The following is a 55,329-nucleotide window of genomic DNA, read 5'->3' as shown; positions in this document are numbered from 1 at the left end:
GTTTACCAAGCTCTGTTGCCACTACACCCGAGCCCCCGACAGTCGGGTAGCATGTGATACCGATTTTCAACTTCATGATTGTTACTCTCCTAATAGATCATGATGCAATGTAATGGGTGTGTGGGTGAAGAACCCTTCAGCATGAAGGGAGCCCACTTCCTTGCCCATCATGGTTTCCCTCGCCTCCACAGACTCTATGTAGCCTTTTGTAAGCGGTGTCGCCACTCCGGATGCCTGAATGAACTGACTCGTATAGGCTCGGAGGCTGTCCACCTTCTTATCCATATAGCCTTCGATATTCACCATGAAGTCCGGACGGTGGAAACCATTGATCATGTAATAATATAAATGTTGGGGCTTATGGGCGTCCAACTCCCCGTGAAATTTCCGGATCCCCGAAGAGAAGTACGCTTCAGTGATCAATCTCGATGCGTTCCCGTGATCGGGGTGGCGATCCTTTTCATACGGAGCAAAGATGACATTGGGACGATAGGTACGTATGACTTCGACGACCTTTTTCAGATGATTCTCGTTTATGTATATGCCCCGATCTGGGATATCGAGGGTGATCCGCTCTGACGCACCCAGGATATCCGCGGCCTTCCTCGCTTCCTCCAGGCGAAGTTCCACGGTCCCGTTGGATGATAGTTCTGCGTGGGTAAGATCGCAGATGACGATGCGCTTCCCTTTCTCAGCGTACTTGGCAATGGTTCCCCCCATACCGATTTCGACATCATCGGCATGGGCACCAAAGGCCAGGATATCGACTGCCTGCTCATTCACTCCCATTGATGATGCTCCTCCATTCAATATCTCCTCTTTCAAGCCCTTTGACCAGGACTTCCGCACTGCCCATATTCGTTGCAAGGGGAACGCAATACACGTCACATAGGCGGATCAAGGCTGATACGTCCGGTTCATGGGGTTGGGCAGTCAATGGATCCCGGAAGAATAGGACCAGATCCATCTTATCATTGGCGATATAAGCCCCTATTTCCTGATCTCCCCCAAGGGGCCCGGACCTGAAGCGATGAACCGGCAATCCGGTTTCTGTCGTGATCCTTGTACCGGTCGTCCCGGTGGCAAAAAGGGAATGCTGCTCAAAGATGGGCTGGTAAGCCAATACGAAACGGATAAGATCGTCTTTTTTCTTATCATGGGCGATTAGCGCAATATTCATGAATGTCACCTTCTATTCCAGTATATTTTCAAGGCCGTAGACGAGGGTCTTCAGCTCCATGACCGTTTCCACGCATACCTTCACGCCCGACATGAAGCTCTTCCGGTGGAATGAATCATGACGGATGGTCAACAGTTCCCCTTCTCCTCCAAGCATGACCTGCTGATGGGCAACGAGTCCCGGAAGACGTACACTGTGGATGTGCATGCCATCCATTTCGGCTCCCCGTGCACCCTGGAGGGTTTCCTTTTCTTCTGGGTGCCCCTGTTCTTTGGACTGCCTGACTTCCCTGATCATCTCGGCTGTCTTGACCGCCGTGCCGGACGGTGCATCGAGCTTTTGATCATGGTGGAGCTCAAGGATTTCGATGTCAGGAAAATATTTTGACGCCATTTGGGAGAACTTCATCATCAAAACGGCCCCGATGGCGAAGTTCGGTGCGATGATGCATCCGATGCCTTTATCTTCAGCAAGGCTTTTGAGCTCATCCAACTGTTCTGCCGTGAATCCTGTCGTACCGACGACCGGTCTCACACCATGCTCCAATGCGGTCTTTGTATGCTTATACCCCACTTCAGGCGTTGTAAGATCGATCAGCACGTTTGGCACTTCATGAGCGAAACATTCTTCCAGGGAATCGTACACAGGGACTCCTGCAGCGGCTTCCCGTTTATGGTCGATCACACTGACCAATTCAAAATGGTCCGTTTCTTTCACGAGGGTGACTGCTTCCTTCCCCATTCTTCCCCTTGGCCCTGCAATCGACACCTTAATCATTTCCATTGTCATCCCCTCCTTCTATACGGGTCCAGCGATCTTTATCACGGGTATTGAATTTTTCCATCACTCGATCATGTGCGTCCTCGAGGCTGATGCCGAGGGAATTGGCAAGACAGATCACCACAAATAAGAGATCACCCAGCTCCTCATCGATGGCCTTTTCTGTTTCCGAATCTTTTTTTGGCTTTTCACCATAATAATGATTGATTTCCCTGGCTAGTTCGCCCAATTCTTCCGTCAGCCTGGCCATCATGGCCAGCGGGCTGAAGTAGCCTTCCTTGAATTGACTTATGTATGCATCCACATCGTTTTGCATTTGTTCCATTGTCTTCTTATTCATGAGTCGTCACACTCCTCCATTATCTTTTATCATGTTAGCTAAACTTCACCGTCAATACAACTATTACGCATGCCCCCGGACGGTTATAAATGTTATTGCCAGTTTCTATCCCTTCCTATATAATGTCTCTGTCAACCAGTTCATTACGGCATTGAGGGAGGTTTCACCATGTTAGGGCTCCGCCTTAAAAATATCATCTTCATCATCCTGGGTTCAGCCATCTTCGCATTCGGATTAGTTCATTTTAACATGAGAAATGAATTGGCGGAGGGCGGATTCACCGGGATCACCCTGATCCTTTATTTCTTGTTCCATATCGATCCATCCTATTCCAACCTTGCCCTCAACATCCCCCTGTTCATTCTCGGGTGGAAGCTCCTGGGTAAGAAATCCTTCGGGTATACCGTCATCGGCACCGTTGGACTATCCGTCTTCCTGTGGATCTTCCAGCGCTACCAGATGAATATCAATCTCGAAGGAGATCTGTTCCTTGCCGCCCTGTTTGCCGGTGTCTTTGTCGGGATCGGACTCGGAACGATCTTCCGTTTCGGCGGAACGACGGGGGGAGTCGACATCCTGGCAAGGCTTGCCCATAAATACATCGGCTGGAGCATGGGAAGGACCATGTTCATGTTCGATGCCGTCGTCATCCTTGCTTCCCTCCTTACCTATCTTCAATACCGGGAAGCCATGTATACGCTCGTCGCCGTGTTCGTGGGGGCGAGGGTCATCGACTTCATGCAGGAAGGCGCCTATGCTGCGAGAGGTGCCATGATCATCTCCGACCATCATGAAGAGATCGCCAAGATGGTCCATGATAAAATGGATCGCGGCGTCACCGTCTTGAAAGGGCATGGATCCTTCACAAAGCAAGACCGTGAAGTCCTCTACTGCGTCGTAGGAAAAAACGAGATCGTCCGTCTTAAAAATATCATCAATGCCATAGATCCACACGCCTTCGTATCCGTCACCGTCGTGCACGACGTCCTCGGAGAAGGCTTTACCCTGGATGCGGATAAAAATCCACTCGACCTTTGAGCAGGCCGTTTCAGATAAAAAAACAGCTCCAGCAGATCCCTTCAGGATCCGTCTGGAGCTGTTTTTATTAGTCGTCGTTGTTCATCCCGGTGTAGATCAGGATCAAACGGAGAAGCTCGATGATGGCTACTGCCGCTGCCGCCACATACGTCATGGCCGCCGCGTTCAGTACCTTCTTCGCGTGACGCTCCTCCTCATTGCGGATCAAGCCGAGTGAGACCACCTGGTTCATGGCCCGTGAGGATGCATTGAACTCAACCGGCAGCGTGACCAGCTGGAATACCACACCGAGGGCCATGAGGACGATTCCCAGCAAGAACATTCCTGTCGCTTGGGTAAAGATCCCGATCATGAGGAAAATCCATGACATATTGGAACCAATATTCGCAAGGGGGACCAGTCTGTGGCGGAATCTAAGGAAAGCATAGCTTTCCGCATCCTGTATGGCATGTCCGACCTCATGGGCTGCAACGGCCGCACCGGCAACGGAATGACCGTGATAATTATCCGGGGATAATGCCACCGTCTTGGTGACGGGGTTGTAGTGGTCACTCAGGAATCCCCGGCCTTCTACAACCTTTACATCATACAAACCGTTATCATCCAGGATTCTGCGGGCGACTTCCATACCCGTCATACCTGAAGTGGATCTGACTTTGGAATATTTATTGAATGTGCTTTTTACTCTCATCTGTGCAATGATCGGAATGAGAGCGATCAGTAGAAAGTAAATCAAAAATCCTACCATTATCGCCATAACCTCCACATGTTAAATTACCTAAATTCTATAGTGATATAAGGTTCTTGTCAATTTTTTTGTCTCTCTGTTGTTTTCGCTTCCTTTTGACCCTTATATTTTCTCCAACCTACGTAAGATAATGTGGAAATGATGATGCTACCTGTAGAAATGATGACCCACCATAAGGACGGATCGGCCTCATCCTCGGTCACATTTTCGAATAAGTCCTTCAAATCTCCTTCAAGGGTGGTCAACTCCGTCATCCCCTCGCTCTTGAGCACGTTTTTGCGATAGTGATCCAAATAGGTGATTTTGGCATCCAGCGCCTGGGAACGCTCCACAGGCAAGTCGAGCCTGACACTCGGCTGAATGATATTATATTTGGAAAGGAACGTATTCAACGTGGAATGGTAGGCTTCCATATCCCCTTCTTCCGCAGCCGTCTTCACGTCGCTGAAGGCTTCCATGATCGGATCTTCCATCTCGACCCAAAGGGGCTGATACCGGCTGGACAGCGTATCGATTACGAGCCTGAACTTGGTTACGGCATTCACCTTTTGGGCATGATCAACGGAAACCTGATTGATGCTTTCCACTGCATAGTCATGGGACATCGTCAGGATCCTCAGCTCATCCATGGACAAGGGGCGGCTGCTGCCCGAAGCCGGGAATACCTCCGAAAAGTGGGTAAGGAACTTTTTTGCCTCCTCATATTTCCCAGCCTTTGTCATCTGAAGTGCCTGGTCGGCCAATTCATCAAGTTCCCCGGACCCGGCAGGCGACTCCCCCAGGGCATGAAATGGTTTCGGTACCAGCATGAGCGCTATGACAATAAATAATAGTTGAATGACTTTCATTCTCGTCCCCCCTATTGCTACTAGTAAAGTGTATGAAGGGGTGGACAAGAGTAGACCTCTTTACAGCGTCAGGGAGTTCCTCGTTGTCTTCTGGGTGAAATAATAGGCGATCGCAATGGAGGCGATGCTGAGCCAGAAGGTAAAATATCCGATATGCTGTATGTATTTGTATAGTTGGGAATAGACCGGATACTGCATATACACATAATCAATGATGTCATTATGGACCGCCCATACGGCACCCACCACGATATGCCACGGCTTCACCCGGTAAAACGAGGAATACAGGATCCCCTGGACCGCCATGGCCCCGTGGGACACCATGAGCATGTACCCTTCCCAAGGAAGATCCCCCGATACCCAAAGGGTCAGCAGATTCATGACAATCGCCCACACCCCGTATTTGAACAGGGTGATGATGGCCAGGACCTCAAAGATCGGCCAATTCCGTTTAAGCAGGAAGGCGATCAGCACGAAACAGAAAAACAGGCTTGCAGTCGGACTGTCGGGAACAAAGGGGATGAAAATCCCAGGAGTTTGCTCCAGTTGCGGAAGGTACCATATATATCCATAGATCGTCCCGAGTACATTGACGATCAAAAGCACCCACAAGAATGCAGGATTCCGTAATATTGACCATAACCAAATCATTTAAATCCACACCTTTCGTTACATGAGAAAAGAGAGCCAGCATGAGCGGCTCTCTTAAGCATTATTCCCCTTCTAAACCAGAAATAAATTCTGCCAATTTATCCAGTTCTTCATCGGAACCCTGGAACAGATCAGCAGGCATTCCCGGCGGCTTACCATTCACCGCAATATCGGCAACTTCTTCCTGTGAGAGGCCTGTGCCCACCAGGGATGGACCGGCTCCACCTTGGAGATTGTCACCATGGCAGTTGATACAACCGTTCTTTTGATCTGAATAAATTTTATATCCTTCGGATTCTTTATCGATATCCGCTTCTGCCTGGATCTTCCCCTGTTCCTTCGCTGCAGCCCAGTCATGTGTCGCGACGGACTCCCATGTAAGGAAGTAGGTTGCAGCCAGTGCAAGAATCATGAAACCCGTTGCAAATGGACGCTTTGTCGGGCGTCGTTCAGGTCCCCTGTCGATGAACGGAGCCAGGAGAAGCGCACCGAAAGCGATTCCAGGAATGATGAAGGCACCGATCACATTATAAGGACCAGATGCGTACGTATACTTCAATAATTGATAGAGAAATAAGAAATACCAGTCAGGCAGCGGTATATATCCCGTATCCGTCGGGTCGGCAATCCGTTCCAACGGAGATGGATGAGCCACTGTCAAGCAAAGATAACCGATTAGGAAAACAGCTCCCACCAGCCATTCCTTCAGCAGGAAGTTCGGCCAGAAGGCTTCTGTTTTGCCTGGGAACTCCGAATAGTCTTTTGGAATATTCGGTTTTCGTTCAGCAGGAACACGCGAGTCCCCCACAAACTTCATCCCTTTACCACGATGCATATTGTCCCCCTCCTTTTAATAGGTTTATTCGATTTTACAACGGCCCAGATATACCCTGCTTACGGATCATGAGGAAGTGAGCTCCCATCAGTCCGAGTAGAGCAGCCGGCAGGAAGAATACGTGGATCGCGAAGAATCGTGTAAGCGTCTGCGCCCCAACAATATGGGGGTCACCTGCGAGGAGGGATTTAACCTGATCACCTATGAACGGGGTTGCTCCCGCAATCTCAAGGCCGACCTTCGTCGCAAATAGCGCTTTCATATCCCAAGGCAATAAGTAACCCGTGAAACCGAGACCCAGCATGACGAAGAAGATCAGTACTCCAACGACCCAGTTCAATTCACGAGGTTTTTTATAGGCTCCCTGGAAGAATACGCGCAGGGTATGTAGAAACATCATGACGATGACGAGACTCGCACCCCAATGGTGCATCCCACGTACGATCTGTCCGAATGCCACTTCATTCTGCAGATAATAAACCGATTCCCATGCATTTTTGATATCCGGAACATAGTACATCGTCAAGAACATCCCGGACAGGATTTGAATAACGGTAACGAAAAACGTCAAACCGCCAAAGCAGTAAACGAACGCAGAAAAGTGATGCGCAGGGTTTACGTGTTCAGGCACTTCGTGATCCGCAATATCACGCCATAACGGCGTAATGTCAAGACGCTCGTCCACCCAATCATAGATCTTGTTAAGCACTGAATACGCCCTCCCTACTTCTTAACGAATTTATTTGGTTCAGGTTGTCCAAGATACAGAATACCGTCTTTCTCTTTTGTCGGATAGGAATCCAACGGAGCTGTAGGCGGTGTCCCGGGAACGTTTTCACCATTCTTGTGGTAAAGTCCGCCGTGACATGGACAATAGAACATTTCTTTGTCTTCCTTACTGCCGTTCCAGTTCACGGTACAGCCCAAATGCTTACAGATCGGCGAAAGGGCAATGATTTTGCCTTCCTTGTTCTTGTATACCCAGGCTGTCTGTGTCACATCCGATGTATACCAGGCATCTTTCTGCTCATAAGAGAAGTCGACACGCACAGGCTCATTGGAAAGTTCGGACACTTTTTGTTTTGTCGCTTTAAAATCCCCCGATGCTTCCGCTTTCAAAACTGGATCAACAGCAAAACGGACCATCGGCATCAGCATCCCGGCTGCCATGAAACCGCCTACACCCGTGAGTGTATAGTTAAGGAATTGACGTCTGGAAACACGCTGTTTGCTCATCCTTTTCCCCCCTCTGTCGTAAGGTAAGTCCATCCCGGACATATTTCGCACAAATATAAAACTAGGACATAACCATGATATATTAAACTTTTTGTAAAATCAATAACTGTATTGTCTAAATAATACAACAATGTGAAGTTTTTATGAATTTTTCTGCCACTTCTGAACAATCACATTCAGGAGCTGTTTCACCTGATCTTCCATGATTGAATGCTTGTATTGCTCGTCGAGATGCTCTAGCGGGATCGAAGGCACCCAGACCAGCCCGTCCCCCATCAGGTCCTCGACCCCTTTCCAGCCGCTGTCCGACGTCAGGAAGAAGCAATGCTTCACACCGCTCTCCTTCAAGCCATCCCCCCACTGGGCCAGACGGTCCTGCTCATCGGGATATCCTGCATTCAGGGAGTAAGTGTATGGCGGAGTGATGATCATCCGGCCCTTGAACTGCCTTTCGAGGTGGAAGCACAGCAGGGTGATGAATTCCATCTGTGCCGCAGACGTACGGATACCGGTTCCAAAATCGGCCGGGATCAGCGGTATGACGGCAGTGTCTATGTATTCCTTCTGTTGTTCAAACACGTCTATATCATGTGTATTCCAATTCATGTTAAACCCTCTCTTTACAAATCTATCCTTCATTACCATCATATCATTAGTCCAACCTGTTTTAAAGCGATTTCACGAGCGGTACCAGACAACAAAAAAAAAGGAAAGGCCGGAGCCTTCCCTTTTTCATCCTTCCAGCGTTTGAAGTTTCGAAGTCAATTCAAGGAATGCCTCCTTGTCCCCCTCATCAAGGGCACGGTCGATCGCCTCCAAGAGACGGTCCTTATGGAAGGAGTGCAGGCTTTCAGTCAGGAACTGCTCTGCAACGGCCTTATCCTTCTCATTGATCAGAAGGTATTTCGGCATGAACGGATTCTCTTCCAGGACGGCCGCGAACTGGTAGCTTGCATTCGCTTTGCTGAAATTAAGCTGGATGTAAATGTCTTCTTCTTTGTTTAAACGGATATCGTGGAATGACTTTTCCGCGTCGGTCGTCATGATATTCTCTTTATAGAACCTGAACGGAACTTCTTCCACGCAGTGGGTGGACATGACGAGTCCTCTCGGGCAATACTGGGATTCTTCGACAAAATGAACCTTCTTCATCAATTGGTCATGACTCATCAGATAATTCAGGATCCACACGCATTCTCTGCGCTTCAGTTGATATCGATTCAAAAACCAGCGGATAAAATCTTTCTTCTCGTTGACAGAAACAGGGGTGGCCATGGTATTCCCTCCTCTGCGAAAATGGTCTGTTACAATCTATATTCGGACATGCCTTCTGTGATGCCTGATTCAGTCTTGCAATCTTTCAATCAGATCCTGCCACTCATCGTTGGAGGGGTCCATGACGATCAGCTGTTTATATACTTCTACCGCTTCTGTCCGAAGTCCTTCCTCTACAAGAAACTCTCCATACTCGAGAAGGAATTCCTGATGATTCTTAAAGTCAGTATATGCAAGGCGATAATGGTTTAATGCATCCTTATATTGTTCAAGCCCCTCATACGCTTTGGCAAGGTCCCAGGAAAGCTGCGGTTCTTCTTCCCCTTCCCCTTTGACAATCGCTGCGATTTCAAGCACGTCTTCGTATTTGTCATAGGCAAAGAATAACTTATTCAGTACAAGGGCCGCTTCCAGATATCCCGGATCCAGGGCAAGGGCATTCCTCAGGAGTTCTTCTGCATCAGCGTCCAAACCGAGTTTCAGGGCGACTCTGCCCCCGAAGAAGCTGAGCTCCTTATTGAACTCATCTTGTTTTTGGCCTTCCCTTACCGCTTCCAGACTTTCCTCTAGGCGCTCTTCATGCTCGTAGGCCCTGGCCAATAGAAGGTAAACGGAGTGATACTCAGGGTCCAGTTCTTTGACGGACTCCAATTTCTCGATGGCCGTTTCATAAAAGCCGGCTTGGTACGCGGTGAACGCATAGCCGAATAGGGTGTTGATCTCCAGGTGTTCCTCAAGGGCCATTTCGTAATGCTTCAGTGCTTCCTCGAAAGCCCCTCCAACGCTATATGCCTCCGCAAGCCTCTGGTGGATATGGACACCGCTGAACTCCACATGCCCCGCTTCGACAAGGACCGTATAGTAGCGAATGGCTTCAAGGAATCTGCCGGTCTCCGAATAAAGCTCTGCAAGCCCAAAGTCGATGACAGGCTCTTTCGGGAGAAGCTCTTTGGCACGTTTGAGCTTCTGCTCACTGACTTCGAACAATCCCTGCATCTGATAAAGATCAGCCAGGAGGAGAAGTCCCCTTGGATACACGGGATCATCGTTATCAAGTTCCGACAGCCGTTCCACGGCCTCTTCTTCCTTATCCATCTCCACAAGGATTTCTGCGATTTCAATCAGGAGCTCGCCTTCACCAGGATAGTACTCCAGCAGATTCTCATAGAGTGATTTGGCTTCTTCGAGGAAACCAAGGTGATGAAGTTCCTCTGCGAGTGAGAACTTTTCTTCATGTGAGCCGAACTTCATTGTTTCTTCAAGATGCTTCATTGCTTCTTCCAGTTTGCCTTCTTCCAGGGAAGCGATCATTTTTTCTCCAGTGGTCATGGTCAATCTCTTCATCCTTTACATGTATGTTCCTCGGCATTACAGCCGGTATGGAGTAGGCTCCACAAAAAATCCGGGGGTACGTATGACAATTTCCTCACCTTTCCCACGATAGGCGGTAGGATGCCCATTCAGGAAAAGACATTCCCCTTTACTCATCGTACATTTTAGCACATGTTGGGTATCCCGAACGAGTAAGTCGCCCTCTGGTACCTTCTCCAAATAAAGGTTATAACTAATTTCTCTGCCGGGAGATAGAATTCCTCTATGGGGGTGGATCCCGATTTTTCTTAAGACCTCTGGTTTCAGGGGGACTTTTTGTCCAATCGGGACGCCGATATGGGGAATCTTCACCGATTTCATCGTATTTTGCCAGATCCTCAGATGTCTTTCACGGGTTTGGGTGTCTGGTTCCGTCGAAAAAAAAGGGACAAAAGTAATGGGATAATGATTGAGGGCTTCTCTGACCCACCCCCACGGGATCACCGTGAGTGCATCAGCATCCATGATGTCAACCCAAATGACCGGGACTTTCCGGGCCCTGCATTTACGGATGATTCCCGGTGTGATCCGTTGAGGGGTCGTCTTCATCCCGATGATGAAGTCGAGGGGACTTAATTGCATCGCCTTCTTGATTCCTCTCCAATTTTGTTCAAATTCATATTCATACTCGAGGGGGAAGGCGGTCAGGATCGTCGTGCATCCTTTCGCGGTGTATTCATCCATGGACCCCTGATGCTGCAGGTACTCGGGGTATTCAAGGTCACAAAATACGTGGGTTGGCCCCATGACGAAAGGAGAAACATCCCCCCTCATAAAGCGGTAATGAGGAAATGAACTTCTGATGGCTGATATCATCCCCTCTTCCACCAGGATCGACACAGGTTCTGAGCCGCCAATCATCCATACTTGTTCCAAGATATATGAAGTCATGAAAACATCACCTTCCTTTATAGACAAGCTATGAAGGAGGTGATGCTTCCATGACTATGTGCGTGCTATCAATTGATCGATATGATCGAAGAATTGAGGATATGAAATATTGACTGCTTCATGATCCTGTAATACCACATCTGAGGACGTGATCAGGGACGCGATGGCAAGCGTCATGCCGATACGGTGATCCCCCCAGGAATGGACTTCTCCTCCGTGCAGGTCCGTCTTCCCGCGGATGATCATCCCATCTTCCGTGGCTTCGATGTCGGCTCCAAGCTTTTGCAATTCCTCGACGATTGCATCGATGCGGTTTGTCTCCTTCACCTTCAGCTCTTCTGCATTTTTGATCACGGTCGTCCCTTCTGCCTGAGTGGCAAGGAGGGCGATAATCGGGATTTCATCGATCAGGGTTGGAATGGTATCACCTCCGATTTCAACTCCATGCAGACTGGATGTTTCGACGACAAGGTCACCTACAGGTTCCCCTTTGGGATCTCCCGAAGGAATGACCTCGATCGATGCCCCCATCTCTCTCATGACAGAAAGGATCCCTGTCCTTGTCTCATTAAGACCTACCTGTTTCAAGCGAACACGACTTCCTGGAACGATGGCTGCCGCCACCATGAAAAAGGCTGCTGAAGATATATCTCCAGGCACATCGACCGTACAGCCCTTGAATGCCTGGCCGCCAGTCACTTTGATGCTTTGCCCTTCCCTGGAGACCTCTCCTCCGAACTGGAGGATCATCCTTTCGGTGTGGTCCCTGGTCCGCTCCGGTTCGATTACTTCTGTCACCCCTTCGGCCTGTATGCCGGCAAGAAGGATCGCAGACTTCACCTGGGCGCTTGCAACGGGCAGTTCATACCGGATCCCTTGAAGATCCCCACCCCTGATGGAAAGGGGTGTATAATCCCCGCCTGCGCGCCCATCGATCTTTGTTCCAAGCTGCTTCAAAGGGTCGGCCACCCGCTTCATCGGCCGTCTGGCAATGGATTCATCACCGATGAGGATGGAATGGAAAGGCCGGCCTGCAAGGAGCCCCATGATGAGCCGGGTGGTGGTTCCGGAGTTTCCTGTGTCAAGAATATCAACAGGTTCCTCTAGTCCGTCCCAGCCCTTACCGTGTACGATGATTTCATCGTCGGAGACGTCGATCTGCACCCCGAGTTTCCTGAAGCATGAGATCGTACTCAAACAGTCGTCACCCATAAGGAAGTTATGTACCTTCGTCTCTCCTTCTGCAATAGAGCCAAACATGATGGCACGGTGGGAGATGGATTTATCACCCGGCACATTGATTTCTCCATCCAATCCATTTGACGGTTTCGCCAGTCTTTTACTGTCCTGCATATCGATTCACCTCATCCTAGAAATAGTTCATAACCTGTTTTATTTGTCAGGCATTTCATCGCCTTGTCCCTGTCCTGGGACGTTTGGAAGCTGATGACCAGAACTCCGTATATGTCTTCCCGTGTCTCCATGATACGGATATTGGTCAAACTGATCTCCTCTTCGGCAAGATAACCCGTGACCTCCGAGATCACACCAGGATAATCGGGGACATCTACAAAGAGATCATAAAAGGAAGGGATGGCGCCTTTCGAAAGCATCGGTAGCTCGTCCCTGAATGATTTTGCTTCCTCGAAGTAGGATGCGATCACTTCGGGGTCATTTTCTTCAATCATCTCGATGACTGCATTCATCTCTTCATTCCACTGAGCAAGCTGGGCAAGAAGGACTTCCCTGTTCTGCATGGTGATGTCCTTCCACATGACGGGGCTCGATGAAGCAATCCTGGTGATATCGCGGAATCCACCGGCAGCGAGCCTCCTCACATAGGGATGGTCCTCTGCATGACGCTTCGCCTGCTGTACGAGGGAGGCCGCGACGATGTGAGGGAAATGACTGATCGTTCCCGTTACAGCGTCATGTTCCTTCGGATCGATCACGATAAACTTCGCCTGAGTCCCGCTGAGCCACTGCTTCAGTTCATCGATCCTCTCTTCGGAATGCCCTTTCCCGGGAGTGAGCATGTAAAAGGCATTCTCAAATAGAAAATCCTTGGCTGCCGTGACGCCACTCTTGTGGGAGCCCGCCATGGGATGTCCTCCTATGAAACACCATTCTTCCGGTAGAATACTCTCTGCCCTCTTCATGATTTGTGCTTTTGTACTACCTGTATCGGTAATGATGACAGTCGGCTTCAAGTTGAAGTCCCTGAATGATTCAAGAAGTTTCTCCGTCTGGAAGACAGGGGTCGATATGATGATCAGATCCGCTGATTCAACAGCATCCTTCAACGAATCGACGGCTTGATCGATGATCCCGAGGCTGAGTCCAAGCTTCATTTCCTTCTCCTGCACGTCAAACCCTGCAACCCTTGCTTCGGGATGTTGATTCTTAATACACAGGGCAAGGGACCCTCCGATGAGCCCCAGCCCTATCACTACTACATTACCCTTCATGTTCCTTCCACCTCGTCCCGTTAGAAAAAAGTCGGAAAGAATCTTCTTTCCGACTGGTCACTATTCATTGTGTCAATCTTGCTCCAAGAAATTCTTTCATTCTTGTGATCACTTCTTCATTTTGTTCAGAAGAACCGATCGTCACCCTGACCGTGTTCGGAATGCCAAGAGCCTCACCAGAACGGACGATATAGCCCTTACTCATGAGGAACTGGAAGACTTCGTCCCCGCTCACGCCGAAATTGATCAGGATGAAGTTTGCCTGGGATGGAAAATACTTCAGCCCATTTTCTTCACAGAAATCATAATATTGTTGAAGACCCCTGCGGTTTTCTTCCTTGCATTTCTCGATGAAGGCCTGATCCGTAAGTGCCGAGAGAGCTGCACCCTGACCCAAAGCATTATTATTGAACGGTTCCCTGATCGGTTCAAGCTTACTGATGACCTCTGCACTCGCCACACCGTAGCCGACACGGAATCCTGCCAAGCCATACGCCTTGGAGAACGTCCTTGTGATCAACAGCTGAGGATAGTTCGGAAGGAGATCGATTGATTGGTAGTAATCATCGGCCACCACATATTCATAGTACGCTTCATCCAGCACTACCAGCACGTGCTCAGGAACCGCATCGAGGAAGGCCACAAGCTCACTTTTCCGGATATACTCTCCTGTTGGATTATTCGGTGAACACAACCATACGACGGATGTATCACCATCAATGGCGGAAAGCATCGCGTCCAGGTCGTGAGCGCCATTTTCCTTCAACGGAATCTCGCGGATTTCGGCACCTTCAACCAGTGCATTATGCTTGTATTGCGGGAAAGTCGGCACGGCCATGATCGTGTTCGTTTCACTGCTCAGCAAAGCCCTGGCAATAATTTCAATCACCTCATCCGAACCGTTGCCGAATAAAAGCTGATCCGGTTCGACTCCAAGGAAACGGGCGGTTCCCTCACGAAGTTCTTTGGCAGATCCATCGGGGTAGATTGCATGTGATAATGCATGCTCTGCAAGATATTCCTTCACTGCCGGAGAGCAACCGAATGGATTTTCATTTGAGGCTAGCTTGACGACTTTATCCAAATTGAATTGGGCTTTCACGTCGTCCATCGTTTTTCCAGGTTGATATGATTTCAGATTATGAATTTGAGTTTTCCACTTCATGATTAACGTCCTTTCGTTCCAAGATCCGGCCGTAAACGGATGGCTTCGTTCTTATAGATATGCTTGATCCCTTCCTGCGGCTCCTCGGTGTTATAATGGACCATCACACGTATGCACAGGGGCAGCCCGCCTTCCACATCCAGTTCCTGCATGCACATGACGGGAACAAACGTCCAGCCCTCCAGCTGCCGCAGTGCTTTTGCAGGAAAGACACTTCCGATGTCATTGGTTGCCGATATGAATACGGAAGCGATCTTTTCAGGCATGATACGATTATGTAGGATCATTTCGTCCAATAATTGCTTGGTTGCAAGGAGGACTTCCTGTTCCTTGTTAGATGCCGCAGTGGTTGCTCCTCTGATTCCACGGATCATTCCATCATCTCCTTCTTTCTATCTATTGATTGTGCGGATGAATGTGTCCGCTTCTTCCAGGTCTTCCTTTGATACCCGGGTAAGGTAGGGTTCTCCGATGTTTCGGAGGAGAACGAATTGAGGTTCTCCATTCTTCGCTTTTTTATCCCGTGTCATAAGGGCATACAGGTCTGCAAACGACAGCTCTTCCGGGATGGTCAGATCATATCCGAGAGAAGCTGCCCAATGGGCGAATCCTTCGACGTCAAAGGTCATCCCTGACATTTTCCTGCTGAGATAAAGGGCATAAATCATTCCGACCACCACGCATTCCCCGTGGGTACGATTCCCGTATCCACTTGCGCTTTCGACGGCATGACCGTACGTATGACCAAAGTTCAGGTAGGCGCGCACACTTGATTCCCTCTCATCCCTGGCGACGATATCAGCCTTTACTTTTATTCCCCGCTCAAGGCACTCTTCCAGAAACACATCATCCAGGGCCCCAAGTCCCCGGAACGAATTCTTGATGTCCTCGAAGAAGTCTTCACCGGATAGGAATGCATGTTTGATGACTTCTCCGAATCCGGAGAGTACTTCCCGTTCCGGCAACGATTTGAGATGATCAAGGTCGAAAAAGACCGCCTCGGGCTGATGAAATTGCCCGATCATATTCTTACCGAGCGGATGGTTGATCGCTACTTTCCCACCGACTGAACTATCATGAGCAAGGATGGTCGTCGGGACCCCGATGAAGGGAACACCCCTCATGAACGTTGAGGCGACGAATCCCGCCATATCCCCGATGGCACCTCCCCCAAGGGCGATGACCACCGAACTGCGGTCGACTCCATTCATAAGTCCATGGGTCATGGCCCTTTCGAACTCCTCGAAGGTCTTCGCCCTCTCCCCGCTTGGTGCGAGATGGACTGTTACATCGAAGGTCTTCTTAAGGTACTCCACGAGAACCATGCCATGAAGATGATAGACGGCTTCATCTGCAATGATCCAGATTTTCCGATCTCTATATCCCTTTTCTATAAGAAAGGATGAAAGGGAATCCGTCAAATGATTCCCGATGATGACGTCATACGTTTTGGAAGCTGTCTCGATCGCTACCTTTTTCATGATTAAAACTCCCTTGATGCGCGTCGCTGTCTTTCCACATTGTCCAGAAGCTGGTCGAAGCGGTCACTGTGGAATTGTTCAACGATTGCCGAAGCAAGCTCCCAAGCCACCACGGCTTCTGCTACGACGCTTGCTGCAGGGACTGCACAGCTGTCTGATCGCTCGATGCTTGCCCTGAACGGTTCTTTCGTTTCGATATCAACACTTTCCAGGGGCTTATAAAGGGTCGGGATCGGCTTCATGACACCTTTGACGCTGATCGGCATCCCTGTCGACATACCACCTTCGAATCCACCCAGGCGATTGGTTCTTCTCGTATACCCGTTCTTTTCATCCCAGATGATTTCATCATGCACTTCGCTTCCGGGTTTTCTCGCCATCTCGAAGCCAAGTCCGAATTCCACCCCTTTAAAGGCATTGATACTCATGACTGCCCTTGCAATTTTCGCATCCAGCTTCCGGTCGTAATGCACATAGCTTCCGACACCTGCAGGCATGCCTTCGACGACGACTTCCACGACGCCCCCGATAGAATCACCGTTTTTCTTCGCTTCATCGATCAGGTCCATCATTTTCTTTCCTGCTTCTTCATCGAGGCATCGTACGGGAGATTCCTCCGTTACGGTTCGCAGTTGATCGATGGACTCATACGTTCCGTTTTCGGACTTGATGCCGCCGATTTCAAGTACGTGGCCGACGACTTCGATCCCGAGCAGCTTCAGGAGCTTCTTCGCTACACTCCCAGCGGCTACGCGTACCGTCGTTTCCCTTGCCGATGAACGCTCAAGAACATTCCTCAGGTCTCTGTGACCGTATTTCATACCGCCTACAAGATCGGCGTGACCAGGGCGCGGCCTTGAGATTTGACGCTTGACTTCATCCGATTCTTCAAAAGGCTCGATTCCCATGATCTTTGTCCAATGGGTCCAGTCCTTGTTTTCCACTACCAGTCCTACAGGTGAGCCCAATGTCTGACCATGACGGACCCCTCCGACGATCTGAGCCTGGTCTTTTTCAATCTGCATCCGCCTGCCGCGGCCGTGGCCTTTTTGACGACGTGCCAGATCTTCATTTATATCTTCAGCCAATAATGGCATCCCTGCTGGAAGTCCTTCGATAATGGTCGTCAATTGCGGACCATGGGATTCTCCTGATGTTAAATATCTCATAACACTTTCCCCCTTCAACTCGTTAAAGAATTATGTATCAATATAACATAACTATCCTCAGAATTCCTAGTACTTATACGTAAAAAAACGAGATTTCCTGTGAAGCTCCCTTTCCTTTCAGCGCTTTAGCAGAGCGCAATAATCAGACTTGAAACAGGTGTTATACTCCTCAGGTAACGATGCGTAAGCCCTTTCATGACTCTATCAAAAAAACAGGATGACCCTATTGCAGGAGTCATCCCGTTCCATTGGACTTTCGGTAGAAAAAGGTCTCCTCCGACTGAAATCCATATTGTGAAGGAGTGAAGATCTGTTCCGTGCTTCCAACGAATAAAAACCCTCCGGGGCTTAACGCCTCATTGAATTTCCTATAGAGTGACGCTTTCGCCTCCTCAGTAAAATAAATGAGAACATTCCTGCAAATGATGAGATCAACATGTGAGTCAAAGGGATCCGCCAGTAGATTTTGCTGCTTGAAGGTGACGGAATTGACAATGCGACGGTCCAGCATATACCTCGTCCCATCTTTCACAAAGTACTTCTTCTTCAGCGGCTCGGGTATCTCCTGAAGAGAGCGCTCCGGATATACGGCTGCCTTCGCCCGTTGAAGAGCATTTTTATCAAGGTCTGTCCCAATTATGGTAAATTGTTCGGGCTTCAGATATTTCAACAGGATCATGGCGATGGTATACGGTTCTTCGCCCGTCGAACAGGCTGCGCTCCATACCTTCAATTTTGTTCCTTTCATCAGCTTCGGCAATACAGACTCTTCGAGGACCTCCCAGCGCTTCTGATTCCTGAAGAACTCCGATACATTGATCGTCATGCGGTCCAGGAATTCTTCCATCTGCTCCCTGTCGTTTTGGATCAGGTTGAAATACTCCTTGAACCCTCGGCATCCCTTCTTTTCATACAAAGCCGTCAGGCGCCTTTTCATTTGAGCTTCTTTATAGAGAGAGAGGTCGATATTGGTTTTACGCTTGACTGATTGAATGAACTCCATATATTCATTGGACAACTGGTTCACACTTTCTTCTTTCGGATTTTGCTACACCTAGTATATCGAACGGAATGCATAAAAGTTTATGGAAAGCAGGAAACTTTATGATCATGGACATTTGGATGCTTTTGATTTTCATCGATGGGGACCCTTCCTCCCGGAACCTGAAAACGAAAAAAGACAAACCGTAGCGACGGTTTGTCGGGATGGATCAGTAGATCCACTCGTTCATCAGTTTTGAGTATTCAAGAAGCTCTTCTTCTTTGAAGAACAATCCAATTTCCCTGACAGCGCTTTCAGATGAGTCAGAACCGTGAATGATATTTTTACCGACCGTCAAACCGAAGTCCCCGCGGATCGTACCGAGATTCGCGTCTTTAGGGTTTGTGGCACCCATCATTCCACGAGCGGTGGTGATGACATTCTCCCCTTGCCAAACCATGGCAAAAACCGGTCCGGAAGTGATGAAATCGACTAATTCTCCGAAGAAAGGTCTTTCTTTATGCTCGCCATAGTGCTCCTTTGCAAGCTCTTCTGATACGTTCATCAACTTGGCTCCTGCAAGCTGAAACCCCTTTTTTTCGAAACGTGCGACAATATCACCGATTAGTCCGCGTTGCACTCCGTCCGGTTTGACCATTAAAAACGTTTTTTCCATGCTCCCCACTCCTATTATGTATGTATAGTATGTCTTAGGACATTACACGAAAATAGTAACAGAGTTTCGCATGTTTGGCAACGTTTCCATTTTAAATTTTCACAATATTTCTCAATATTTTCTTTTTCCAATATAATTTGCAATGTTTTTCAACGTACGCTTCACCTTGTTTGCAGGCAAGTGATCCAAGTCTTCAAGTGCCCTGTCGAGATACCTTTTGCTCAAGGCATAGGATCGTTCGATGGCATCCGTACCCCGTATTGCTTCGATAACGGCCTGGATTTCTCCTAGTGAACTTTCTTCCCTTACGCGGATGATCTTTTCTTTTACTCCGGGGTCATCCATGGCATAAAGCACTGGAAGAGTGATATTCCCTTGCCAAAGGTCGCTTCCTGCCGGTTTCCCGAGCTCCTCCTCTGTTGAAGTAAGATCGAGGATGTCATCGATGATCTGATAGCTCATCCCGACATTGTATCCGAAGTTGAACAGTCTTTTATGTACTTCTTCCGGTGCTCCAGAAGAGATGGCGCCCAGCTGGCAGCTGACCGCGATGAGGAGTGCCGTCTTCCGTTTGATCCGGAGGAGATAATCCCTGAGGTGCTGGTCATATCGATATTTATCCTGGATTTGGGCAATTTCTCCTTTGCACAGCTCCACCAATGTATGAGAAAGGATCCTATGGGCTTCCGGGACCCTGATGTGAGTCATATACTCAAGGGCACGCGCGAAGATATAATCGCCTGTGTACATGGCGACCCGATTGTCCCACTGCGCCTTGATGGTCGGCTTACCTCTCCTGAGCTCCGCATCATCAATGACGTCATCATGGACGAGGGAGGCCATATGCATGAGCTCGAGGGATACGGCCGCATGTTTGACCACGTTGATATCATAGACGCCATACTTTGCAGAGAGCAGGACAAATACAGGTCGTATCCGTTTACCTCCGGCCTGAAGCAGGTGAAGGGAAGCCTCTTGTAAAAGGGAAGAATCCGATTGGATTGCTACTTCCAGCTCTTTTTCTATTTCCTCGATATCCGCTTTGAGAAACGAATACAATCTATTTAACTTCATAGTTTCTCCACCCATTTACCCAAAATATCGTGCGTTCACTTTCTTCCGGAATGCATCGCTGCCACACCGCCGCTGAATGGCTTCACGTGCACATCCCTGAAGCCTGCTTCCTCGAACATGGCTGCAAGCTCTTTCATGCCTGGGAAATCCCTGGCCGATTCCTGTAGCCATGAATATTCATTGAAGCTCTTGGCAAATAGCTTTCCGAAGATCGGCATGATGAATCTGAAATAGCCATAATACATCTGTTTGAACACCGGCATCGTAGGCTGGGATGTTTCCAGGCAGACGGCCATTCCTCCAGGCTTCAACACGCGATTCATTTCCTTGAGGACATGAAGATAATCGGGTACGTTCCGAAGTCCGAAACCGATCGTCACATAATCGAAGGTATCATCTTCAAATGGCAGTTCCATTGCATTCCCATGAATCAGTTCGATATTGTCGAACCGGGAATCCCGTACTTTTTCTTCCCCGATCGAAAGCATGTTTTGGCTGAAATCAAGCCCCTTGACTTCACCTGTTTCTCCCACCTCTTCAGCGATGGCCAAAGTCCAATCAGCCGTTCCGCAGCATACATCCAGTGCCTTGCTTCCCGGTTCCACCGACATATGCTTCATTGTTTCCTTGCGCCACTTCTTATGCTGTTGAAAGCTGATGACAGAATTCATCTTGTCGTAATTACCATAAATTTTTTCAAATACTCCATGTACTCTCTGTTCTTTAGACTGCTGCATTCCGTTACCCTTCTTCCGCATATAATTTCGTCATTTCCCGTGGTTCGGCATAGGGCAGCAGTTCAAGTACAATCTTCTTCAGATTGGGGGCGACAAGACCCCCATCCTCCATATTCCGATGAACGGCCGCTTTCACGCCCTCAATGAGCCGGTCAAGGGACGAAAGCAAATGCCTATGACCTTCACTTTTCTTTTTCAAGAGCCCACTCTCCCTCATGGCCGACGGTAGGCTAACCTTCGCCAATGCCTGCAGGAAGCTTGTCGTTTCGGTCTCCTCCAAGCTGCTTCGCTCCTGGATGAGCTTCTTGTATACAAGCACATCCGAGACGACTTCTTCCCAACGGGAATCGTCCATGAATGCGAAGAAATTGGAAATGATGGAGGCCTCCCGTTTCCTCAGGGTCTTCATAAGGGCGGTGATGTCGGCGTGATCTCCCTTGTAGATGGATATCTTACTCTCGTTGACTTCCTTGATGGCTTTTGCGAGGATCGCAATCAAGTCAACCTCATCCGTTTCAGCGAGGATTTTGTAATATAGACTACTGAAATACACTCCGGCAAGGACCGTGAGCTGCCTTTCTTTCAGCGGATCAAACTCCGAATTGGTGACTTTTTCATGGGTATCAAGGGCAATCTGCAAAAGCATGGCAGTAGAAATCCACTGAACCTCTTCCAAGCTGATGTCCCCATTCGCCTCTGCAAACGGAAGTAAAAGGAAATGGATCCGATCCCGATCAATATAGGGATGATCGATATATTCCTTTAAATAAGAGTGATGCAGCTGCTCTTCCACGTATTGATGAATGATATTCGCTTGATGGTTGCAATCAATGAATTTCATACCCGGTAATCCCCATTTCTACTATGTATCGATCTATAATTTTCAGCATTATGTATTATATCATATATTCATGTCCAAATGGGTAAACCGCCACGAGGTTTATAGTGAAAGGGACGATGTTGAAGGCCACGCCTTCTCTCCCGTCCCACGGATTCAGCACCCCATCAGCGGTGGACCCTATTTACGGCTGTCGCTCTCCATTTCACCATAGGCGGTCTGGATGGACGCCTTGCCCCGTATCTTGATGGCTGACGTATGATCGGTGAACTGAGCAATCATCACTTCCCCTTTATCCAGCTTTTCAGAATGGTGGAAACGTGTATCCGTTCCCCGGGTCAGACCGATGACATTCACCCCATCTTCAATGGCTTTGATTACAATGTAGTCATTGCTGTTCATCCACGTTCACTCCCGAGTATTAGTCCTTGATGAACGAAAGCACTTCGTTCCTCGCTTGTGCATCCTCTTTGAAGCTTCCACGCACAGCCGTTGTAACGGTACTTGCCCCCGGCTTCTTCACGCCACGCATTGTCATGCACATATGTTCCGCTTCAACCACGACCATGACACCATGAGGTTCAAGTGTCTCCATGATGGTATCTGCAACGGTCGATGTGATCCGTTCTTGCAGCTGAGGACGTTTGGCAACCGTCTCTACCGCACGTGCCAGCTTGCTTAGTCCGGTAACCCGGCCATTCCGGGGAATGTAGGCTACATGAGCCTTCCCGAAGAAAGGTACAAGATGATGCTCACACATGGAATGGAACGGAATATCTTTGACGAGGACAAGCTCCTCATGATCTTCACCAAAGATCGTTTCAAAATATTCCTTCGGATCCTGATGCATGCCGGAGAATACTTCAGCATACATTTTCGCTACCCTTTTAGGTGTATCAAGCAAACCTTCTCTATTAGGATTATCTCCTATCGCTTCCAGAATTAATCGGACAGCGTCTTCAATCTGGCGGTAATTCACTTCGGCCATCGTCTTTTCCTCCTAAAGTAACTTAAAGAAATAGTAACATTGTATATAGTATCACAAGCCATCTCCCCCATCAAAGCAGAGTGCTTTGGGAACGCGCCGCATGATGGCGATTGATAAAAAAAGACCGCACAATGTGCGGTCTTTACGCTCAAAGTATGTAATTATTTTACAGCTTCTTTAAGCGCTTTACCTGGTTTGAAAGCAGGTACTTTGCTTGCTGAGATCTCGATTTCTTCACCAGTTTGTGGGTTGCGGCCTTTACGGGCAGCACGCTCGCGTACCTCGAAGTTACCGAATCCGATCAACTGTACTTTATCACCATTTGCCAGTGATTCCTGGATTGTATCAAAAACAGCGTCGACTGCTTTTGTTGCGTCCTTCTTAGAAAGTTCAGCAGCTTCTGCAACAGCATTGATTAGTTCTGTCTTGTTCATGCCATTCACCTCCTCCCAAGGAAATGCCTCAGTTTTGGTTCATTTACTTTTACTATCATTAGTAAACAAGTTTAGCGAATTCTATACATGAACAGTAAAAAATCGCTTGAAAACGTTGATGAATCAATATTCAACAACAATTCTGTTAGTAGATTATCATAATAGATTCGCCTTAGCAAGAATAAAACCAGAAATAATGGGAATCTTTTCTTATTTGATACACAAATGTAATAGAAGCCCCTCTTTTTGGCTTTAAATACAAGGTTTATCCATCATTCCACCCTTCGTCACTCTACCCTTGGGCATTTATTCTTAAACCTTGTGAAGCCTATTTTTGTTTACCCATCTAAAAAAAGGTGCAGGGGCCGTGTCTTTACCCCTTACCGCTTCCCCCATTGTCAGCCGTTGGTCCCCATCCCCGGGTCCCTCATGGGCGGTCACTCACCAGATCAGGATCGTCCGACCGGATTTATTCACTCATACCTATAAGAATAATGATTCAAACCATGACCCAACCCGATCACAAGGCAGGTTGGAGAGTGTCTGTTCGAACGTTTCTGCAGGTCTGTCCCCCGGACTCATCCACCCCATTTCTAAGTATACCCCTTTACTGGACCGCTTCCCCGTCTGCCCTATCGCACCCATACCTGTACGCTCAGCACGGACAGATCGCGGCAGACGCAAGCAAGGCCCACACTGAAATAAAAGCAATATACTATGGGATAGCCTTCATGGATTTCCCCATAAAAAAAACCTCCCGACACTCATTCATGTCGGGAGATTCCGTTAAAGGATGATGGCGATCAGGCCGCCGGACCCCTCATTGATGATCCGTTCCAGGGTATCCTTGAGCTTGTAGCGGGCATTTTCAGGCATGAGGGATAGCTTTGCCTGGATGCCTTCCCTTACGATCGAGCTCAGGGATCGTCCGAAGATATCAGAGTTCCAGATTGACAGCGGATCGTCTTCGAAGTCCTGCATGAGGTAGCGAACAAGTTCTTCGCTTTGTTTCTCCGTCCCGATGATCGGCTCGAATTTGGACTGAACATCGACCTTGATCATATGGATCGACGGAGCGACAGCTTTCAGGCTGACGCCGAAACGCGATCCCTGCCTGATGATTTCCGGCTCATCGAGGCTCATGTCGGACAAGGAAGGGGCTGCTATGCCATAACCCGTCTGCTTCACCATCCGCAGGGCATCGGATATTTGGTCATACTCCGCTTTGGCATGGGCGAAATCCTGCATGAGCTCAAGGAGATGATCTTTCCCCCTGATCTCGACGCCGACGATTTCCTTCAGCACTTCATCATAGAGTTCATCCGGTGCATACAGGTCGATTTCGGCGATCCCTTGCCCCATGTCGATACCAGCCAGTCCAGCCCTCTCGATATGCTCGATTTCGCTGAAGTGGTGGACGACCCGGTCCACATCCCTCAGGCGCTTGATGTCTTTCACCGTCTCCTTGACGGCCTCCTGATAGTTCTGCCTCAACCAATGCTCTTCTTTCAGCACCATGACCCAGCTCGGAAGATTGACGTTCACTTCCAAGACCGGGAATTCGAACAGCGCTTCCCTCAGGACGTTCATGACATCCGAATCTCTCATGCTTTCCACGCTCATGGCTAGCACCGGAATATCATATTTATCCTGAAGCTTCAGTCGCAGGTCTTCGGTTTCCGGCGCATGCGGCCTTGCCGAGTTGATGACCATGATGAACGGCTTGCCGACTTCCTTCAGTTCCTCAATCACTCTCTCTTCTGCTTCGATGTAATCTCCGCGACCGATTTCGCCGATGGAGCCGTCGGTCGTGACGACCACACCGATCGTGGAATGCTCCTGGATGACCTTCCGGGTCCCGATCTCAGCCGCTTCATGGAACGGGATCGGTTCTTCATACCACGGCGTGTTGATCATCCTCGGGCCATTCTCGTCTTCGTATCCCTTGGCACCCGGTACGGTATACCCCACACAGTCTACCAATCTTATATTCACTTCAAGGCCTTCATCCACATGAACGGAAATGGCCTGGTTCGGTACAAATTTCGGCTCTGTCGTCATGATGGTCCTTCCGGCAGCGCTCTGAGGCAGTTCATCCTGTGCCCTGGCCCGCTCGGATTCACTTGCAATATTGGGCAGGACCACCAGTTCCATGAATTTCTTAATGAACGTCGACTTCCCGGTCCTTACAGCCCCTACAACCCCCAGGTAAATATCCCCACCCGTTCTTTCGGCAATGTCTTTAAATAGATCGACTCTTTCCAAGAGACTCCCTCCTATCTTCTATTCCAAGGATCGAATTCATCCGCTTATGCTGTCTCTCACAGTAGGTTTGATGTTGTCCTAATGTCTTAAGACTATTAATATGCACCTTTTACCCCCTTATGAATGATTTCAGAAATTTATTATGTCTTGGCATTTATGATCCTTCATACAGAGAAGGGAATAAAAAAATGTCATAATAAAAAACCCTTCTCCTACACTATATTTTGCAGGAGAAGGGTTATGCCTATTTTGTCATGAAGACCGGTTCATTCTTATCATCTATCGTATACGGGAGTGAATAGGCAGGGACGAATAGAGAATCATCGGTCAACAGCCGACGGATGTCTTCCCCTTCCTTCACATCCTTCTTATCTTTCACCTTATCGTACAGATCCATCGAATAGTCTACGAAGATGTCTCCGTCTCCGTTGATGATGAGAGGAAGATTATGATTCGTGTATGGACTTTGGACATATACTTCATCATCATATCCGAGTTCCTTATAGTTGAGCTTGTATACATTTTCCGCCACCTGCTTTTCAAAAGGCGGGTAATCCTGTGCCTGGATGCGGATATTCACTTCCCTGATCCTTTCTGCCATCCGGAGATCAAAGATCTTCACTTTGGGATCCTCTTCCGCATCGATGATGACATATTGGAAGATCCCACCGCTCTCGAATGCATTACCCGGTACTTCATTGAGATACTGAGGGACGAGCTTTTTGAAATCCAGGGGATATTTCTGATAGATGGGGGTATCTTCTTCCTTTGTTTTGATCGGGAGAAGTCCGCCCGTGTCTTTCTGATATGTATCGACGGCTTCTTGAACCGTTTTGACCTGTGCATCGTAAGGAATTCTGTTCTGGCTTTTATTTTCTTCCGGATACAAGCATCCCGATAGGAGGCTCATGGTGATGACCAGAAGCAAAGCTAGTACTCCGTTCTTTTTCAATCATAATCGTCCTTTCACAGTGGAGCTGTTCAACCCGCCGATTTCTTGGTCGGCACCCTCGGACGGGATTGAAGCGCTTTAATTTGACGGTCCGCTCAATACGATATAGAGCATGGTGAGCCCTCCGGCTATCATCATGATATAGGCCGCAAAGGCAGTGACGAATTTCAATATCTTCTGTTTGATTTTATAACGGCTGAAGTAAATGGTGATAATCGCAAAAAACATAAAGCCCATCGATGCGAATGAAATCCACATCTTCATCATTGAAGTCATGATGTATCCCCTCCCATTTATCGAATTGTATTATAACATAAGAATTTCCGAAAAAAACAAAAAATCCGAATCTGAAACAAAGTTTCCATTATTATGTCATGAAGCGCATTCATTTCCACTAAATCGCAAAAAAACAGCCGATAATGCCAAGGTTTAACCCCCTAGCATTACCGGCTGAACAGCTTGAGACCTACCCATCCATAAGCAAAGCTGTATATATTCAAGACAGTGTATGCACATTTGTTGCTTACGTAACCTCTAAATGCCCATGGATGGCTGTTTTTTTAATCCGTCAGACGTTCTCCGAGGATATTGACGAGATCTTCCATCTCATTCGTCTTGACCCTTGCCATGAGATGGTCGACCGCTTCCTTCGCCTTGACCTCATTGAACAGCACGTCATAAAGAACATTTGTGATCGGCATTTTCACATCATACTTCTCGGCTAGCTGATGGGCAGCCTTCGTGGTACGGACGCCTTCCACCACCATCCCCATGTTTTCCAGCACTTCATCGAGATTCTTGCCTTGACCGAGAAGATTTCCGGCTCTCCAGTTCCTGGAGTGGACGCTCGTACACGTGACGATGAGGTCGCCGATTCCCGTAAGACCTGAGAATGTCAGGGGATTCGCCCCCATTTTCGTGCCCAGTCGTGCAATCTCTGCAAGCCCCCTCGTAATGAGGGCAGCTTTCGCATTGTCACCGTATCCAAGGCCGTCCGTGATCCCGGCAGCAAGGGCGATGATGTTTTTCAGGGCCCCGCCGATTTCAACACCAAGAAGATCCGGGTTTGTATATACCCTGAAGTTCTTGTTCATGAAAAGGTCCTGCACTTCTTCTGCGGCCTTCATGTTTTTTGAAGACACCGTCACGGTCGTCGGATGGCGCAAACTTACTTCTTCGGCATGACTCGGTCCGGAAAGGACAACGATGGCCTCCCTGTTCACTTCATCCATTTCTTCTTCGATGATTTCAGAGATCGTCAAGAGTGAATCGGGTTCGATCCCTTTGCTTACATGAACAACCGTCAACGGACCAGCCTGCTCCTCCTGAATCCTGCCGAGCACTCCGCGGATTGCCTTTGTCGGGACCGCAAGGATGATTGTGTCCACCCCTTGAAGGGCTTCTGCCAAGTTGTGATAGCCGCGGATCGTTTCAGGTAGTTTAATATCTTTCAGGTATTTCGCGTTGGTATGGTGGCGATTGATTTCATCGATCTGTTCTTGTTTGTGTCCCCATAGGCGGACCGGTACATCGTTATCGGCGAGGACCATGGCCAGGGCAGAACCCCAGCTCCCGGCGCCGATTACGGCAACTTCTTTAGAATGTTTCACTGCCTACACCTGCCTCATTATTTTCTCGCTCTTGCAATGATACGAATAGGAGTTCCTTCAAATCCAAATGCGTCCCTGATCCGGTTTTCCAGGAAACGTTCATAAGAGAAATGCATCAATTCAGGATCATTGACGAATACAACGAATGTAGGAGGCTTGACGGCCACCTGTGTCGCATAGTAGATCCTGAGACGCTTCCCATTGTCAGTAGGGGTTGGATTCATCGCGACAGCATCCATGACCACCTCATTCAACACGCTGGACTGAACGCGCATGGAGTGGTTTTCGCTGGCTACGTTGATCATCGGCAGAAGCGTATGAATGCGCTTTTTGGTAAGGGCCGATAAGAATACGATCGGTGCGTAATCAAGGAACTGGAAGTGATCCCTGATGTTCTTCTCCCACTTGTTCATGGTTTTTTCGTCTTTCTCAACAGCATCCCATTTGTTCACAACAATGATGACGGCACGGCCGGCATCATGGGCATAGCCTGCGATCTTCTTATCCTGTTCGATGATGCCTTCGTCGCCATCGATGACAACCAGGACGACATCAGATCGCTCAATGGCCCTCAGGGCACGAAGGACGCTGTATTTCTCCGTCGTTTCATAGACCTTCCCTTTTTTCCTCATACCTGCAGTATCGATGATGACATAGTCCTGACCATCGTAGGAATAAGAGGAATCGACTGCATCCCTGGTCGTTCCGGCAACATTGCTCACAATGACCCTGTCTTCTCCAAGAAGGGCGTTGACGAGGGATGATTTACCGACGTTCGGACGGCCGATCAATGAAAACTTGATCACTTCATCATCATAATCCTCTTCCTCTTCTTGCTTGAAATGCTTCACTACATCATCCAGGAGATCACCCAGGCCAAGACCATGTGATCCTGAAATCGGATAAGGCTCCCCGAATCCCAGGGAATAGAAATCATAGACCAATTCCCTCATTTCCGGGTTATCTACCTTATTTACCCCAAGAACGACCGGTTTACTCGACCGGTAAAGGATCTTTGCCACCACTTCATCCGCAGCCGTCACCCCTTCTCTTCCATTGGTCAGGAAGATGATGACATCGGCTTCATCGATGGCGATTTCGGCCTGCTGTCTGATTTGATCTAAAAACGGCTCGTCCCCGATCTCGATCCCGCCCGTATCGATCATATTGAATTCATGAGTCAGCCACTCTGCAGAACTATAGATCCGGTCCCTCGTCACGCCCGGTACGTCTTCGACGATTGAAATCCGTTCACCGACGATCCGGTTGAAGATCGTGGACTTCCCGACATTCGGACGTCCGACGATGGCTACCACTGGCTTTGTCATATTGTTCACCCTTTCTATCTATCGCTTCCGTTTCATTAATTCGCGTTTATGTAGAGAAGGACTGGCCCTTCAATGGGTCAGTCCCCTTAACTTAAGTATTTTAACAATAAAAGATGAAACTAGCAATTAGTGTTTTACAATAATGAATAAGCCTTCGTCCAACTCATGGGCAATTCCATCAAGGATGGCTTCCAGGTTATTGCACACTTTCTGCAGTTCTTCAATGGTTTTACAATGAAAGACTGCTGTTCCTGAAGGTACCCTTTCAGGCGAAGTGGTAACTGCTGCCAGGATGAATTTTTGTATGACCGTGCTCATTTGCGTGCCTCCTTATTCGCCTTGGATTCAGAGGGCATCCTAATCGCATTTTCTAGCGTTGGGACCTGCCCGAGGATGGAGATTGCCATATCGACATCCTTTTTCTGAGGAAGCACGAAGATTCCCACTCGTCCATCATCCAGATCCCGCTTTGCCAGCGGTGTAAGGGCAGGCGTACCGGAATCTTTAAAAATCCCGAGCGACGTGGAGATATCATGGAGGATCGCTTGTCTTTGGCCAAGATTTGCAAGTGTTGAATTGGCATCGAACGTTTTTGGTGCGAGGATGAAGCCCATCCCGTACTTCATGATTTCCTCCTGTCTCGCAGGAAGCCCGATATTCATGATGTAGATATTATCAACATACAGCCCGGGTCCATCGAAATGGGGCTTGATGAACTCAATATCCACAATGTCCTTCAGCTTCCCTCCTGCCATCAGCATATGGGACACAAACATGCAGGCCAGACTGACCACAAGGGCAATATAAAAATTGAAAACGATGAAGGTCAAGGTCGCGATCAATGAAGTGAAGATCACAAGATAGTTCCGGCTTTCAAAGGCGACGGCAATTCCTTCTATATAGGTGGCTCCACGGGGAACAAGCTCATAGGCATCCAGTTCCGTGAGTGTCGTCCTCTCCATATTACGGACATCCCTGAACTGTGAAGCCGCCACCGTCAGGAAGGTGATGGCCGTGAAGTTCTCTTCCATCAGGGCAGGGATCGCGATGGCACCAAGACCTGACGCAATGAACCCAAGCGCGATGTGAATGATCTTGCCGTGAAGATACGTTGGATATTGCCGGTAGTCCGTGCGCAGCATATAGATCCGTGTAAGGGTCCCTGCCACTACACCGAAGATCACCGGAAAAACATAGTCATTCATAAGTGATGTACATCCCCCTTGTTCGACTGAAGTTTTGCATTAAATAATCGATTCATATACACAAGCCCATCGATTCCCAGCAAGATAAGAAAAGAAACGGCAGCTGCGTCCATGTACTTGTGCTCCCCGATCGTGTGTCCAAAACCGATGGCCGTCAAGATCACGCCGATGAATACCTGCCCCAGGGCCCCTCCTAGCAGGGCAGATGCATACCTCACGTTTCTGGAAGCTACGTCCCCGTAAAAGAGAAAGCCCATTATAATGAGGACGACCACATCGGCAATAAAGGGATCTACAATCATCAATACAGGGTCGTAGATTGATACCAGCTTCAAACCTGTCAGGCACATGGCCGTTGAGATCAAGCTGATGAAAAGATACAATTTTTTGCGCAGTGACAGTTCCCTTATAGTCCACAGTGTCAACGATACGATCAGGACCAAGGGCATGGTGACCCGGTAATGACCGATTTCCAATTCAAATGGAAAGGAAGCAATCAGGATCAAACTGAAAAAGGAAATCCAAAAACGTACCCGTCCCTTTCTCATCAAAAACGTACTGAAAATCCAGACTCCCCATAGAATCCACAAATAAAAAATACCTTCCATGACGTTCACTCTCCCTTATTATCTACATTATGGAAAATATTTATGTATCCCATTCATGTATGAGAAAAATCCTCACTGAAAAAATAAAGGAAGGGGGTGAGAGACAAATGGGAAAAGATCGTCAGGAAAAGAAACTGAAACAGAGTAAACGAGTAGAGTCAGATCGTGACCAGGGGCTTCATTACAAAGGTGCCACAAGCTTGGAAAGCCCGGATGAAAGCAGAAAACACAGGTGATTCACCTGCACAGGGATAAGTTCATGTTCAGGCAGACTTGGATGCACGTATCCAAAAAAAAGAACGGATCGCGTCGGATCCGTTCTTTTCTTTATATTCCCCTTCTGCTGAAACGTTCTGGTTCAAGGCCACGTACCATAAGCCAGTGGTACACATGCCCCGTGAGGATGAGGGGAGTGTGATGGAGATCTTCAAGCGTCTCACAACCCAAAGCACTCATAAGATAACGAATATCTGTATGGATCTCGTTGACTTCCTTGATTGTAGCCTGAAGTCCATCTCCCAATAGTTTACCAAGGAGTACACCTGCCATCCCCGCAGCCGAAGCGCCGAGACTGATCGACTTGACGATATCCAGACTGTTCATGATCCCACCGGAAGATATGATTGGCAGGGAAGTTGCCTGATGGGCTTCTGCAATGGAAATCGCCGTCGGAATACCCCAATCGTCAAAGAAATGAAGCATCCTTTCACGGCGCTGATTCTCAATCCTTGAGAAATTCGTCCCCCCGAAGCCCCCGATATCAATTCCGGCTATCCCTGTTTGTGAAAGGGATTGTGCCGCTTCCCTGCTAATCCCAAAGCCGGTTTCTTTCACTATGACAGGGACAGACAGTCCTTCGGCAATCATTCCGATGCGCTCCAGGGCTCCCTTGAAATCACGATCCCCTTCAGGCATGGTCAACTCCTGAATGACGTTCAGATGGATCTGAAGGGCATCTGCCCGAATCATCTCCACGGCATCCTGTGCCTGCTGCACCGTCGCCTCACTGCCAAGGTTCCCAAGAACGATCCCCTCAGGATTATATTTCCGTACAATTTCATACGTGGATCTTTCCGACGTGTCCTTCAAGGCGGACATCTGTGATCCCACGGCTATGGCCATGCCCGTTTCCCTGGCAAGGACCGAGAGATCCTCATTTATTTTGGATGTTTGTTCCCCTCCGCCACCGGTCATAGCATTAATGAAAATCGGCGAACTCCACTCAAGTCCGCCGATTTTTGTACGAAGATCGATATCTTCAAGTGCTATATTCGGTAAGCTTTGGTGAACAAAAGCCACTTCATCAAAACCGGTCTTTCGCAGCTGACCCGTTGATAAAGCATGTTTAATATGATCCTGTTTTCGTTGAGCTCTTGTCACATGCATCACCATTTTTATATTTTATCGTAAAGCAATCCCCCGCCATATCCGGCAAGGGGATTGTATTTCAACCTGGTTTATTTCAAGTCTTTCAATTTATCGCCGATCATTTCACCGAGTTGGAAACCGGTGCTTTCTTCAGGCATTTCATAATCGGTTACTTCCTCTTCTTTTTCCTCGAGCGCTTTGATGCTCAATGAAAGGCGTTGATCGGCTTCATTCACATCAAGGACCTTCACTTTCACGTCCTGATTTTCCTGAAGGACCTCATGAGGTGTACCGATATGCTTGTGGGAAATCTGAGAAATATGCACAAGACCTTCCACGCCTGGGAATACTTCGACGAATGCACCGTAAGAAACGAGACGTTTCACGACCCCGTCAAGAACGGTCCCTTTCGGTGCTTTGCTTGCAATCTCATTCCATGGTCCAGGGAGAGTCTCCTTGATGGACAGGGAAATCCGTTCGTTGTCACGGTCCACGCTTAGTACTTTGACCGTTACTTTCTGACCTTCTGTAACCACGTCTGACGGTTTCTCCACATGTTCATGGGAGAGTTGTGAAATATGGACAAGCCCGTCCACACCGCCAATATCGACGAATGCCCCGAAATCAGTGATTCGTTGCACAGTTCCTTCAAGGACGGAACCTGATTCGATGTCGACGAGAAGCTGCTTCTTCTGCTCTTGCTTCTCGGCTTCGACCACAGCGCGGTGAGAGAGGATCAAACGGTTTTTCTCTTGATCCAACTCCACGATTTTGAAAGTCAGGGTCTTATTCTTGTAATCTGCGAAATCTTCAACATAGTGATCTTCCACAAGTGAAGCTGGAACGAAACCGCGAACGCCGAGATCGACGACAAGACCACCCTTGACGACGTCTTTGACTTCCGCTTCAAAGATTTCTCCTTTTTCAAAACGGTCTTTCATATCTTCCCATGCTTTTTCAGCATCAACTTTGCGTTTGGAAAGGACCAAAAGCTCCTCTTCCACTTTCGTCACGATTAGCTCAAGTACATCCCCTTCACTGACTACATCGGATGCTGTTTCAATATGAAGGCTTGAGAGTTCACTGATTGGAATGATGCCATCCACCTTGCTATCCTGGACATCCACTAGGACCTGTTTCTCTTCGACCTTAGTGACGGTACCTTGAACTCTTTCACCAATCTCGAGATTTTTCACTTCGATTCCATTCATGTCTTCCATTATGTACTCCTCCTTAATCCATGACTGCAAAAAATTTGAACTTCTCGCATGCATTTTAAATATTCTTTCTATTAACTTCTAATAAATAGACCTATTTGTCAAGCAAGAAAGCTTATATTAATGATGGTTCTTCATTAAATCGGAGATATGACCCATGATGATATCGGTCGTTTGCTCGGCGTTCATCTTTTCTTCCTTGATCGAGTCCATATCGATCGGTGGACCGAAGACGACCCGGAGCTTCCGGAATGGCTTGTACGGTCCGATGATGGCACACGGTACGACGTGGGCATCTGAGCGAAGGGCAAAGAACCCTGCTCCTGCCAATCCCTTTCCGATTTCTCCTGTCTTACTTCTAGTACCCTCGGGGAACAGACCTAAAACCTCTCCCTCTTTCAAAACCTTAAGACCCTTCCTCAAGGCCTCCCGGTCGCTCATCCCCCTCCGTACGGGGAAGGCATGGATGCCTGGCAGGATCTTGCCTAAAATCGGGACATTGAAGAGCTCCTCTTTGGCCATGAATGATACGGGTCTCGGGGCAGCGACTCCGACGACAGGAGGGTCCAGGTTGTCGATGTGATTCGAGCAAAGGAGGACACCGCCTTCTTTCGGGAAGTGTTCAAGGCCTTCCACCTGTATGCGATACAAAGGCGAAAGGATCGACTTCACAAGACCTCTTGCAAAGGAATAAAGATTCACATCAACCGATCCTTTCCACTTGTTTCATGATTTCCTGCACCACTTCATTGATCGATAGGGAGGTCGTATCGATTTCGATGGCGTCCTCTGCTTTTTTCAGCGGTGCAACTTCCCTTTCGGAATCGATTTTATCCCGGAGGGCGATCTCTTCCTTCAACTTTTCAAGGTCGGAAGGGAAACCTTTTCTGATATTCTCGGAATGACGGCGCTCCGCACGCTCCTCAACGCTCGCAAGCAGGAAGATCTTCACTTCCGCATCCGGTATCACATGGGTTCCGATATCGCGGCCGTCCATGACAACCCCGCCTTCGCTTGCAAGCTGCTGCTGCCTGCTGACCATTTCTTCACGGACCTTGGAATGAACAGCCACGTGCGAGACGGAATTCGTTACGTTCGCCTGCCTGATCTCATCGGTCACATCCAATCCGTCTACAAGGACGATTTGTCCGCCATCAATCGGCTTCAATTCGATGACCGTATCATCCAATACTTCTTTAAGGGCATCCTCATCCGTCAGAGCGACACCTTTATTCAACGCTTTATATGTCAGGGACCTGTACATGGCGCCTGTATCGATATAAAGATAAGACAATCTTCCCGCCACGATTTTTGCGACGGTGCTTTTTCCTGCTGCTGCAGGACCATCAATTGCTATTCTTAAATTCATTTTCATCCACCTGCTTACATTCCTAATAAATTTCTTATCCATTTTAACATAAATCATCGGGGGCGCATCAGGAAAGTTTTCCACTGTGGGCTTTCGGGTTCAGAGGCAGAAGAACAAATGAAGGGAGAAGGAGAGGAAGGGCTTACCGCCCCTATCTGCCTGGATTCTTGATTGTTTCAAGTATCTCGCTGTAAGTCAGTTTTTCCACACCTTCATAAAAAGTGATTTTGCGAAGGGACGGAATGGGATCATAGTGGATGAGGCATTGTGCGGCAAAAAGCAGGAGCAGATGTATGATCATCAATTTAAGGAGTATTCGTTCGACGGCTTTCATTCCATCACCTTTTCCATTTGATTAGAAAAAGTATGCACCATCCATTAGATATTATTCATGCGAACCCCTTTTTTCTGTGATCAAGCTGCTTTTCAAAACAGAATCGCATGATGTGGCGCTTATGGGATTCGTCCGGTGCAACGAATTCAATGCTCGCCAGTACCCTCCGGTTTTTTTTCCAAATCCGATTGACCCTTCCCTTCAGTTCAAGGTAGTGGTGGGCCTTTTGCAAAGGGAGTACTAGGAATAGATCTACTTCTTCCTCTTCCCGGATCCCGGAATCCTCTCTTAGTATGACAGCACATCCGCCTGCACTGATATCTTCAGTAACCGTAACGATCCGGTGCTCCCCAGCCCTCAAGCTGATATCGACCGGTGCTTCGATCCGGACAAAATGCCTCCTCTGGATCCGTTTAAACTCCTCCTCAGATGGCCGTTCCAGCTCAATTAAAGGAATTTCCGCCATCCTTCTCCCCACCACCCCTGTCCTACATTCCAACACCGTCTGATCCTTCAGGACAAAGCTCACTTTAAGAGGGGTTCCGTTCATCAAAAAAATGGATTTCCCGGTTTTCTGATGGATCGGGTAATCTACGAGGACCGCATGTTCTTCCAGTCCGCATACTCTGCATTTATATGTGCCTTCAATTCCTGCCTGCTCCAGCTGCAGCGTCATTCCAATTTCAAACATAGTTCTTTCCTCCTATCCTTTTATACCTACTTACATTATGCCATTCCTTTCTACTGTTTTCCATAATTTTTCATCTACACAAGAAAAAACGGGCCATTTAGCCCGTTCCCTTCTTAATAAAGCTGCTCCGTACTTTTCAGACGCTCGACCTTTTCTTCCTGACCGTTCTGTGCGTTGATGAAGATCCTGTAAGTGTCCTTCCCCATCATTCCCAGGAATTCATAGCAGAGCACTTCTTCATTCAGATCATTGACGATGACTGCCTGCCTCTCTTCCATCACCTTCAGATTCGGACTGGTGTATCCCTTTGCCTTCTCAATAGAGATGGTCGGTTCAGCCGTTTCTCGATCATGATGATTCCTCAAATATTCATCTGCAGCAAATCCGACGATCTGACCATTATCGAGGGCCACTTTGACTTTGATGGAATCAGGATAGATCCTCACCCCGTCGATATTTTTCACGAAGGTGAAGACACCGATATTATTGTATTGTGCACTTTCAAATAGCTCCAGCTGCTCGAAATCATTCTCCTCAAGGAATTTTGAAGCATTGCGGGATGCCTCATTCAGGGAGATGACGGCGTCCTTCACGTTGCGGTTGTTCATATACCAGATGGGATAACCGCCTTTTTTCGTAACATCCATACTTGCATCGGTTCCTCCGTTGCCGATCGATACGGAATAGAATTCAAACTCTGATCCCTTTCCGCTTTTTTCGACCCTTGCATCCTTGGATTCACCGATACCCGAATACTTCCTCAAAAGGGCCACCGCTTGATCCTTCGTAATGTTTTTCCCCTTTAGCTTCTTGAAGTTATTGTCCTTTTTCTGATTGTTTACGAACGTCGTCGTCCCGACGTTTGCTTCGGTGTAGCCCGTTACATTTTTTTCGACGGTCTTGAATCCATCGATGATGGTGTTATCGGCCTGCTCTTTTCCACTGGCAAGGGCCATTTCAACATCCATCCACCGGAGGTTATTCTTCATGACGAGATTTTGCACCGTCCGAAGCTCGTCCTGGATCTCTGCACTTTGCTCATACAGCTTTTCAAGTGATTTGTATTCTTCATCTGTCAACGGGTTCTTATCGAGATCCCGGACGGCCGTGCGATAGCTGAAGTCCCCGATCTGGCTCAGGAATTCCTCCGTTTTGTTGAACGGCAAGAGAGATAGAGGCAGTTGCCCCACATCGCTGTGTGCCTGCGAAGTCAGTCTCCAGACGTCCGCTAGAGCCGGTGACAGCGACTTCCTTGAATTCATGGCGAGCGTGGCGCCGATTCCGTCATGCAGCATATCCATCTGGTACGTCAATTCGTGAAATGCGCGCTGATAATTATTCTCTGCATTGATGAGTATCGCATTCTTCTCCTGGTGCTCCTGATACCCCCAGAAGGCTGTTCCTGCCACGCCTATGATTAATACTGCAATGATTATTCCACGTATCATCTTGGATCACCCCTTAATTACAGAATATATGCTTCCCGATTTTCTTGATCTGTGGCCTGGTCCAAATCCATTTACTTGTGGCCGTGTCCGGATTGAAATAGTAAAGGGCACTCGACGACGGATCCCATCCATTTATGGCATCCATGACGGCTTCCTTGGCCCTCTCATTCGGCGTGAGCCAGATCTGACCATCCGCGACGGCTGTGAATGCACCTGGTTCGAAGATGACTCCTGCCGCTGTGTTCGGGAAAGAAGGACTGTCGATCCGGTTCAATATGACGGCTGCGACAGCTACCTGACCTTCATACGGCTCTCCCCTGGCCTCACCATAAACAGCGTTCGCCATGAGTTGGATATCATTTTGCGAATAACCGCTCGGTGCATTGACGGCCGATGGTTTTGCCTCGGACGACCCTTTATTGGCATCCGACTTCCCGGTGCTTTGCTTATTTTGATCAGTGCCACCGTAATAGGTGAATTTATTTCCTTTATTGATTTGATCATTCACATACTGTTTATCGAATTTAGAGGCTTTGACAAGTTTGTCTTTCGTTGTTTTCCCTGCCAAACCATCAATGGGCAGTCCGTATTCATACTGGAAATTCCGCAGGGCCCAATAGGTGCCCCACCCGAATACCCCGTCTATCTTCCCGTTATAGAACCCGATATATTGAAGTCTTGCCTGAAGCTCGATGACGTCATCGCCGGTGGCTCCCTGCTGGATGACCTGTCCAGTGAACGCATCCGTTTCAGCCGCTTCGGACGATATCATAAAAAGGATGCAGACCAGTACTGCAGCGGCAACTTTCCAAAATCTCTTCATCATGCGTAACCTCCATATTCTCAATTCACATTTTCAGTAGTTTTTGTAGTGGCAGCCATTTTATGCAAAGCTCTTTGCCTAAAGATACGTTTCATCCGTCACTGATCTGTGTGAAAACAAAAAAAACACTCAACCAGAGTGTCTTACGGGATCCTTGATCATTTTTGATTTATAGTGGTGTTCTGATAGCCTGTGAGCATGCTTCACCTTTTTCAATCCGAGCCACCAAAGGAAGAACATGAATGGAATCATATAATACACCCAGTTTTTTTCTGAAAGGAAGATATAATTGTAGGTACCATGAAGCAGGATGGGCAGAGAGATCGACATGATCATCCATTTAATCTTCCCTTCTTCCGGGGAGAACTTTGCTTTACCAAGGTAATACCCCATCAGGACGCCGAATAATGCATGACTTGATACAGGTAGGAGGGCACGCCCGAATGCATACTCTACTCCATTGGCTACGAGGTAGAGAATATTTTCCACGGTGGCGAATCCAAGTGAAACACTCGCTCCGTAAATGATGCCGTCATAAGGTTCGTCGAAATGCACATGCTGATAAATGACGAAGATAAGGATGAACCATTTAAAAAATTCCTCCAGAAATCCCGAGGAAAGATAGGCGGTGGAAAAGTTCGAGGTGACAAACCCTTCGACATCTAGTACATATTGGAGGAACATGATCGGAAAGGTAATGATCACACCAAATAAAAAGGCTTTGAACACCAGCGCCACAGGTTCTGCATCGTATTCATCACGTAGGTAAAAATAACTCAGCAGCGCCAAGCCAGGTGCTATGCCCGCTGATAAGATCACCAGCATAAAAAGTCCTCTTTTCTTTCCGTTTCCTTCATCGTATCATGTTAAACTAGGAATGAAAATAGTATCTTACCGACTGGAGGAGAAATCCATGAAAAAGAAAATCATCGTCATCCATACCGGAGGGACCATCTCCATGATGGAGGATGCAGAGACCGGCGCCGTAAGTCCAGGCAAGGAAAATCCTCTTTCTGTCCAGACATCCATCGTATCAGATCTTGCAGACCTTCACGTGATTGAGGCATTCCACCTTCCTTCCCCTCATATCACGCCTGTACATATGGAAAAGATCAAGAGGCTGATCGAGGATTCATATAAAGAAGAGCCTTTCCACGGCGTTGTCATCACACATGGAACAGACACATTGGAAGAAACGGCCTATTTCCTCGACCTCACATTATCACTGCCGATTGCAGTCGTTGTGACAGGTGCGATGCGATCCAGCAATGAAATCGGAGCGGACGGTCTATACAATCTCATTTCATCGGTTCGCGTTGCTGCCGATGAGAAGTCCATCTCCAAAGGGGTCCTCGTCGTATTGAATGACGAGATCCACTCTGCCAAAAATGTGACGAAAACCCACACAAGCAATGTATCGACCTTCCAGAGTCCCCAATACGGACCGATCGGGATCGTCACCAAGCAGGGCATCCTGTATCACCACCAGCCCACTTCAAACGAGCATTATCATGTATGTGATGTCTCCAAAAAGGTGACATTGATCAAAGCCTATGCAGGAATGGACTCCGACCTGCTGAAAGCCATCAAGGAGCTCAGCTACGAAGGAGTCGTCATTGAAGCACTCGGACAAGGGAATCTTCCACCGGGAGCCCTCCAAGGAATTGATGATCTGATCGCCGCCAACATACCGGTGGTCCTTGTATCCAGATGCTTCAACGGGATTGCTCAAGATGTGTATGGTTACGCCGGCGGGGGCAAGGAGCTGAAGGAGAAAGGGGTCATCTTCTCCAACGGTCTCAACGGACAGAAGGCACGGATCAAGCTAATGGTCGCCCTGTCCCAGACAAGTGATTTGAAAGAGCTTGAAATGATTTTCAAACAATAAGAGAGGCTGGGACAAAAGTGTTTTAGTCATAGTAAAACCCGAACCATTTTGCCTAGGATAAGGCAAAATAGTTCGGGTTTTTAGTTTGTTTCATGCCCAATTTATTTCCTTGATTGGAGTGCAAGACGAAGGCTCCTGCGGCAAGAAAAGCTTATGTGAGCCCCCCCCCCCGGGGATGCCGGGGGGCTTACGGGCTACCCACGGAAAGCGAAGTCTTGCACGGAAATCTTGGGCGGTATAAAGAACCTAACCTGACAGTGTCCGTCATTAAGTTGTAACTTTTTCTATTTTACCTTCCTGGCAATATCCTCTGCGATCAGCCCACCATGATGCCTGCCGTTTTCAATGAAGATTTCATTGGCATTATTACCGGCTGCGATGACACCTGCGATATAGATATTGTCAACATTCGTTTCCATTGTCTCTTCGTTGATCATGGGTCTGCCGGATTCAGGATCGAGCTGGATCCCCATCCTGGTAAGGAAACTGTGGTCGGGATGATAGCCTGTCATGGCGAATACATAGTCATTGGCAATGGAGAAGGTTTTTCCATCCCTGCTGAAGGTGACGGTTTCATCGGTGATTTCTTCCACGCACGCATCGAATTCCATTTTGATTTCCCCGTTTCGCACGAGGGCATCGAAGTTAGGGAGGATCCACGGCTTCACGCTCTTTGAGTATTCACTGCCCCTGTAGATGACCGTGACCCTTGCTCCTGCCTTATTCAACTCCAGTGCTGCATCGACGGCCGAATTTTTCCCTCCGATCACCACCACATCCGTGTCGAAGAAGGGGTGGGCTTCTTTGAAGTAGTGGTAGACCTTATCCAAGTCTTCTCCGGGTATCCCCATATAGTTCGGATGATCATAATAGCCCGTAGCGATGACGATATACGCGCATTCATATTGATCTTTTGTGGTGGAAACGATGAAAGTTTCCCCTTTTTTCTCCACTTTCTCCACCGTCTCAAAACGATTGATCCTCAGGTCCTTCCTCTTCGCCACCTCGCGATAATAAACAAGCGCCTGATTCCTGCGGGGTTTATGCTCTTCAATGACAAACGGGACGTCCCCGATCTCGAGCTTCTCGCTGGAGGAGAAGAATGTCTGGTGCGTCGGGTAGTGATAGATGGCGTTCACGATATTTCCCTTCTCAATGATCAAAGGGTTCAATCCCTGTTCTCTCAATCGGATGGATGCCGATAAACCACACGGACCCCCGCCGACGATGATGCAATCTTCTTTTTTCAACTGTGACACTCCTTCAAATACAACGGATCTAGTTCTGTTTTGTCTCACTCATATTATGTAATACTTTTAAAAGGAGGTCAAAGAATCATGACCTTCAACTCTTCTGCTGTACTTTTTGCACTCAACTAAAAAAAGGCCGTCCACATCGGACGACCTTATTGAATCCTGTTAAATCCAACCCCTGAAACGACATGCTTCCGCCATTTTGCGGACGCCGACCATGTAGGCTGCGAGCCTCATATCGACGCGCCTCGTCTGGGCAGTATCGTAGACATTTTGGAACGAATTCACAAGGATCTTCTCTAACTTCTCTTCTACCTCTTCTTCCGTCCAATAATAACCCTGGTTGTTCTGTACCCATTCAAAATAGGAAACGGTCACTCCTCCCGAAGATGCCAGCACATCCGGTACGAGGAGGATGCCACGTTCAGTCAGGATCTTTGTGGCTTCAAGGGTCGTTGGACCATTGGCGGCTTCCACCACGATGCCCGCCCTGATGTTGTGGGCGTTCTCCTCCGTGATCTGATTTTCAATGGCAGCAGGGACGAGGATGTCGCAGTCGAGCTCTAAGAGCTCTTCATTAGAAATCGTGTCGTTGAAAAGCTTGGTCACGGTCCCGAAGCTGTCCCTCCTGTCCAACAGGTAGTCGATATCAAGCCCATTTTCATCGTGCAGTCCACCATACGCATCAGAAATCCCGATGATCTTGGCTCCTGCATCATGCATGAATTTAGCCAGGAAACTGCCTGCGTTACCGAAGCCCTGGACCACTACCCGGGCACCTTTCAGGTCAATTCCTTTTTTCTTAGCTGCTTCCCGTATGCAGATCGTCACCCCTTTGGCAGTGGCCGTCTCCCTACCGTGGGAGCCTCCGAGCACCAGTGGTTTCCCGGTAATGAACCCAGGGGAATTATATTCATCGATCCGGCTGTACTCATCCATCATCCAGGCCATGATTTGTGAGTTTGTGAACACATCAGGAGCCGGTATGTCCTTTGCGGGACCGACGATTTGACTGATGGCCCTCACGTACCCCCTGCTCAGACGCTCCAGTTCGCGGAAGCTCATATCCCTCGGGTCGCAGATGATCCCACCCTTTCCTCCGCCATATGGCAGATCCACGATGCCGCATTTCAGGCTCATCCAGATCGAAAGGGCCTTTACTTCCTTCTCCGTCACATTCGGGTGGAAACGGATACCTCCCTTGGTGGGACCGACCGCATCATTGTGCTGCGCCCGGTAACCGGTGAATACCTTCACTTTCCCATCGTCCATCCGGACCGGAATCTTCACCGTCAACATACGGACCGGTTCTTTAAGCAATTCAAATACTTCTTCGGGATACCCCAATTTATCCAATGCAAGATGAATAACCGTTTGCGTTGATTTCAATACGTCATGCTGATGACTTTCGTTCCCCTTATCGGCTACCATTTTTTATACTAAACCTCCCAGTATTCTACACTGTGATAAGACATGTCGTCCGCTTTCATAGCATAGTATACACGTTTGATCCTCCTGTGCAAAGGCGGAAATGCAAAAAACAAATAAAAATTGTAATCGCTTTCATTAATATGGAAATGATAAAGCCTGTCCTTCAAAATCCTCACTTCAGATTGAGGACAACTTGCTACCGAATCCGCTTCTCACTTACGGTTCAAGCAAAAAAATCACCTTCATATGAAAGTGACCTGAACGTGCTTCTATAGGGAGTCAGGGGCATCAAAAGAAACGAAGGAGCTCTCGGTCTGCACCTTTCTCAATCAGCATCATACCGTATTCCATCAGAACATGCTTGGTGATGGACGAGATCTCTCCATATTCCTGCAAAATCGCTTCAAGCAATGACCGCTCCTCCAGGGAAAGGTCATCGATGAACAGATAGTAGTAGCCTTGATGAAAATACAGGGCCGTATTTCCATTGGAATGCTGCCACCAGTGGACGTCTGAAATCCGTTTGACTGCCGAGATGATATCCTCGATATCTTCCATGAATACAAGGAGATGCCGCTCTCCCGATGGAGCTTCCTCGTGAATATCTTCCCAGTCCGAATAATCCTCATCTGCTTCGAGGGTGAGGATCATACAGACTTCCCTCTCATCGAAGGATTCAATTTCCACGGTGATCTCCATCTGGGCTTCGATCCCGAACTTCCATTGGACCTCTTCCAGCATATCTTCGAACAAATCATGCCACATATATGAGTTTTTCCATTCCTCTTGTTCGAATAACCCCTTTTGCTCGAGTTCTTCAACCGTAATGGAAAATTTTATTTTATTTTCGGATATTCGCTCCAGCTTCATCCTTTGTACCCCCTAAGTGTATGACGGTTTACCACATACTATGTTCAGGGGGTAAATCAGTGCATGGTACCTCTACAATTTGCTTTTAAGCCATGCTTCCCAATCACTCTTCTGTTGGCCGACGATATGGTCTGCATATTCCGCCTTCTTTTCACGCGTGAGATGATCGATGGCGAACCCTCCCATTCCGATCTCAAGTCCAGGCCGATCCTTCTTAAGGGACTCCACCAATTCCAATAGAGCATCTACATTCTCCCTCATGGTGCAAGAGAAAAAGAGGAACTTGGGCTGTACTTCGTCCAATACCACTTCAATATCATTTTCCTTGATGCTTGACCCAAGATAAATCACTTCGAATCCTTTCCTCCTCACATATAGCGTGAAGATGAGAAGGCCGAGCTCATGCCACTCACCTGGTCCGCATACGGCCACAACCTTTGGCAGGATGCCGTTGTGGGGGAATGAGTGCATGATGATCCCGATCCTCGACCTGAGGATGGAGGTGGCGAAATGTTCATGCGCCGTCGTGATTTCTCCGTTCTCCCACAAGTCACCGATTTTGACAAGCAGGCTCCCGAGTATATCGATGACGACCTTATCGATCGTATAGATCGAAAAAGATTGATTGATCAATTCATGGGCCTTCGTTTCGTCAAAACTCAGTAATGCTTTCAATAAATCATCCGATATGCTCTCTGTTCTGTCTTTTTGTACAGGGGGCGACAGTTCCTGATCCTCAAGTTCACTCTTGTCCAGAAGCGACACGGCCTGACTGATCGTGAATCCCTGGTCCACCTTTTGTACAAGCCAGCGCAAGATGCTTACATGCTGCTCTGTATAGAGGCGGTGCCCTGATTCGTTCCTGATGGGCGCGATGATCTGATAGCGCCTCTCCCAGGCACGAAGGGTACCGGGCTGCACGCCTAGGATGGTTGATACCGCTTTTATATTATACTTGCCTTCTTGTCTTTTATCATTGCTCATATAAAGTCCCCCATGTCCACTCTTCTCACTAGAAGTATAATCCAGATCCTCCGCTGTGTAAAATTTGTATAGGCTATGAATAACTTCTGTGTACAAGGGGAACTATTCCTCTTCTGGTGAATGGGCGATGGTGACCACATGCGTCTCAGCCTTAGCCCCGAGCCTTAGGGGGAGAAGGGACGTGCCATAGCCTGCACTGGTCATCCTCGTGACTGCCGGCAGCCGGTCGACGCCGGACTTCGGATAAAGCCCCCATCCGAACAATCTGATTTGTCCCCCATGTGTGTGGCCGCTGAGCATAAGATCGATACCGTCTGTTGATACAAGGTCTGCACTCAATGAAGGGTCATGGCTCAACAGGATATTGCAAGAAGCAGGGTCGATCCCACTCATGGCCCGGGGGAGATCCGCCCGTTCGAGCGTTCCGTCGTCCACACCGATAAAGGTCACCGCCCCGAAGTCTTCCCTGCCATTCACTATCTCCCTGACACCCTTTTTTTGAAAAAGGGCCTTTAGCCGGACCGGGTCTACTTCATAATCATTATTTCCCCACACAAAAAAGATCGGCCCAATGGCAGTTAATGAATCAAGATTCTTCTCCACCCTGGACAGGGGGACCCCTCCCTCCGTCAGGTCTCCTACGATGACGACTACATCTGCTTTATCCTTCACTGCATTTATAATATTTTCAGAAATGGTTCGTTTATGTATGTCCGATAGGAAGAACACCTTCAAGGGGGAAGCATCCCTGGGGTATGAAGGAAACCGGAATGTGAGCTCCCTCACCCGATCGGCGAACGCCTCCCTCACCATGTACAGTATGAGGACAACCCCAATAACTAGAAGAACACTAATGATCCACATGACGTCCGCCCTCTCGTTTCAAATCTAAAGATATCATACCATATATGCATGAAACGAAGAGGAATAGACTGGCATGCACCCATCCGATCCAACTTAATCCGAGGATGACCATGAGGTGGAGGAGCATCAGGCCAAATCTCGGCTTTCCCTCCCTGAAGGATTGAATCTCTACTTTGATCACCTTCCCTTGAAAAACGAAACCCGCTATAAAGAATGCAGAAGCCAAAAAGAAGCCGCCCGGACTGAGGACGGAGCCCACTATGAGATCTGAGATTGTTTCCCCTCTATGAACCGGGAACAAGCCGATGAAAGCACCCCCGAACAGGAGCGATACTACCAATAACCGGATTTCCCGCATAAAAAACCCTCCCATACATCAATCGTATGAAAGGGGATGAAATACATTCTTATCATTCATCTTCGTGTATATCAAGAATCCTGAAGCCCGATTTCTCAAGCTTGGAAATGAATTTATTCATATTATCCTTTTTCTCGAGCTTCAGAACGATCCTTCGCAGGAGCTTATCCGTTTCATCGAACGTGACCAATGAAATGACCGATTCGGAATATTGTTGGATGATGTCCCCCAGACGGGCGATCCTTCCCTCGGTCTCCACGGAGGAAAAAGCGATCCTGATCCCCTTCGTATTCATGCCGAATGCGCTTTTGAAGTGATCGAGGACATCGAATCGTGTAATCAGACCGAGGAACTCCCGGTCTTCTCCTGCCACTGGAAGGATCGGGGCATCCTGGAGCAGGACCAATGCGCTTTCGAACACTTCCTTCTCCGTGACATAGGTCCCTTGCTCCGATGCCACTTCACCGGCTTTCACTTCGTTCAGGAATACATCCTTTTCCATTCCCGACTCGAAATAGTGCCTGTAGATGGAGAAGCGGCTGATCGTTCCTGCGTATTTCCCATTCGACAGAACGGGTACACCATCAATTTTATGATGTTCAAGGACATCCAAAACTTTTTTCAACGATTCATCTACACTTACGACATAACATTTATGCTTGGGAATCATTACGCTTTTGACAAACATGGCTGTACCACCTCGATATTATTTTTGTATAGGTTATAATTCAACATCGACTGGCCTCATCCCTTCAATCCAAAGGCATTTATTTTCCTCATGTTTTCTCCCCTGCTTCATATGCTTTTATGAAGGAGCCACAAGAAGGAGGCGTATGAATGAGCCATTTTTATAAAACGTATGAACCCTATGTCAGCCCGTTCGACCCCTGTCCCCCCATCACGACGAAGGTTTACTCCACACCCCCTCAGCTGTACATGGGATTTCAGCCACCCGGCATGGAACAATTCACACCTCGTGAAGCACTGCGGGCAGGAACCTTGTGGAAGGCATTTTATGATCCATATTACAGCCCGTACGAAAAGATGAAAGGAGACTGATCCGGTATGGCGCAGCTCCCGCAGGAGTACTATGACATTCTTGAAGAGCTTCAGACCGTCGACTTCGTCATTGTCGAATTGACCCTTTATCTTGATACCCACCCCACTGATCAGGAGGCGATTTCCCAATTCAATATGTATGTGAAAACGCGTAAATCCATCAAGAAAACCTTTGAGAAGAAGTTCGGTCCTCTCACAAGTTTCGGTAGCAGCTATTCGGATTATCCGTGGAAATGGCAAGAGGCACCGTGGCCCTGGCAAGTATAATGAATACAAGGAGGCGATCCGATTATGTGGGTGTATGAAAAGAAGCTGCAGTACCCTGTCAGGGTAAGCACATGCAATCCGAAGCTTGCAAAGTTGTTGATCGAACAATACGGCGGAGCTGACGGGGAACTCGCCGCAGCACTCAGGTATCTGAATCAGCGGTACACCATTCCCGACAAGGTGATCGGACTCCTGACCGATATCGGGACCGAAGAGTTCGCCCATCTGGAGATGATTGCAACGATGGTGTATAAACTTATCAAGGACGCTACCCCTGATGATATGAAAGCGGCGGGACTCGATGCCCACTATGTCGATCACGATGGTGCAATCTTTTATCATAATGCTGCCGGAGTTCCGTTCACGGCGTCCTATATTGCCGCCAAAGGCGATCCGATTGCAGATTTGTACGAAGACATTGCCGCGGAAGAAAAAGCACGTGCCACCTATCAATGGATCATCAATATGAGTGATGATCCCGATTTGAATGATGGCCTCCGATTCCTGAGGGAAAGGGAGATCATCCACTCCCAGCGATTCCGTGAAGCCGTCGAAATCCTTAAAGAAGAACGGGACCGGAAAATTTTCTTTTAGCTTATTTCGCTTCATGAAACAGATTGATGTCATATTGTTTTTTCATCGTTTCAAACACGATATGCCGGTTCATCCAGGCTTCTTCTTTCCAAAGATCCTTGCTGCGGTCGATGATCTCGCATCGCAGGGCATGAAACTCTTTTTCCGCTTTTTCCTTCCGCTGGTAAAAGATTTTGGTGGCTCCTGCCATGCCTGCTACAGCAAGGAAAGCATACAAGTGCAGCGATTTCGATACGAAGGCGGTGATCATGGAGGCTGCTGAATAGGCATGAGGACCGATCACCGTATGAGTCAGATAGTATAAGAATATGGTACAGCCCACGGCGGTCACCCAAAGGGCAAAATGATGCTGTTTTTTTAGTTGATCGAATTTCTTCTTCTTTTCAATGAGGTTCGTCAGCATCTGCCCGGTTGCACGATCGGTGATTTCGTTGATTTCGTTGATTTCCTTCATCCACTCACCCCCTCGATTCATTATATGAGCCCGTCCCATTTTTAGAAGCACGTAAAAACCCGCCTTCCACGGAGGCGGGTTCTTATTCATTCAAGGGAATCGTCAACACTTGTCCCGTATAAATTTCATTATTTTGGATACCATTGGCTTCACTGATGATCTGTACGCCGGATGGAGATTGAAAATAATCCATCGCAATCCGATAGAGCGTTTCCTGGGGTTTCACCGTATGCTGAACCACTCGTCCCGTCTCTTCGCTCTTTTCTTGTTCAATCGCAGCCTGTTCCTTTTCTTTCTTTTCTTCTGCTTTTATCGCTGCCTCTTTTTCTTTTGCCTTTTTGGCTTCTTCCCGCTCTTTCGCTTTTTTAGCTTCAGCTTTTTCTTTCGCTTTCAACGCTTCTGCCTTTTCCTTCTCTTCCTTGGCTTTCGCCTTTTCAGCTTCTTCCTTCTTCCTTTCTTGCTCCTTGTCATCATCATCAGCAGGAGCCGGTTCATTCGGTTCTCCTTGATCATACTGAACCTCTTCGACTCCATTTTTACTTGAGAAGACCACGAGCGGTCCGGATTTATTGACAAAATAAGAATACAAACAAAGGAAAATGATGGGCATCAGGAAGAAAAATACGAGCAAGAGCTTGATGAGGGGATGCTGAATCGCCCGTTTTTTCTTTTTCGATTCCCTTTTCTGCCGCTGTATTTCACTGCGGCTCGGGAGTCCATCCGATTCATGTAGAGGTTCCTCTTCCGGTACCCTGTCGATCTTCTTTTTTGATTTGGCAGCTTGTTCACGATATGGATCTTTACTCATAGCTATCCCTTCTTTACTCTCCGAGTCTCGCCTGATGGCGCATATATAAACCTAAGAGAAAATCAATGACAAAATGCATGACGATGGTGATCAGGAGATTTCCTGTTTGGTCATAGATGATCCCCATGACAAAACTCAATGTCAACACATTGACGATAAGGAACCAATGGGCCCAATACCTGATATGGATCACGGCAAACACTATGCTTGCCACCACCAGTCCGAAATGGAACTGAAGGATCCCCCTGAACAGCAGCTCTTCGCTCACCGCAATAATGAATGCTAACACCATGATTTCAACGAAACCGCGATCGGCGAATATCCGCTCATTTACTCCTCCATCATCATAATAGCGTGACGGAAGCAGCTTCATCATGATCACATCCACCATCACAACCAGGATACCGAAGGCTCCGCCGATCCAGAGGACATCCATTTGAAAATCAAACTGTTTCGACCATTGATCGATATCGCCGATCAACACATACCCGAGACCTACGGAAACGGCTATGAGGAGGCATTGGGTGAACATCAGATGGAATGTCACCTGTTTTTTGGATAAGCCTTTGAGGATATCTCCTTGCTTTTGCATTATACCACTGATCCTAACAGTATTTTTTTGAGCTGGTCCGCCCAATGGTCATTGGACGGGGAAGAATGGGCTTCCTCGCCATGAAACTCAGCAAGATCTGATCCGCATCGGTCACAGCATCGTTCCGGCCGATCCTGAAGTTCCTCACCGAAGTGCTCGAGTAGCACTTGACGCCTGCATGCCATCGTGTGGAGCCATCCCATGATTGAATCCAGATTCCTGCGTTTATATGCAAGTCGGGCATCCCTGATCCGTTTGATTTCTTCTATCATTCTATCAGAACGATAGCGGGCATACGACTGGATATAGTATTCAAGGAACCTGTACTGCACATCAGACAGCTGCAGGGCCGCGATGATTTCAGACCATTCCATCGCGGGCACTGCCCTGATCGCACCTTCGATTTGTGCGTCATCCGGCAGCTCGCTATGCATGAATTGAAGGGGGATGGACGCATCCTGTTCTGCATACAGGACAAGAGAGACGCTTTCCCTTCCATCCCTTCCAGCACGGCCGATCTCCTGAAGGTAGGATTCAATGCTTGCCGGCAGATGATAATGGAGGACAAAGCGTACATTTTCCTTGTTCACGCCCATACCGAAGGCCGACGTAGCACAGATGATTTGTAGTTTATCCGATAGGAATTGCTGTTGGATCAGGATCCGCTCTTCATGGTCCATTCCCCCATGATAGTGTGCGACCCCCTTCACTCCCTGATCGCGAAGCCAATGGGCGACATCTTCCGCTTTTCGTTTACTGGTGAAATAAATGATTCCAGGTCCCTTGAGACGCTCTACGAACGAAAGCACTTCATCCCGTTTATGACGGTCATCTTCCACATTTCTTACAAATAATCCGATGTTCTTCCGATCGACAGAATGGACAAGCTCGGCTGCCCCCTCCATACGGAGCACCTCGCGGATGTCATCCCGTACAGTCCTTGTAGCAGTGGCAGTGAGGGCAAGGGTGACCGGCATCCCCAGTCGCTCCCTCGCCTCGCCCAGGTCCAAGTAGTCCGGCCGGAAATCGGGTCCCCACTGGGAAATGCAGTGTGCTTCATCGACCACGAACAACGCTACTCTGATCCTGGAAGCGGCGGTTCGGAATGCCTCACTTTTCAACATCTCTGGAGAAACGAATATGAACTTGAATCGTTGGATGTGATCCAACGCCCATACTTTCTCCTGATAAGTGAGAAAGGAATTGAGGGCAATCACACTTTTTTCCCCGTTCACCTTCATCTGTTCGACCTGATCCTGCATGAGGGAAAGCAAGGGGGATACAATAAGCACCTGACCTTCTATTAGCTTACCAGGGAGCTGATAGCAGAGGGATTTACCGGTTCCTGTAGGAAGCATGGACAACGTATCACGGCCGTCAAGAATGGATGTGATGGTTTCTTCCTGTCCTGCACGGAACGTTTCGTATCCAAAGTGCTTCTTCAGTTCTTCATGTATGTTCACGGGGTCTCACCTGCCTTCGCAATGACTGCACGGATCTGAAAATAGGACAGCTCCGGAAATCTCTCCTTGATCGGTTTCAGCCGCTTCGTCTTCAACTCTGCCAAGACACCCAGCACCTCTTCATACACCCCTTCTTCGATAAAGGAAGTGACAGGAAAGTCATGGAGGGTCAAGATAATCTCGATCAAATGGTCTTCGATTGTATTCACCTTCAGCTCTCTGATCCTGGCGATCTCCTCAACCGGCATCCCTTTTTGGAAAAGCTCAAGGGTTTTTTTCGTCGAAGCGGTGAGGGGTTGGATATGCTCATTTTCCTCTATGATCGAATAGACTATCGGGTAGGCACCTGCATCGTGTTTGGCACGTGCGATGATAAAGTGGAGAAGGTTCAGGAATCTGAACCGGTACTCCTCACGGTCCACACCGAATCTGTCGGCTGATTGCCCTTCCGTGGTTCCGTAGTCCCTGTATCCCGTAAGCCGCTGCACAAGGATCCCTGGATCTTCACCAGATGTTGTTTGGGATAGCAATGTGTACAGCTCTTCAAACAGCTTCGCTGACAAAACTTCGGTCTTCCCCTGCTTCCGGATGAACCCTTTTAACCAATCTTGAACTTTCCGGTCCCTTTGCACGGGGAAATACGACGTTTCGTTCATTCGAGCATTGGATAACACCTGTACCAGTAGGCTGAGCCTCTTCCACAGGAGGATGGCCTGATCACCATGCTTTAATCCATCCATATGGGCAGGATACGGTTTTTCCTGAAAGTAGGACGCCACTCCCTCTTCTCCCGAACGGGTCAGCCGGGCGCGGTTATCATCGCTCAGGGTGATGGAGCCTTCTTCCTGTAGCTCAGCAATGCACCGGTCAAAGTAGTCCCTTTTCAGTTTTGGAAGTGACAGGAAGAGAGCCTGCAACCCAAAGAGATGTGCATCCTGTATGGACTGAGAAGATTTTTTCCCTTTGATGATATGGTAAACGGAATACACAGACCGTTCCTCCCCCAGCCTTTCCAGGGAATCCAAAATCAAATAGTGAAGATATGTCAATGCAATGACTCCTTAACGTGTAGGTTATTGTCAAATATTGTACCACGAAAACACCCTTAAACGAGGTTTTGTTTTGACGGAAACGGATAAAAATATGAAAAAGAGTACCTAACTATTGAAAAGTTACCCATTCCTCTATAAAATGATGAATAGTAATTGATTTTCACCATTAAACAACGTGTATAATGATGAATTATATAGAATTATCTTCGGGAGGTTTTTTCTTTGCCAAAGTATACGATCGTGGACAAAGATACATGTATCGCTTGTGGAGCTTGCGGTGCAGCAGCACCAGATATTTATGATTATGATGATGAAGGCATTGCATTTGTCACGCTGGACGATAACCAAGGGACTGTTGAAGTTCCGGATGTCCTCGAAGATGACATGGTAGATGCATTCGAAGGTTGCCCTACTGATTCCATCAAGGTGGCTGACGAACCATTCGACGGCGATGCGTTGAAATTCGAATAGGATGTAAAAAAGACGGCGATTGGTTCGCCGTCTTTTTTATGTTGTGCGAAAAGAAATGAGCCTCCGGGGAGGCTCATTTCTTATTAGGCCATGCGTCGATTTCCGAATTGCTTCGACAGCCATTTCTGGATTCTGATGAACAGCAGGGTAAAGACGACTGCCACCAGGATCCCCTTAAGAATATTGAATGGAACGATACCGGTCACGATGACTTCTGCCGGCAGTTCGAAATTCATGAAATATTTATAGGCTGGAAGGAAGATGAAATAATTCATGATCCCCATGCCGATGCTCATGACCAGCGTACCGGTTACTAGCCCGGTAAGAAGGCCTTTTTTCGTTTGGAAACGTGAGTAGATAAGGTGAACAGGTAAAATCAGGAGGATCCCAGCAGCAAAGTTTGCCACATGTCCTACCGGTACACCTGTTTCAGAACCGGTCAATACATAATCAATCACATTCTTGAATAGCTCCACCAGGATCCCTGCAACTGGTCCCAGCGCTACCGTTGCCATCAAGGCCGGAACATCACTGAAGTCGATCTGCAGAAACGCCGGAAAAGGCGGGATAGGGAAGTTTAAAAGCATCAATACATACGAAATGGCACTCAACATACCAACGGTGACGAATGTGCGTGTCGTCATTTTCTTCATAGCACTCTCTCCTTTTGGAGATTCATCTCAATCGAAGATGGTCATGCCCGAGCCCCAATAAAAAACTCCCAGATAAATGTTATCCAGGAGAGTTAAAGGCATGCTCGAATAGACATTCAGACTTCCCTTTTCTGAACGCATTGGCAGTAACCTTCATCTTCTCCCATCCAGACTATACTGTCGGCTTTGGAGTCTCACCAAATCCTGCCTCAAAAAGGCTCGCGGGCTTAGAAGCAACAGTGCTTCATCACCGCCGGTAGGGAATTGCACCCTGCCCCGAAGATGAATCATATTATTTTATTCTTACTCATTATACATAAGAAGTGCCATTATGTGAAGAGTAATGCTTTGAATTCGAAACAATCAGTGGATCCTTAACGTTTGCGATGGATAGATCGGCGCATCCCTGCGTAAATCATTGGCCGCCAAAAGCTTGTCCAGTTCTATTCCATGGGCAACGGCAATAGAATAAAGTGTGTCTCCCTGTTCAACCTGATAGGAAGCCTCCCTCAAACTCAGCTCCTGACCGACCGCGATCGTGGCATCCTTCAGACCGTTCCATTTCATGAGGTCATCCACACTCAGGCCGTGCTGATTGGAAATGGACCATAACGTATCGCCTTTCTTCACCCGATACTGATCACCTCCAGCCTGTGAAGCCGCAACGGTCTGATAAGGATCTTTCTTATCAGCAAATACCACTTGTCCGACCCCGCCTTGTCCGAAGACGACAAAAGGATCGATGGCATTTTCCTTTTCAAACGTCCATTCCCCTGCATGAATCTCAAAATGAAGATGGGGGCCGGTGGATATCCCGGTATTCCCAAGCTTCCCGACCGGCTCACCCCTATGTACTTCCTGCCCTTCTTTCACCCCTCTTGAAATGAGATGAGCATAGACCGTCTCATATCCATTTTCATGACGAACGAATACCACATGACCATAGCTATCAGATAAGTACGATCTTGTCACGACCCCATCTGCCACCGAATGAACGGGGCTGCCTTCCTCGCCCCCGATGTCCATCCCTTTATGGGTCCCGGATCTCGAACCGAACACATCCGTAATGGTTCCATCAACCGGAAATCTCCATTCGGCAGTGGAATCACTTTCGGCCTTCGCGACTCTCCCCGTCATGAAAATCATGCCTACACACAGCGCCAACACAATCACAATCAACAGTCTCCGACCATAATCAGCAATCATACCGTTCCTCCTAATAAATGCTCACCCAAAACAAAACAATACCTCTCACTATATGCCCCTAAAAGCTCCACTATTCCAAAAAAACCCTACCCATCAGTCTGCCATTAAACAAGAGAAATATACCAAGAAAAGCGCAGGCGGGTCGCTTTGAGGCGACAAGCATAAGACGAAGAAGCCGGAAAGGCGTTCTTGGCCTTTTTGGATTCTTCGGCTTATGACCTCGAGCCTCTACCCACCGGAGCTAGACAAGTAGAAAAGCGCAGGCGGGTCGTCCTGAGGCGACAAGCATAAGGCAAAGGCACCGGAAAGGCGTTCTGTACCTTTTTGGGGGACTTTGACTTATGACCTCGAGCCTCAACCCGCCGGAGCTGGACATATAGAAAAGCGCAGGCGGGTCGTTCTGAGGTGACAAGCATAAGGCAAAGGCACCGGAAAGGCGTTCTGTACCTTTTTTGGGGACTTTGACTTATGACCTCGAGCCTCAAGCCCCTGGAGCTGGACAAGTAGAAATGCGGAGCGGGCTAGCAGTCTAAAGGTGCGGGCATGAAGACTGGTTCGTTCCTTTCCGCTGCAGGGACTTCCTTTCCGGCGGGGAGGAAGTCGAGCTTCCTCGGCTTCGCCTGCGGGATCTCGACCTTT

General features: G+C 48.2%; 67 protein-coding genes and 1 riboswitch (1 of these 68 only partly in view). Of the genes, 7 read left to right on the top strand and 60 right to left on the bottom strand.

Annotated elements, in window-relative coordinates; all coding sequences use genetic code 11:
- The 5 genes in view from bshA to ACNA6I_RS03865 are tightly spaced (at most 12 nt apart) and all read right to left on the bottom strand, a layout consistent with a single transcriptional unit that may run on beyond the window.
- Positions 1 to 76 carry the 5' end (the start) of an N-acetyl-alpha-D-glucosaminyl L-malate synthase BshA gene (gene bshA, locus ACNA6I_RS03885; protein ID WP_048005863.1) on the bottom strand. It extends 1,046 nt beyond the left edge of the window, so 76 of the gene's 1,122 nt are visible here — the first part of the coding sequence; its start codon is at positions 74 to 76; the stop codon falls past the left edge of the window.
- 5 nt (positions 77 to 81) lie between these two features.
- Positions 82 to 789: a bacillithiol biosynthesis deacetylase BshB1 gene (bshB1, locus tag ACNA6I_RS03880; RefSeq protein ID WP_048005864.1), complete on the bottom strand. Its 708-nt coding sequence runs from the start codon at positions 787 to 789 to the stop codon at positions 82 to 84.
- Positions 776 to 1,180: a methylglyoxal synthase gene (mgsA, locus tag ACNA6I_RS03875; RefSeq protein ID WP_048005865.1), complete on the bottom strand. Its 405-nt coding sequence runs from the start codon at positions 1,178 to 1,180 to the stop codon at positions 776 to 778. Before mgsA ends, bshB1 begins: the two co-directional genes overlap by 14 nt.
- 12 nt (positions 1,181 to 1,192) lie before the next feature.
- Positions 1,193 to 1,963: a 4-hydroxy-tetrahydrodipicolinate reductase gene (gene dapB / locus ACNA6I_RS03870; protein WP_416312962.1), complete on the bottom strand. Its 771-nt coding sequence runs from the start codon at positions 1,961 to 1,963 to the stop codon at positions 1,193 to 1,195.
- Positions 1,950 to 2,300 (bottom strand): nucleotide pyrophosphohydrolase, encoded by a 351-nt coding sequence (locus tag ACNA6I_RS03865; RefSeq protein ID WP_048005867.1) that lies wholly within the window; start codon positions 2,298 to 2,300, stop codon positions 1,950 to 1,952. The genes dapB and ACNA6I_RS03865 overlap by 14 nt, the downstream gene beginning before the upstream one ends.
- A gap of 168 nt (positions 2,301 to 2,468) precedes the next feature.
- Here ACNA6I_RS03865 and ACNA6I_RS03860 point away from each other — a divergent pair, with 168 nt between their 5' ends.
- Positions 2,469 to 3,338: a YitT family protein gene (locus ACNA6I_RS03860; protein WP_048005868.1), complete on the top strand. Its 870-nt coding sequence runs from the start codon at positions 2,469 to 2,471 to the stop codon at positions 3,336 to 3,338.
- Between the two features lie 67 nt (positions 3,339 to 3,405).
- On the opposite strand, the gene ACNA6I_RS03855 is transcribed toward ACNA6I_RS03860, so the two are convergent.
- The 32 genes from ACNA6I_RS03855 to ACNA6I_RS03700 form a co-directional block, all read right to left on the bottom strand.
- Entirely contained in the window at positions 3,406 to 4,086 is a 681-nt protein-coding gene (locus ACNA6I_RS03855; protein WP_252264827.1) for a zinc metallopeptidase, read from the bottom strand.
- A 59-nt stretch (positions 4,087 to 4,145) separates the two neighbouring features.
- Positions 4,146 to 4,934 (bottom strand): sporulation protein YpjB, encoded by a 789-nt coding sequence (ypjB, locus tag ACNA6I_RS03850; RefSeq protein WP_053072473.1) that lies wholly within the window; start codon positions 4,932 to 4,934, stop codon positions 4,146 to 4,148.
- 60 nt (positions 4,935 to 4,994) lie between these two features.
- Complete coding sequence (locus tag ACNA6I_RS03845) at positions 4,995 to 5,585, bottom strand: DUF1405 domain-containing protein (RefSeq protein WP_048005870.1); 591 nt, start codon at positions 5,583 to 5,585, stop codon at positions 4,995 to 4,997.
- Positions 5,586 to 5,646: 61 nt separating this feature from the next.
- Positions 5,647 to 6,420, bottom strand: coding sequence for a menaquinol-cytochrome c reductase cytochrome b/c subunit (locus tag ACNA6I_RS03840; RefSeq protein WP_048014077.1), 774 nt, complete (start codon positions 6,418 to 6,420; stop codon positions 5,647 to 5,649).
- Positions 6,421 to 6,454: 34 nt separating this feature from the next.
- Positions 6,455 to 7,129, bottom strand: coding sequence for a menaquinol-cytochrome c reductase cytochrome b subunit (gene qcrB / locus ACNA6I_RS03835; RefSeq protein ID WP_048005872.1), 675 nt, complete (start codon positions 7,127 to 7,129; stop codon positions 6,455 to 6,457).
- Positions 7,130 to 7,143: 14 nt separating this feature from the next.
- Positions 7,144 to 7,656 (bottom strand): ubiquinol-cytochrome c reductase iron-sulfur subunit, encoded by a 513-nt coding sequence (locus ACNA6I_RS03830; protein ID WP_048005873.1) that lies wholly within the window; start codon positions 7,654 to 7,656, stop codon positions 7,144 to 7,146.
- 141 nt (positions 7,657 to 7,797) lie between these two features.
- A complete protein-coding gene (locus ACNA6I_RS03825) occupies positions 7,798 to 8,262 on the bottom strand; it encodes a YpiF family protein (RefSeq protein ID WP_048014076.1) in 465 nt (154 codons plus the stop codon).
- Between the two features lie 126 nt (positions 8,263 to 8,388).
- Positions 8,389 to 8,931: a ReoY family proteolytic degradation factor gene (locus tag ACNA6I_RS03820; protein WP_048005875.1), complete on the bottom strand. Its 543-nt coding sequence runs from the start codon at positions 8,929 to 8,931 to the stop codon at positions 8,389 to 8,391.
- 69 nt (positions 8,932 to 9,000) lie between these two features.
- Positions 9,001 to 10,260, bottom strand: coding sequence for a tetratricopeptide repeat protein (locus tag ACNA6I_RS03815; RefSeq protein ID WP_048014075.1), 1,260 nt, complete (start codon positions 10,258 to 10,260; stop codon positions 9,001 to 9,003).
- A 39-nt stretch (positions 10,261 to 10,299) separates the two neighbouring features.
- Positions 10,300 to 11,178: a hypothetical protein gene (locus ACNA6I_RS03810; RefSeq protein ID WP_416312961.1), complete on the bottom strand. Its 879-nt coding sequence runs from the start codon at positions 11,176 to 11,178 to the stop codon at positions 10,300 to 10,302.
- 69 nt (positions 11,179 to 11,247) lie between these two features.
- Positions 11,248 to 12,546: a 3-phosphoshikimate 1-carboxyvinyltransferase gene (gene aroA, locus ACNA6I_RS03805; RefSeq protein WP_048005878.1), complete on the bottom strand. Its 1,299-nt coding sequence runs from the start codon at positions 12,544 to 12,546 to the stop codon at positions 11,248 to 11,250.
- An 11-nt stretch (positions 12,547 to 12,557) separates the two neighbouring features.
- A complete protein-coding gene (locus tag ACNA6I_RS03800; RefSeq protein WP_048005879.1) occupies positions 12,558 to 13,661 on the bottom strand; it encodes a prephenate dehydrogenase in 1,104 nt (367 codons plus the stop codon).
- 64 nt (positions 13,662 to 13,725) lie between these two features.
- Complete coding sequence (hisC, locus tag ACNA6I_RS03795; RefSeq protein ID WP_048005880.1) at positions 13,726 to 14,826, bottom strand: histidinol-phosphate transaminase; 1,101 nt, start codon at positions 14,824 to 14,826, stop codon at positions 13,726 to 13,728.
- Positions 14,827 to 14,828: 2 nt separating this feature from the next.
- Positions 14,829 to 15,200, bottom strand: a complete 372-nt coding sequence (aroH, locus tag ACNA6I_RS03790; protein WP_048005881.1) for a chorismate mutase — start codon at positions 15,198 to 15,200, stop codon at positions 14,829 to 14,831.
- 18 nt (positions 15,201 to 15,218) lie between these two features.
- Positions 15,219 to 16,307, bottom strand: coding sequence for a 3-dehydroquinate synthase (gene aroB / locus ACNA6I_RS03785; RefSeq protein ID WP_048014967.1), 1,089 nt, complete (start codon positions 16,305 to 16,307; stop codon positions 15,219 to 15,221).
- Between the two features lie 2 nt (positions 16,308 to 16,309).
- The gene (gene aroC, locus ACNA6I_RS03780; protein ID WP_048005883.1) at positions 16,310 to 17,476 is read right to left on the bottom strand and encodes a chorismate synthase; all 1,167 of its coding nucleotides are present in this window, start codon (positions 17,474 to 17,476) and stop codon (positions 16,310 to 16,312) included.
- 235 nt (positions 17,477 to 17,711) lie between these two features.
- On the bottom strand, positions 17,712 to 18,479 hold the full coding sequence (locus ACNA6I_RS03775; protein WP_048006380.1) for a CheR family methyltransferase: 768 nt from the start codon (positions 18,477 to 18,479) through the stop codon (positions 17,712 to 17,714).
- Positions 18,480 to 18,687: 208 nt separating this feature from the next.
- Positions 18,688 to 19,134: a nucleoside-diphosphate kinase gene (gene ndk, locus ACNA6I_RS03770; protein WP_048005884.1), complete on the bottom strand. Its 447-nt coding sequence runs from the start codon at positions 19,132 to 19,134 to the stop codon at positions 18,688 to 18,690.
- Positions 19,135 to 19,245: 111 nt separating this feature from the next.
- On the bottom strand, positions 19,246 to 20,208 hold the full coding sequence (gene hepT / locus ACNA6I_RS03765) for a heptaprenyl diphosphate synthase component II (protein WP_063191638.1): 963 nt from the start codon (positions 20,206 to 20,208) through the stop codon (positions 19,246 to 19,248).
- Positions 20,209 to 20,243: 35 nt separating this feature from the next.
- Positions 20,244 to 20,945: a demethylmenaquinone methyltransferase gene (locus ACNA6I_RS03760; RefSeq protein ID WP_048005886.1), complete on the bottom strand. Its 702-nt coding sequence runs from the start codon at positions 20,943 to 20,945 to the stop codon at positions 20,244 to 20,246.
- A gap of 4 nt (positions 20,946 to 20,949) precedes the next feature.
- The gene (locus ACNA6I_RS03755; RefSeq protein ID WP_053072042.1) at positions 20,950 to 21,786 is read right to left on the bottom strand and encodes a heptaprenyl diphosphate synthase component 1; all 837 of its coding nucleotides are present in this window, start codon (positions 21,784 to 21,786) and stop codon (positions 20,950 to 20,952) included.
- Between the two features lie 177 nt (positions 21,787 to 21,963).
- Positions 21,964 to 22,185 (bottom strand): trp RNA-binding attenuation protein MtrB, encoded by a 222-nt coding sequence (mtrB, locus tag ACNA6I_RS03750; protein WP_048005887.1) that lies wholly within the window; start codon positions 22,183 to 22,185, stop codon positions 21,964 to 21,966.
- Between the two features lie 19 nt (positions 22,186 to 22,204).
- The gene (gene folE / locus ACNA6I_RS03745) at positions 22,205 to 22,771 is read right to left on the bottom strand and encodes a GTP cyclohydrolase I FolE (RefSeq protein WP_048005888.1); all 567 of its coding nucleotides are present in this window, start codon (positions 22,769 to 22,771) and stop codon (positions 22,205 to 22,207) included.
- Positions 22,772 to 22,932: 161 nt separating this feature from the next.
- Positions 22,933 to 23,205, bottom strand: a complete 273-nt coding sequence (locus ACNA6I_RS03740) for an HU family DNA-binding protein (protein ID WP_032087878.1) — start codon at positions 23,203 to 23,205, stop codon at positions 22,933 to 22,935.
- Between the two features lie 786 nt (positions 23,206 to 23,991).
- Positions 23,992 to 25,470: a stage IV sporulation protein A gene (gene spoIVA, locus ACNA6I_RS03735; RefSeq protein ID WP_048005889.1), complete on the bottom strand. Its 1,479-nt coding sequence runs from the start codon at positions 25,468 to 25,470 to the stop codon at positions 23,992 to 23,994.
- Positions 25,471 to 25,714: 244 nt separating this feature from the next.
- Complete coding sequence (locus tag ACNA6I_RS03730) at positions 25,715 to 26,422, bottom strand: hypothetical protein (protein WP_048014068.1); 708 nt, start codon at positions 26,420 to 26,422, stop codon at positions 25,715 to 25,717.
- 78 nt (positions 26,423 to 26,500) lie between these two features.
- On the bottom strand, positions 26,501 to 26,698 hold the full coding sequence (locus tag ACNA6I_RS03725; protein WP_048005890.1) for a DUF2768 domain-containing protein: 198 nt from the start codon (positions 26,696 to 26,698) through the stop codon (positions 26,501 to 26,503).
- Positions 26,699 to 26,982: 284 nt separating this feature from the next.
- A complete protein-coding gene (locus ACNA6I_RS03720) occupies positions 26,983 to 27,972 on the bottom strand; it encodes an NAD(P)H-dependent glycerol-3-phosphate dehydrogenase (protein WP_416313211.1) in 990 nt (329 codons plus the stop codon).
- 77 nt (positions 27,973 to 28,049) lie between these two features.
- Entirely contained in the window at positions 28,050 to 29,360 is a 1,311-nt protein-coding gene (gene der / locus ACNA6I_RS03715; RefSeq protein ID WP_048014067.1) for a ribosome biogenesis GTPase Der, read from the bottom strand.
- Positions 29,361 to 29,486: 126 nt separating this feature from the next.
- On the bottom strand, positions 29,487 to 29,678 hold the full coding sequence (locus tag ACNA6I_RS03710) for a capping complex subunit for YIEGIA (RefSeq protein WP_048005893.1): 192 nt from the start codon (positions 29,676 to 29,678) through the stop codon (positions 29,487 to 29,489).
- Positions 29,675 to 30,565, bottom strand: a complete 891-nt coding sequence (locus tag ACNA6I_RS03705) for a YIEGIA family protein (RefSeq protein WP_048005894.1) — start codon at positions 30,563 to 30,565, stop codon at positions 29,675 to 29,677. The genes ACNA6I_RS03710 and ACNA6I_RS03705 overlap by 4 nt, the downstream gene beginning before the upstream one ends.
- The gene (locus tag ACNA6I_RS03700; RefSeq protein WP_416312960.1) at positions 30,562 to 31,113 is read right to left on the bottom strand and encodes a hypothetical protein; all 552 of its coding nucleotides are present in this window, start codon (positions 31,111 to 31,113) and stop codon (positions 30,562 to 30,564) included. Before ACNA6I_RS03700 ends, ACNA6I_RS03705 begins: the two co-directional genes overlap by 4 nt.
- Before the next feature lie 167 nt (positions 31,114 to 31,280).
- On the opposite strand from ACNA6I_RS03700, the gene ACNA6I_RS03695 reads away from it, so the two are divergent.
- Positions 31,281 to 31,409 (top strand): YpzI family protein, encoded by a 129-nt coding sequence (locus ACNA6I_RS03695; RefSeq protein ID WP_082139320.1) that lies wholly within the window; start codon positions 31,281 to 31,283, stop codon positions 31,407 to 31,409.
- Between the two features lie 91 nt (positions 31,410 to 31,500).
- Here the strand turns inward: ACNA6I_RS03695 and fni are convergent, their stop codons facing one another.
- The 9 genes from fni to prsW form a co-directional block, all read right to left on the bottom strand.
- Positions 31,501 to 32,553 carry a type 2 isopentenyl-diphosphate Delta-isomerase gene (gene fni, locus ACNA6I_RS03690; protein WP_048006383.1) on the bottom strand — a complete coding sequence of 351 codons (1,053 nt, stop codon included), beginning with the start codon at positions 32,551 to 32,553 and terminating at the stop codon, positions 31,501 to 31,503.
- A gap of 77 nt (positions 32,554 to 32,630) precedes the next feature.
- Entirely contained in the window at positions 32,631 to 33,764 is a 1,134-nt protein-coding gene (rpsA, locus tag ACNA6I_RS03685; protein WP_048014129.1) for a 30S ribosomal protein S1, read from the bottom strand.
- 114 nt (positions 33,765 to 33,878) lie between these two features.
- Positions 33,879 to 34,460 carry a lysophospholipid acyltransferase family protein gene (locus tag ACNA6I_RS03680; protein ID WP_048005896.1) on the bottom strand — a complete coding sequence of 194 codons (582 nt, stop codon included), beginning with the start codon at positions 34,458 to 34,460 and terminating at the stop codon, positions 33,879 to 33,881.
- A gap of 1 nt (position 34,461) precedes the next feature.
- Positions 34,462 to 35,133, bottom strand: coding sequence for a (d)CMP kinase (gene cmk, locus ACNA6I_RS03675; RefSeq protein WP_048005897.1), 672 nt, complete (start codon positions 35,131 to 35,133; stop codon positions 34,462 to 34,464).
- A gap of 145 nt (positions 35,134 to 35,278) precedes the next feature.
- Positions 35,279 to 35,461, bottom strand: a complete 183-nt coding sequence (locus ACNA6I_RS03670; protein ID WP_156183317.1) for a YpfB family protein — start codon at positions 35,459 to 35,461, stop codon at positions 35,279 to 35,281.
- 55 nt (positions 35,462 to 35,516) lie between these two features.
- Positions 35,517 to 36,152: a flagellar brake protein gene (locus tag ACNA6I_RS03665; RefSeq protein WP_251527355.1), complete on the bottom strand. Its 636-nt coding sequence runs from the start codon at positions 36,150 to 36,152 to the stop codon at positions 35,517 to 35,519.
- A gap of 113 nt (positions 36,153 to 36,265) precedes the next feature.
- A complete protein-coding gene (gene ypeB / locus ACNA6I_RS03660) occupies positions 36,266 to 37,600 on the bottom strand; it encodes a germination protein YpeB (RefSeq protein ID WP_251527358.1) in 1,335 nt (444 codons plus the stop codon).
- A 13-nt stretch (positions 37,601 to 37,613) separates the two neighbouring features.
- Positions 37,614 to 38,372, bottom strand: coding sequence for a spore cortex-lytic enzyme (gene sleB, locus ACNA6I_RS03655; RefSeq protein WP_231593180.1), 759 nt, complete (start codon positions 38,370 to 38,372; stop codon positions 37,614 to 37,616).
- Positions 38,373 to 38,552: 180 nt separating this feature from the next.
- Entirely contained in the window at positions 38,553 to 39,248 is a 696-nt protein-coding gene (prsW, locus tag ACNA6I_RS03650) for a glutamic-type intramembrane protease PrsW (RefSeq protein ID WP_048005902.1), read from the bottom strand.
- Between the two features lie 88 nt (positions 39,249 to 39,336).
- On the opposite strand from prsW, the gene ACNA6I_RS03645 reads away from it, so the two are divergent.
- A complete protein-coding gene (locus ACNA6I_RS03645; RefSeq protein ID WP_048005903.1) occupies positions 39,337 to 40,311 on the top strand; it encodes an asparaginase in 975 nt (324 codons plus the stop codon).
- Positions 40,312 to 40,595: 284 nt separating this feature from the next.
- On the opposite strand, the gene ACNA6I_RS03640 is transcribed toward ACNA6I_RS03645, so the two are convergent.
- From ACNA6I_RS03640 to ACNA6I_RS03610, 7 genes are all read right to left on the bottom strand, one after another.
- A complete protein-coding gene (locus tag ACNA6I_RS03640; protein WP_048005904.1) occupies positions 40,596 to 41,561 on the bottom strand; it encodes a YpdA family putative bacillithiol disulfide reductase in 966 nt (321 codons plus the stop codon).
- A 168-nt stretch (positions 41,562 to 41,729) separates the two neighbouring features.
- Entirely contained in the window at positions 41,730 to 42,995 is a 1,266-nt protein-coding gene (locus ACNA6I_RS03635) for a Glu/Leu/Phe/Val family dehydrogenase (protein WP_048005905.1), read from the bottom strand.
- 288 nt (positions 42,996 to 43,283) lie between these two features.
- The gene (locus ACNA6I_RS03630; RefSeq protein WP_048005906.1) at positions 43,284 to 43,865 is read right to left on the bottom strand and encodes an adaptor protein MecA; all 582 of its coding nucleotides are present in this window, start codon (positions 43,863 to 43,865) and stop codon (positions 43,284 to 43,286) included.
- A 72-nt stretch (positions 43,866 to 43,937) separates the two neighbouring features.
- Positions 43,938 to 44,849: a MerR family transcriptional regulator gene (locus ACNA6I_RS03625; protein WP_048005907.1), complete on the bottom strand. Its 912-nt coding sequence runs from the start codon at positions 44,847 to 44,849 to the stop codon at positions 43,938 to 43,940.
- Positions 44,850 to 44,951: 102 nt separating this feature from the next.
- Complete coding sequence (locus tag ACNA6I_RS03620; RefSeq protein ID WP_048005908.1) at positions 44,952 to 45,713, bottom strand: metallophosphoesterase; 762 nt, start codon at positions 45,711 to 45,713, stop codon at positions 44,952 to 44,954.
- Complete coding sequence (locus tag ACNA6I_RS03615; RefSeq protein WP_048005909.1) at positions 45,700 to 46,071, bottom strand: hypothetical protein; 372 nt, start codon at positions 46,069 to 46,071, stop codon at positions 45,700 to 45,702. The genes ACNA6I_RS03620 and ACNA6I_RS03615 overlap by 14 nt, the downstream gene beginning before the upstream one ends.
- A 52-nt stretch (positions 46,072 to 46,123) precedes the next feature.
- The gene (locus ACNA6I_RS03610) at positions 46,124 to 46,759 is read right to left on the bottom strand and encodes an HPP family protein (RefSeq protein ID WP_048005910.1); all 636 of its coding nucleotides are present in this window, start codon (positions 46,757 to 46,759) and stop codon (positions 46,124 to 46,126) included.
- A gap of 149 nt (positions 46,760 to 46,908) precedes the next feature.
- Between ACNA6I_RS03610 and ACNA6I_RS03605 the strand changes: the two genes are divergently transcribed.
- Genes ACNA6I_RS03605 through ACNA6I_RS03595 form a run of 3 tightly spaced genes read left to right on the top strand, consistent with a single transcriptional unit; the run spans position 46,909 to position 47,991 of the window.
- The gene (locus ACNA6I_RS03605; RefSeq protein ID WP_048005911.1) at positions 46,909 to 47,130 is read left to right on the top strand and encodes a spore coat associated protein CotJA; all 222 of its coding nucleotides are present in this window, start codon (positions 46,909 to 46,911) and stop codon (positions 47,128 to 47,130) included.
- A 6-nt stretch (positions 47,131 to 47,136) separates the two neighbouring features.
- Positions 47,137 to 47,397, top strand: coding sequence for a spore coat protein CotJB (locus ACNA6I_RS03600; protein WP_048005912.1), 261 nt, complete (start codon positions 47,137 to 47,139; stop codon positions 47,395 to 47,397).
- A 24-nt stretch (positions 47,398 to 47,421) separates the two neighbouring features.
- Positions 47,422 to 47,991: a manganese catalase family protein gene (locus ACNA6I_RS03595; protein ID WP_048005913.1), complete on the top strand. Its 570-nt coding sequence runs from the start codon at positions 47,422 to 47,424 to the stop codon at positions 47,989 to 47,991.
- A gap of 1 nt (position 47,992) precedes the next feature.
- On the opposite strand, the gene ACNA6I_RS03590 is transcribed toward ACNA6I_RS03595, so the two are convergent.
- The 5 genes from ACNA6I_RS03590 to ACNA6I_RS03570 all read right to left on the bottom strand — a co-directional run bounded on the left by ACNA6I_RS03590 (position 47,993) and on the right by ACNA6I_RS03570 (position 52,357).
- The gene (locus ACNA6I_RS03590) at positions 47,993 to 48,445 is read right to left on the bottom strand and encodes a DUF2663 family protein (RefSeq protein ID WP_048005914.1); all 453 of its coding nucleotides are present in this window, start codon (positions 48,443 to 48,445) and stop codon (positions 47,993 to 47,995) included.
- A gap of 82 nt (positions 48,446 to 48,527) precedes the next feature.
- On the bottom strand, positions 48,528 to 49,253 hold the full coding sequence (locus ACNA6I_RS03585; protein WP_053071986.1) for a LysM peptidoglycan-binding domain-containing protein: 726 nt from the start codon (positions 49,251 to 49,253) through the stop codon (positions 48,528 to 48,530).
- 13 nt (positions 49,254 to 49,266) lie between these two features.
- Positions 49,267 to 49,845 carry a CPBP family intramembrane glutamic endopeptidase gene (locus tag ACNA6I_RS03580; RefSeq protein WP_148795374.1) on the bottom strand — a complete coding sequence of 193 codons (579 nt, stop codon included), beginning with the start codon at positions 49,843 to 49,845 and terminating at the stop codon, positions 49,267 to 49,269.
- On the bottom strand, positions 49,845 to 51,308 hold the full coding sequence (locus ACNA6I_RS03575; RefSeq protein WP_048005915.1) for a RecQ family ATP-dependent DNA helicase: 1,464 nt from the start codon (positions 51,306 to 51,308) through the stop codon (positions 49,845 to 49,847). The genes ACNA6I_RS03580 and ACNA6I_RS03575 overlap by 1 nt, the downstream gene beginning before the upstream one ends.
- A complete protein-coding gene (locus tag ACNA6I_RS03570) occupies positions 51,305 to 52,357 on the bottom strand; it encodes a helix-turn-helix domain-containing protein (protein WP_048005916.1) in 1,053 nt (350 codons plus the stop codon). Before ACNA6I_RS03570 ends, ACNA6I_RS03575 begins: the two co-directional genes overlap by 4 nt.
- Before the next feature lie 225 nt (positions 52,358 to 52,582).
- Between ACNA6I_RS03570 and ACNA6I_RS03565 the strand changes: the two genes are divergently transcribed.
- Complete coding sequence (locus ACNA6I_RS03565; RefSeq protein ID WP_048005917.1) at positions 52,583 to 52,831, top strand: ferredoxin; 249 nt, start codon at positions 52,583 to 52,585, stop codon at positions 52,829 to 52,831.
- A gap of 83 nt (positions 52,832 to 52,914) precedes the next feature.
- Here ACNA6I_RS03565 and ACNA6I_RS03560 read toward each other — a convergent pair whose 3' ends face one another.
- Both ACNA6I_RS03560 and ACNA6I_RS03555 read right to left on the bottom strand, forming a co-directional pair.
- The gene (locus ACNA6I_RS03560; protein ID WP_048005918.1) at positions 52,915 to 53,484 is read right to left on the bottom strand and encodes an ECF transporter S component; all 570 of its coding nucleotides are present in this window, start codon (positions 53,482 to 53,484) and stop codon (positions 52,915 to 52,917) included.
- 151 nt (positions 53,485 to 53,635) lie between these two features.
- A riboswitch (FMN riboswitch) is annotated at positions 53,636 to 53,772 on the bottom strand.
- Positions 53,773 to 53,847: 75 nt separating this feature from the next.
- A complete protein-coding gene (locus ACNA6I_RS03555; protein WP_082139323.1) occupies positions 53,848 to 54,690 on the bottom strand; it encodes a M23 family metallopeptidase in 843 nt (280 codons plus the stop codon).
- Positions 54,691 to 55,329 lie beyond the last annotated feature (639 nt).

Source organism: Rossellomorea sp. FS2, from assembly GCF_047915635.1.
GTDB classification, from domain to species: Bacteria; Bacillota; Bacilli; order Bacillales; family Bacillaceae_B; genus Rossellomorea; species Rossellomorea marisflavi_A.
Note: the sequence above shows the minus strand (reverse complement) of the source record. Positions and strands in the feature narration are given on the sequence as shown.

Excerpts from the sequence above, each read along its gene's own strand:
- bshB1 (WP_048005864.1), bottom strand. The coding sequence starts at position 789 with ATGGGAGTGAATGAGCAGGCAGTCGATATCCTGGCCTTTGGTGCCCAT.
- mgsA (WP_048005865.1), bottom strand. The coding sequence starts at position 1,180 with ATGAATATTGCGCTAATCGCCCATGATAAGAAAAAAGACGATCTTATC.
- dapB (WP_416312962.1), bottom strand. The coding sequence starts at position 1,963 with ATGGAAATGATTAAGGTGTCGATTGCAGGGCCAAGGGGAAGAATGGGG.
- ACNA6I_RS03865 (WP_048005867.1), bottom strand. The coding sequence starts at position 2,300 with ATGAATAAGAAGACAATGGAACAAATGCAAAACGATGTGGATGCATAC.
- ACNA6I_RS03860 (WP_048005868.1), top strand. The coding sequence starts at position 2,469 with ATGTTAGGGCTCCGCCTTAAAAATATCATCTTCATCATCCTGGGTTCA.
- ACNA6I_RS03855 (WP_252264827.1), bottom strand. The coding sequence starts at position 4,086 with ATGGTAGGATTTTTGATTTACTTTCTACTGATCGCTCTCATTCCGATC.
- ypjB (WP_053072473.1), bottom strand. The coding sequence starts at position 4,934 with ATGAAAGTCATTCAACTATTATTTATTGTCATAGCGCTCATGCTGGTA.
- ACNA6I_RS03845 (WP_048005870.1), bottom strand. The coding sequence starts at position 5,585 with ATGATTTGGTTATGGTCAATATTACGGAATCCTGCATTCTTGTGGGTG.
- ACNA6I_RS03840 (WP_048014077.1), bottom strand. The coding sequence starts at position 6,420 with ATGCATCGTGGTAAAGGGATGAAGTTTGTGGGGGACTCGCGTGTTCCT.
- ACNA6I_RS03830 (WP_048005873.1), bottom strand. The coding sequence starts at position 7,656 with ATGAGCAAACAGCGTGTTTCCAGACGTCAATTCCTTAACTATACACTC.
- ACNA6I_RS03825 (WP_048014076.1), bottom strand. The coding sequence starts at position 8,262 with ATGAATTGGAATACACATGATATAGACGTGTTTGAACAACAGAAGGAA.
- ACNA6I_RS03820 (WP_048005875.1), bottom strand. The coding sequence starts at position 8,931 with ATGGCCACCCCTGTTTCTGTCAACGAGAAGAAAGATTTTATCCGCTGG.
- ACNA6I_RS03815 (WP_048014075.1), bottom strand. The coding sequence starts at position 10,260 with ATGACCACTGGAGAAAAAATGATCGCTTCCCTGGAAGAAGGCAAACTG.
- aroA (WP_048005878.1), bottom strand. The coding sequence starts at position 12,546 with ATGCAGGACAGTAAAAGACTGGCGAAACCGTCAAATGGATTGGATGGA.
- ACNA6I_RS03800 (WP_048005879.1), bottom strand. The coding sequence starts at position 13,661 with ATGAAGGGTAATGTAGTAGTGATAGGGCTGGGGCTCATCGGAGGGTCC.
- hisC (WP_048005880.1), bottom strand. The coding sequence starts at position 14,826 with ATGAAGTGGAAAACTCAAATTCATAATCTGAAATCATATCAACCTGGA.
- aroH (WP_048005881.1), bottom strand. The coding sequence starts at position 15,200 with ATGATCCGTGGAATCAGAGGAGCAACCACTGCGGCATCTAACAAGGAA.
- aroB (WP_048014967.1), bottom strand. The coding sequence starts at position 16,307 with ATGAAAAAGGTAGCGATCGAGACAGCTTCCAAAACGTATGACGTCATC.
- aroC (WP_048005883.1), bottom strand. The coding sequence starts at position 17,476 with ATGAGATATTTAACATCAGGAGAATCCCATGGTCCGCAATTGACGACC.
- ACNA6I_RS03775 (WP_048006380.1), bottom strand. The coding sequence starts at position 18,479 with ATGGAGTTCATTCAATCAGTCAAGCGTAAAACCAATATCGACCTCTCT.
- ndk (WP_048005884.1), bottom strand. The coding sequence starts at position 19,134 with ATGGAAAAAACGTTTTTAATGGTCAAACCGGACGGAGTGCAACGCGGA.
- hepT (WP_063191638.1), bottom strand. The coding sequence starts at position 20,208 with ATGAAGTTAAATAGATTGTATTCGTTTCTCAAAGCGGATATCGAGGAA.
- ACNA6I_RS03760 (WP_048005886.1), bottom strand. The coding sequence starts at position 20,945 with ATGCAGCAGTCTAAAGAACAGAGAGTACATGGAGTATTTGAAAAAATT.
- ACNA6I_RS03755 (WP_053072042.1), bottom strand. The coding sequence starts at position 21,786 with ATGAAATTCATTGATTGCAACCATCAAGCGAATATCATTCATCAATAC.
- mtrB (WP_048005887.1), bottom strand. The coding sequence starts at position 22,185 with ATGAACAGCAATGACTACATTGTAATCAAAGCCATTGAAGATGGGGTG.
- folE (WP_048005888.1), bottom strand. The coding sequence starts at position 22,771 with ATGGCCGAAGTGAATTACCGCCAGATTGAAGACGCTGTCCGATTAATT.
- ACNA6I_RS03740 (WP_032087878.1), bottom strand. The coding sequence starts at position 23,205 with ATGAACAAGACAGAACTAATCAATGCTGTTGCAGAAGCTGCTGAACTT.
- ACNA6I_RS03725 (WP_048005890.1), bottom strand. The coding sequence starts at position 26,698 with ATGACTTCAATGATGAAGATGTGGATTTCATTCGCATCGATGGGCTTT.
- ACNA6I_RS03720 (WP_416313211.1), bottom strand. The coding sequence starts at position 27,972 with ATGGTCCTCGCCGATAACGATGTACCGGTCCGCCTATGGGGACACAAA.
- der (WP_048014067.1), bottom strand. The coding sequence starts at position 29,360 with ATGACAAAGCCAGTGGTAGCCATCGTCGGACGTCCGAATGTCGGGAAG.
- ACNA6I_RS03710 (WP_048005893.1), bottom strand. The coding sequence starts at position 29,678 with ATGAGCACGGTCATACAAAAATTCATCCTGGCAGCAGTTACCACTTCG.
- ACNA6I_RS03705 (WP_048005894.1), bottom strand. The coding sequence starts at position 30,565 with ATGAATGACTATGTTTTTCCGGTGATCTTCGGTGTAGTGGCAGGGACC.
- ACNA6I_RS03700 (WP_416312960.1), bottom strand. The coding sequence starts at position 31,113 with ATGAGAAAGGGACGGGTACGTTTTTGGATTTCCTTTTTCAGTTTGATC.
- ACNA6I_RS03695 (WP_082139320.1), top strand. The coding sequence starts at position 31,281 with ATGGGAAAAGATCGTCAGGAAAAGAAACTGAAACAGAGTAAACGAGTA.
- cmk (WP_048005897.1), bottom strand. The coding sequence starts at position 35,133 with ATGAAAATGAATTTAAGAATAGCAATTGATGGTCCTGCAGCAGCAGGA.
- ACNA6I_RS03670 (WP_156183317.1), bottom strand. The coding sequence starts at position 35,461 with ATGAAAGCCGTCGAACGAATACTCCTTAAATTGATGATCATACATCTG.
- ACNA6I_RS03665 (WP_251527355.1), bottom strand. The coding sequence starts at position 36,152 with ATGTTTGAAATTGGAATGACGCTGCAGCTGGAGCAGGCAGGAATTGAA.
- ypeB (WP_251527358.1), bottom strand. The coding sequence starts at position 37,600 with ATGATACGTGGAATAATCATTGCAGTATTAATCATAGGCGTGGCAGGA.
- sleB (WP_231593180.1), bottom strand. The coding sequence starts at position 38,372 with ATGATATCGTCCGAAGCGGCTGAAACGGATGCGTTCACTGGACAGGTC.
- prsW (WP_048005902.1), bottom strand. The coding sequence starts at position 39,248 with ATGCTGGTGATCTTATCAGCGGGCATAGCACCTGGCTTGGCGCTGCTG.
- ACNA6I_RS03645 (WP_048005903.1), top strand. The coding sequence starts at position 39,337 with ATGAAAAAGAAAATCATCGTCATCCATACCGGAGGGACCATCTCCATG.
- ACNA6I_RS03635 (WP_048005905.1), bottom strand. The coding sequence starts at position 42,995 with ATGGTAGCCGATAAGGGGAACGAAAGTCATCAGCATGACGTATTGAAA.
- ACNA6I_RS03630 (WP_048005906.1), bottom strand. The coding sequence starts at position 43,865 with ATGAAGCTGGAGCGAATATCCGAAAATAAAATAAAATTTTCCATTACG.
- ACNA6I_RS03625 (WP_048005907.1), bottom strand. The coding sequence starts at position 44,849 with ATGAGCAATGATAAAAGACAAGAAGGCAAGTATAATATAAAAGCGGTA.
- ACNA6I_RS03620 (WP_048005908.1), bottom strand. The coding sequence starts at position 45,713 with ATGTGGATCATTAGTGTTCTTCTAGTTATTGGGGTTGTCCTCATACTG.
- ACNA6I_RS03615 (WP_048005909.1), bottom strand. The coding sequence starts at position 46,071 with ATGCGGGAAATCCGGTTATTGGTAGTATCGCTCCTGTTCGGGGGTGCT.
- ACNA6I_RS03610 (WP_048005910.1), bottom strand. The coding sequence starts at position 46,759 with ATGTTTGTCAAAAGCGTAATGATTCCCAAGCATAAATGTTATGTCGTA.
- ACNA6I_RS03605 (WP_048005911.1), top strand. The coding sequence starts at position 46,909 with ATGAGCCATTTTTATAAAACGTATGAACCCTATGTCAGCCCGTTCGAC.
- ACNA6I_RS03600 (WP_048005912.1), top strand. The coding sequence starts at position 47,137 with ATGGCGCAGCTCCCGCAGGAGTACTATGACATTCTTGAAGAGCTTCAG.
- ACNA6I_RS03595 (WP_048005913.1), top strand. The coding sequence starts at position 47,422 with ATGTGGGTGTATGAAAAGAAGCTGCAGTACCCTGTCAGGGTAAGCACA.
- ACNA6I_RS03590 (WP_048005914.1), bottom strand. The coding sequence starts at position 48,445 with ATGAAGGAAATCAACGAAATCAACGAAATCACCGATCGTGCAACCGGG.
- ACNA6I_RS03585 (WP_053071986.1), bottom strand. The coding sequence starts at position 49,253 with ATGAGTAAAGATCCATATCGTGAACAAGCTGCCAAATCAAAAAAGAAG.
- ACNA6I_RS03580 (WP_148795374.1), bottom strand. The coding sequence starts at position 49,845 with ATGCAAAAGCAAGGAGATATCCTCAAAGGCTTATCCAAAAAACAGGTG.
- ACNA6I_RS03560 (WP_048005918.1), bottom strand. The coding sequence starts at position 53,484 with ATGAAGAAAATGACGACACGCACATTCGTCACCGTTGGTATGTTGAGT.
- ACNA6I_RS03555 (WP_082139323.1), bottom strand. The coding sequence starts at position 54,690 with ATGATTGCTGATTATGGTCGGAGACTGTTGATTGTGATTGTGTTGGCG.